47 protein-coding genes are annotated in these 51,581 nt (G+C 41.0%); 11 read left to right on the forward strand and 36 right to left on the reverse strand.

The genetic code is table 11. The features are described 5' to 3' along the window. Positions 1-717: 717 nt before the first annotated feature. From cysQ to cysG, 6 genes are read right to left on the reverse strand one after another with little or no spacing between them, the layout of a single operon-like run. The gene (gene cysQ / locus GLP24_RS17460) at positions 718-1,455 is read right to left on the reverse strand and encodes a 3'(2'),5'-bisphosphate nucleotidase CysQ (protein WP_232616326.1); all 738 of its coding nucleotides are present in this window, start codon (positions 1,453-1,455) and stop codon (positions 718-720) included. Positions 1,456-1,472: 17 nt separating this feature from the next. Next, the gene (gene cysC / locus GLP24_RS17465) at positions 1,473-2,093 is read right to left on the reverse strand and encodes an adenylyl-sulfate kinase (RefSeq protein WP_045038932.1); all 621 of its coding nucleotides are present in this window, start codon (positions 2,091-2,093) and stop codon (positions 1,473-1,475) included. A 19-nt stretch (positions 2,094-2,112) separates the two neighbouring features. After that, the gene (locus tag GLP24_RS17470; protein ID WP_232616327.1) at positions 2,113-3,843 is read right to left on the reverse strand and encodes an SLC13 family permease; all 1,731 of its coding nucleotides are present in this window, start codon (positions 3,841-3,843) and stop codon (positions 2,113-2,115) included. A gap of 5 nt (positions 3,844-3,848) precedes the next feature. Continuing rightward, complete coding sequence (cysN, locus tag GLP24_RS17475; protein WP_232616329.1) at positions 3,849-5,270, reverse strand: sulfate adenylyltransferase subunit CysN; 1,422 nt, start codon at positions 5,268-5,270, stop codon at positions 3,849-3,851. A gap of 10 nt (positions 5,271-5,280) precedes the next feature. Continuing rightward, entirely contained in the window at positions 5,281-6,189 is a 909-nt protein-coding gene (gene cysD / locus GLP24_RS17480) for a sulfate adenylyltransferase subunit CysD (RefSeq protein ID WP_232576339.1), read from the reverse strand. 13 nt (positions 6,190-6,202) lie between these two features. Continuing rightward, the gene (cysG, locus tag GLP24_RS17485; RefSeq protein ID WP_232584316.1) at positions 6,203-7,618 is read right to left on the reverse strand and encodes a siroheme synthase CysG; all 1,416 of its coding nucleotides are present in this window, start codon (positions 7,616-7,618) and stop codon (positions 6,203-6,205) included. Between the two features lie 414 nt (positions 7,619-8,032). Here cysG and GLP24_RS17490 point away from each other — a divergent pair, with 414 nt between their 5' ends. From GLP24_RS17490 to GLP24_RS17505, 4 genes are all read left to right on the forward strand, one after another. Next, on the forward strand, positions 8,033-10,000 hold the full coding sequence (locus tag GLP24_RS17490; RefSeq protein ID WP_152654310.1) for a bifunctional 2',3'-cyclic-nucleotide 2'-phosphodiesterase/3'-nucleotidase: 1,968 nt from the start codon (positions 8,033-8,035) through the stop codon (positions 9,998-10,000). A gap of 94 nt (positions 10,001-10,094) precedes the next feature. After that, the gene (locus GLP24_RS17495; protein WP_232577966.1) at positions 10,095-10,691 is read left to right on the forward strand and encodes a Crp/Fnr family transcriptional regulator; all 597 of its coding nucleotides are present in this window, start codon (positions 10,095-10,097) and stop codon (positions 10,689-10,691) included. A 70-nt stretch (positions 10,692-10,761) separates the two neighbouring features. Next, positions 10,762-11,223 carry a GNAT family N-acetyltransferase gene (locus GLP24_RS17500; RefSeq protein WP_232579529.1) on the forward strand — a complete coding sequence of 154 codons (462 nt, stop codon included), beginning with the start codon at positions 10,762-10,764 and terminating at the stop codon, positions 11,221-11,223. After that, positions 11,223-12,095, forward strand: coding sequence for a DMT family transporter (locus tag GLP24_RS17505; protein ID WP_152654307.1), 873 nt, complete (start codon positions 11,223-11,225; stop codon positions 12,093-12,095). The genes GLP24_RS17500 and GLP24_RS17505 overlap by 1 nt, the downstream gene beginning before the upstream one ends. 72 nt (positions 12,096-12,167) lie before the next feature. Here the strand turns inward: GLP24_RS17505 and GLP24_RS17510 are convergent, their stop codons facing one another. Then, positions 12,168-13,022, reverse strand: coding sequence for a LysM-like peptidoglycan-binding domain-containing protein (locus tag GLP24_RS17510; RefSeq protein ID WP_232616330.1), 855 nt, complete (start codon positions 13,020-13,022; stop codon positions 12,168-12,170). A 124-nt stretch (positions 13,023-13,146) separates the two neighbouring features. Between GLP24_RS17510 and GLP24_RS17515 the strand changes: the two genes are divergently transcribed. Both GLP24_RS17515 and GLP24_RS17520 read left to right on the forward strand, forming a co-directional pair. After that, positions 13,147-13,767, forward strand: a complete 621-nt coding sequence (locus GLP24_RS17515; RefSeq protein WP_101770070.1) for an FKBP-type peptidyl-prolyl cis-trans isomerase — start codon at positions 13,147-13,149, stop codon at positions 13,765-13,767. Positions 13,768-13,940: 173 nt separating this feature from the next. After that, positions 13,941-14,426 carry a DUF2780 domain-containing protein gene (locus GLP24_RS17520; protein ID WP_101770071.1) on the forward strand — a complete coding sequence of 162 codons (486 nt, stop codon included), beginning with the start codon at positions 13,941-13,943 and terminating at the stop codon, positions 14,424-14,426. 81 nt (positions 14,427-14,507) lie between these two features. On the opposite strand, the gene GLP24_RS17525 is transcribed toward GLP24_RS17520, so the two are convergent. From GLP24_RS17525 to GLP24_RS17560, 8 genes are all read right to left on the reverse strand, one after another. Beyond that, complete coding sequence (locus tag GLP24_RS17525; protein WP_232604520.1) at positions 14,508-15,272, reverse strand: phosphoadenylyl-sulfate reductase; 765 nt, start codon at positions 15,270-15,272, stop codon at positions 14,508-14,510. Then, entirely contained in the window at positions 15,265-16,956 is a 1,692-nt protein-coding gene (gene cysI, locus GLP24_RS17530) for an assimilatory sulfite reductase (NADPH) hemoprotein subunit (protein ID WP_232616331.1), read from the reverse strand. Before cysI ends, GLP24_RS17525 begins: the two co-directional genes overlap by 8 nt. Further along, positions 16,956-18,770, reverse strand: a complete 1,815-nt coding sequence (locus tag GLP24_RS17535) for an assimilatory sulfite reductase (NADPH) flavoprotein subunit (protein WP_232616332.1) — start codon at positions 18,768-18,770, stop codon at positions 16,956-16,958. The genes cysI and GLP24_RS17535 overlap by 1 nt, the downstream gene beginning before the upstream one ends. A 166-nt stretch (positions 18,771-18,936) precedes the next feature. Next, the gene (locus GLP24_RS17540; protein ID WP_045038408.1) at positions 18,937-19,167 is read right to left on the reverse strand and encodes an RNA-binding protein; all 231 of its coding nucleotides are present in this window, start codon (positions 19,165-19,167) and stop codon (positions 18,937-18,939) included. 154 nt (positions 19,168-19,321) lie between these two features. Next, positions 19,322-19,948 carry a TIGR04219 family outer membrane beta-barrel protein gene (locus GLP24_RS17545; RefSeq protein ID WP_101770075.1) on the reverse strand — a complete coding sequence of 209 codons (627 nt, stop codon included), beginning with the start codon at positions 19,946-19,948 and terminating at the stop codon, positions 19,322-19,324. 86 nt (positions 19,949-20,034) lie between these two features. Continuing rightward, on the reverse strand, positions 20,035-20,277 hold the full coding sequence (gene pspG, locus GLP24_RS17550; protein ID WP_101770076.1) for an envelope stress response protein PspG: 243 nt from the start codon (positions 20,275-20,277) through the stop codon (positions 20,035-20,037). Positions 20,278-20,507: 230 nt separating this feature from the next. Next, complete coding sequence (gene dusA / locus GLP24_RS17555; RefSeq protein WP_101770077.1) at positions 20,508-21,488, reverse strand: tRNA dihydrouridine(20/20a) synthase DusA; 981 nt, start codon at positions 21,486-21,488, stop codon at positions 20,508-20,510. Positions 21,489-21,827: 339 nt separating this feature from the next. Beyond that, positions 21,828-23,090 carry a RidA family protein gene (locus GLP24_RS17560; protein WP_232604518.1) on the reverse strand — a complete coding sequence of 421 codons (1,263 nt, stop codon included), beginning with the start codon at positions 23,088-23,090 and terminating at the stop codon, positions 21,828-21,830. A gap of 973 nt (positions 23,091-24,063) precedes the next feature. Between GLP24_RS17560 and zur the strand changes: the two genes are divergently transcribed. After that, positions 24,064-24,516, forward strand: coding sequence for a zinc uptake transcriptional repressor Zur (gene zur, locus GLP24_RS17565; RefSeq protein ID WP_152654300.1), 453 nt, complete (start codon positions 24,064-24,066; stop codon positions 24,514-24,516). Positions 24,517-24,739: 223 nt separating this feature from the next. Further along, the gene (locus tag GLP24_RS17570) at positions 24,740-24,946 is read left to right on the forward strand and encodes a cold-shock protein (protein WP_045038403.1); all 207 of its coding nucleotides are present in this window, start codon (positions 24,740-24,742) and stop codon (positions 24,944-24,946) included. Positions 24,947-25,037: 91 nt separating this feature from the next. On the opposite strand, the gene pgi is transcribed toward GLP24_RS17570, so the two are convergent. The 3 genes from pgi to GLP24_RS17585 all read right to left on the reverse strand — a co-directional run bounded on the left by pgi (position 25,038) and on the right by GLP24_RS17585 (position 29,590). Beyond that, positions 25,038-26,690 carry a glucose-6-phosphate isomerase gene (pgi, locus tag GLP24_RS17575; protein WP_101770080.1) on the reverse strand — a complete coding sequence of 551 codons (1,653 nt, stop codon included), beginning with the start codon at positions 26,688-26,690 and terminating at the stop codon, positions 25,038-25,040. A 396-nt stretch (positions 26,691-27,086) separates the two neighbouring features. Then, positions 27,087-28,166, reverse strand: coding sequence for an alanine racemase (gene alr / locus GLP24_RS17580; RefSeq protein WP_101770081.1), 1,080 nt, complete (start codon positions 28,164-28,166; stop codon positions 27,087-27,089). Between the two features lie 26 nt (positions 28,167-28,192). Further along, entirely contained in the window at positions 28,193-29,590 is a 1,398-nt protein-coding gene (locus GLP24_RS17585) for a replicative DNA helicase (protein ID WP_101770082.1), read from the reverse strand. 231 nt (positions 29,591-29,821) lie between these two features. On the opposite strand from GLP24_RS17585, the gene GLP24_RS17590 reads away from it, so the two are divergent. Further along, a complete protein-coding gene (locus tag GLP24_RS17590; protein WP_221945036.1) occupies positions 29,822-30,580 on the forward strand; it encodes a DUF481 domain-containing protein in 759 nt (252 codons plus the stop codon). Between the two features lie 75 nt (positions 30,581-30,655). Here GLP24_RS17590 and rplI read toward each other — a convergent pair whose 3' ends face one another. The 7 genes from rplI to nsrR all read right to left on the reverse strand — a co-directional run bounded on the left by rplI (position 30,656) and on the right by nsrR (position 36,271). Beyond that, positions 30,656-31,108: a 50S ribosomal protein L9 gene (gene rplI / locus GLP24_RS17595; RefSeq protein WP_101770083.1), complete on the reverse strand. Its 453-nt coding sequence runs from the start codon at positions 31,106-31,108 to the stop codon at positions 30,656-30,658. A gap of 38 nt (positions 31,109-31,146) precedes the next feature. After that, entirely contained in the window at positions 31,147-31,374 is a 228-nt protein-coding gene (gene rpsR, locus GLP24_RS17600) for a 30S ribosomal protein S18 (protein ID WP_045030943.1), read from the reverse strand. A gap of 15 nt (positions 31,375-31,389) precedes the next feature. Continuing rightward, on the reverse strand, positions 31,390-31,692 hold the full coding sequence (priB, locus tag GLP24_RS17605) for a primosomal replication protein N (RefSeq protein ID WP_101770084.1): 303 nt from the start codon (positions 31,690-31,692) through the stop codon (positions 31,390-31,392). Between the two features lie 9 nt (positions 31,693-31,701). Continuing rightward, entirely contained in the window at positions 31,702-32,088 is a 387-nt protein-coding gene (rpsF, locus tag GLP24_RS17610) for a 30S ribosomal protein S6 (protein ID WP_101770085.1), read from the reverse strand. Positions 32,089-32,396: 308 nt separating this feature from the next. Beyond that, positions 32,397-33,131: a 23S rRNA (guanosine(2251)-2'-O)-methyltransferase RlmB gene (rlmB, locus tag GLP24_RS17615; protein WP_101770086.1), complete on the reverse strand. Its 735-nt coding sequence runs from the start codon at positions 33,129-33,131 to the stop codon at positions 32,397-32,399. Between the two features lie 3 nt (positions 33,132-33,134). Continuing rightward, the gene (rnr, locus tag GLP24_RS17620) at positions 33,135-35,702 is read right to left on the reverse strand and encodes a ribonuclease R (RefSeq protein WP_101770087.1); all 2,568 of its coding nucleotides are present in this window, start codon (positions 35,700-35,702) and stop codon (positions 33,135-33,137) included. Between the two features lie 134 nt (positions 35,703-35,836). Continuing rightward, positions 35,837-36,271: a nitric oxide-sensing transcriptional repressor NsrR gene (nsrR, locus tag GLP24_RS17625; protein ID WP_101770088.1), complete on the reverse strand. Its 435-nt coding sequence runs from the start codon at positions 36,269-36,271 to the stop codon at positions 35,837-35,839. A gap of 105 nt (positions 36,272-36,376) precedes the next feature. Between nsrR and hmpA the strand changes: the two genes are divergently transcribed. After that, a complete protein-coding gene (hmpA, locus tag GLP24_RS17630; protein WP_101770089.1) occupies positions 36,377-37,579 on the forward strand; it encodes an NO-inducible flavohemoprotein in 1,203 nt (400 codons plus the stop codon). Between the two features lie 91 nt (positions 37,580-37,670). Here the strand turns inward: hmpA and motX are convergent, their stop codons facing one another. The 11 genes from motX to tsaE all read right to left on the reverse strand — a co-directional run bounded on the left by motX (position 37,671) and on the right by tsaE (position 49,317). Further along, positions 37,671-38,294, reverse strand: coding sequence for a flagellar protein MotX (gene motX / locus GLP24_RS17635; RefSeq protein ID WP_101770090.1), 624 nt, complete (start codon positions 38,292-38,294; stop codon positions 37,671-37,673). A gap of 146 nt (positions 38,295-38,440) precedes the next feature. Next, complete coding sequence (locus GLP24_RS17640) at positions 38,441-39,757, reverse strand: adenylosuccinate synthase (RefSeq protein ID WP_101770091.1); 1,317 nt, start codon at positions 39,755-39,757, stop codon at positions 38,441-38,443. A 120-nt stretch (positions 39,758-39,877) separates the two neighbouring features. Beyond that, on the reverse strand, positions 39,878-40,072 hold the full coding sequence (locus GLP24_RS17645; protein ID WP_101770092.1) for a DUF2065 domain-containing protein: 195 nt from the start codon (positions 40,070-40,072) through the stop codon (positions 39,878-39,880). A gap of 75 nt (positions 40,073-40,147) precedes the next feature. Continuing rightward, entirely contained in the window at positions 40,148-41,149 is a 1,002-nt protein-coding gene (gene hflC, locus GLP24_RS17650; RefSeq protein ID WP_101770093.1) for a protease modulator HflC, read from the reverse strand. Positions 41,150-41,151: 2 nt separating this feature from the next. Then, the gene (gene hflK, locus GLP24_RS17655) at positions 41,152-42,315 is read right to left on the reverse strand and encodes an FtsH protease activity modulator HflK (protein ID WP_101770094.1); all 1,164 of its coding nucleotides are present in this window, start codon (positions 42,313-42,315) and stop codon (positions 41,152-41,154) included. 53 nt (positions 42,316-42,368) lie between these two features. Then, positions 42,369-43,658, reverse strand: coding sequence for a ribosome rescue GTPase HflX (hflX, locus tag GLP24_RS17660; RefSeq protein WP_101770095.1), 1,290 nt, complete (start codon positions 43,656-43,658; stop codon positions 42,369-42,371). 27 nt (positions 43,659-43,685) lie between these two features. Beyond that, the gene (gene hfq, locus GLP24_RS17665) at positions 43,686-43,952 is read right to left on the reverse strand and encodes an RNA chaperone Hfq (protein WP_101770096.1); all 267 of its coding nucleotides are present in this window, start codon (positions 43,950-43,952) and stop codon (positions 43,686-43,688) included. Positions 43,953-44,038: 86 nt separating this feature from the next. Further along, positions 44,039-44,974, reverse strand: coding sequence for a tRNA (adenosine(37)-N6)-dimethylallyltransferase MiaA (gene miaA / locus GLP24_RS17670; protein WP_101770102.1), 936 nt, complete (start codon positions 44,972-44,974; stop codon positions 44,039-44,041). Positions 44,975-44,995: 21 nt separating this feature from the next. Next, positions 44,996-47,125 (reverse strand): DNA mismatch repair endonuclease MutL, encoded by a 2,130-nt coding sequence (mutL, locus tag GLP24_RS17675; RefSeq protein ID WP_232616333.1) that lies wholly within the window; start codon positions 47,123-47,125, stop codon positions 44,996-44,998. A 2-nt stretch (positions 47,126-47,127) separates the two neighbouring features. Continuing rightward, a complete protein-coding gene (locus GLP24_RS17680; RefSeq protein WP_101770098.1) occupies positions 47,128-48,846 on the reverse strand; it encodes an N-acetylmuramoyl-L-alanine amidase in 1,719 nt (572 codons plus the stop codon). Between the two features lie 6 nt (positions 48,847-48,852). Further along, entirely contained in the window at positions 48,853-49,317 is a 465-nt protein-coding gene (tsaE, locus tag GLP24_RS17685) for a tRNA (adenosine(37)-N6)-threonylcarbamoyltransferase complex ATPase subunit type 1 TsaE (RefSeq protein WP_101770099.1), read from the reverse strand. 425 nt (positions 49,318-49,742) lie between these two features. On the opposite strand from tsaE, the gene queG reads away from it, so the two are divergent. Next, positions 49,743-50,876 (forward strand): tRNA epoxyqueuosine(34) reductase QueG, encoded by a 1,134-nt coding sequence (queG, locus tag GLP24_RS17690; protein ID WP_232616335.1) that lies wholly within the window; start codon positions 49,743-49,745, stop codon positions 50,874-50,876. Positions 50,877-51,581 lie beyond the last annotated feature (705 nt).

Raw genomic sequence — 51,581 nt, forward strand, 5'->3', positions numbered from 1 at the left:
CTCTTTCGAGACGGCTCAATAAATACTGACTTTAATACCAACTCTTTATAAATAAAGAGTGTAATTTTAAAGCTTTTTATCATTCAAAGAATGATAATTAAATAACTGTGCCAAAACAATCTTCTCTATAAATAGATTGGGTCATTTTGTATTGGTCACTCAGTTTATTGATAAATCTTTCGACTTAACCATTCAGTGAGTGCCCACACAGATTGCATGGTCAAATTGTTAAAGAACGTTAGCACAATACATCGTATTGGCTGAGGCTGCGTATACTACTCCGCGCCAGTTTAAAGTCAACAAGTTTTTTAAATTAGATTTAACAAACCCTTTATTGACCTGCCCTGTGTTAAAAATAGATTATAATTTTAACCACTCGAATAATATTCGAATCAAGACTGCGATTTTCATAGCTTAATGTAAGACAATAATCGTCAATTACCGCAATGATTTTTTACAAACCGCTTATCGACAAGTTACACACAGGTTGTAAGTAACTTACTAACCGTAGGTATTCCGTGTCGTTGGGCTGCATTATAGAAGGAACAGAAAGGATAACAATTGTTTATTTGCTTTTTTGATGTAAATGCTAGTAATACCAACCAAAAGCCATAAAAGACTCAATATTCATACAACAACATCTTTAATTGATAGTCGTAATTTAAAAATACTGCTGACTATTTGATCAATCAATGACTTTTGGTTAATTTCAAATGATTATGAGACAACAAAACAAGGATTCAATAAGGGTTCACGATCATAACGAATAGGGAAACCGTCCAGATCATTCACTGTAGCGCCCGCACTTTCAGCGATACATTGACCAGCAGCGGTATCCCACATCATGGTTGGTCCGAAACGCGGGTAATATTGAGCACGTCCTTCCGCCACTAAGCAAAACTTTAATGATGATCCCACCGCTATCCATTTATGTTCACCTAATTGTTGAAGATAAGCCTCTAACCCAACCGATGGATGTGAGCGGCTACCTACCACCGTCGGTATAGTAGAAGGTAGAAGACGAATCACTTCTTTACCTGCTTTAGTCACAAGCCAAGCTGTTTTCCCATCACCCAGCCATGCTTTATTTAGTGCGGGAGCATAGACAACCGCTAAAATAGGTTTTCCATTTTCAATCAGCGCAATATTAACGGTGAACTCACCATTCTTATTGATAAATTCTTTGGTGCCATCCAATGGGTCCACCAGCCAAAAGGATTGCCAATATTGACGCTGTTGCCAATCAGTCTGTGGCGACTCTTCAGATAAGATAGGAATATCGGGGGTCAGTTGTTGTAGCTGATTAATGATAATTTCATTTGCTGCAAGATCAGCAATGGTAACGGGACTATTATCGGCTTTATTTTCAACAGTAATATTACTGTGATAATGCGTCATTATTGATTTACCCGCATCCAATGCGATGGTGTATATAGCATCAAGTAATGTTGTCACTTACAGTACTCCGGTTATCAAGCAATAATACGTCGACTTCGTAAAGCATTAATACATTGCTCAACTAACTCATTAATATTATGACTATCCGCTGCGAGACGAATTTCAGGTTGTAAGGGGGGTTGGTACTCAGCATCAATACCTGTAAATTGCTTTATTTCACCGGCTCGTGCCTTTTTATACAGTCCTTTAGGATCTCGCTTTTCACATTCAGCCAAAGGGGTATCAACAAACACTTCAATAAACTCACCTTGTGGCAGTAAATCTCGAACTAATTGTCTTTCTTCACGATGAGGTGAAATAAATGCACTCAGTACGATTAATCCCGAATCGGCCATTAATGTGGCGACCTCACCAATACGGCGAATATTTTCACGTCGATCTTGATCTGAAAATCCAAGATCTTTACACAACCCATGACGAACATTATCACCATCTAATAAATAAGTATGATAACCCAATGCCAAGAGTTTATGTTCAAGAGCGCCAGCAACTGTCGACTTACCAGCGCCACTCAATCCAGTAAACCATAACACGCAAGGCTGCTGTTGTTTTTGCTGACCTCGTTGCTCTTTAGTCACACTATAACTATGCCAGACAATATTATTGTCTGCATGGGACTTCGTTGTCGTATTCATAACATATTCCATTGTTAATTTAGTTAAAGGGAAAGACGACTGGGATCAAGATCAATACTACGGTGGAATACACAATCGAGAGCGGTAATCCAAGTTTAATATAATCTCTAATTTTATAATTACCGACGCTGTAAACGAGTAGATTGGTTTGATAACCATACGGTGAAATAAAACTCGCACTCGCGCCAAATAACACCGCCATAATAAAAGGCATAGGATCGACACCATAACCCAACGCCAAGCTATAACTAATGGGAAATACCAGTGCGGCGGCGGCATTATTGGTGATCAGTTCAGTAAGAATTAATGTGAGTAGATAAATGGCAATTAAACCACCATACACTCCCCAGCCATTAAATGCGGTAATAAGTACTTGGCCCATTTGTTGTGATAAACCACTGGCTATCATTAATTGCGCCAGCGTTAATGCTGATCCAACAATAACTACAATATCAATCGGAAATCGACGTCGAAGTTCACCAAAGGAAATAATCCCCAATCCCACCAGCAGTACCAAATAAACGGCTAACCCTTTAATCAATGGCAGCCAATCAGCTAAAGCCAATACAATCACACTTAAAAAACCAACTAATACTGTTGTGCTGCGGTAACGGTCTAAACGTGCGCTTGAATCAAGACCATTAACCAATACAAATTCACGCTCAAGCTTGGTTTGCTTTTGGTTAAACAGTTTCCCCGGCACAATAACTAATGTATCACCCGCGCGTAATTCAATATTACCCAAGCCACCAGCTAACCGTTCATGACCACGACGAATGGCGACCACGACCGCATCAAAGTTTTCACGAAATTGAGTGCTCTTTAAGGTATTACCACAAATAGCAGCAGAATGACTGACCACAACCTCCATCATCGATTGACCATTAAGATGATGCTGACCAAATAGATGTAGCCCTTCTATTTCTTGTAAGGTGGTGACACTTTCAATATCGCCACAAAACAATAATCGATCACCAGCTTGTAATTGGGTATCGGGGCAAACAGGAGCTACCGTCTTACCGTCGCGAATAAGCTCAGCCAAAAACAAACGCCGTAATGCGCGCAGTCCATTTTCAACTACCGTTTTACCAATTAATGATGAATCGCTTTTTACGCGTGCTTCTAAAAAATAAGGTAACTGTTCTTCACTGTCGTCATCGTTGTCCGGTAAAAAATAACTCAGCGGAATTAAAATCATTAACCCGATGACTAATACCGCTAAGCCAATCATGGTCGGGGCAAAAAAACCAAGACTCGGCAAGCCGACATCTTCAACAAAGCTATTAATAATAAGGTTAGTCGATGTACCAATTAAGGTCAGTGTGCCCCCTAAAATAGCGGTATACGATAAAGGCAATAATAATTTAGAGGGGGCATGGCGTTGATTACGTTTTATCGCCCCAATTAACGATACAACTACCGCAGTATTATTGGTAAAGGATGATAACAACGCGGTTGATAGTCCTAGCTTCGCCACAACGGTACTATGGCCACCTTGTGAAATTTGCCGCCCAACCCAACTGATTAAGCGAGTTTTTTCAAGAGCAATGGAGACTAAAATTAATAACACTAAAGTTAATAATGATGAGTTAGTAAAATTTGCGGCAATGGCAGGCAATTCAATTAAGTTTGCTTGAAAACCAATAAACGCACTACCAGCAAATAAATACGCGGGTTTAATCTTCGTAGTGAGCAAGCAGAGAATAATCACTACTAGCATTGCCAGCACAGTAGCTTGTTCCCAGCTCATTCACATTACTCCAGTAATTGACCGATATCTTTTGCATCCCAATGCGGGAAATGCTTACGAACCAGCGCATTAAATTCAACTTCAAACGCTGAATAACGACTGCTTTTATCTATTGCTAATGGTTCACGAATTAAGCCTGCACCAACAGTGACATTGGTTAATCGATCAATAATGATAAAGCCGCCAGTATCTTTACAGGTTTGATAGCTATCAACAGCAATCGCATCGTGTAAGTTGAACTCACATAAACCAATGCCATTAAGGGGTAACGTCTCGGTTACAAAGGTATCAAGACTATTAATATCAACTTGATGACGTATCGCACTCACACTGCCTAGCGTTTTTTTACCTGCCACTTTAATATCATACTGACGTCCAGCCGTTAATGCGGTTTCACCCATCCACACAATATCTGCCAATACATTGTTACTTAGCGGCACTTCATCTTCTGCTGCGATCAACGTATCACCACGGCTAATGTCAATTTCATCTGCTAAGGTAACGGTAATGGCTTGGCCTTTGGTTACTGATGCTAAATCACCATCAAAGGTTACAATTCGCTCTACGGTGGATGTTTTTCCTGACGGTAATGCAGTCACTCGCTGTCCAACTCGTAATTCGCCTGCCGCTAATGTGCCAGCAAAGCCGCGAAAATCAAGATTAGGACGGTTCACATATTGAACCGGAAAACGTAAGTCTGCAGAATCATCATCTTTCGACAAATCGACGTATTCTAATAACGTTAATAACGGCTCGCCTTGATACCACGGCATCTTGGCACTTTGATTAACAACGTTATCGCCATCTAAGGCAGATAATGGCAATAATTGAATATTGATCTTAGGGTTGAGTTTTTTTGAAAACTGGAGGTATTGCTGACTAATATCGTCAAAACGAGCTTGATCAAAATCGACCAAATCCATCTTATTAATTGCCACAATAAATTGGCGAATACCGAGTAAACTGGCGATATAAGAATGACGACGGGTTTGATCTAATACCCCTTTACGGGCATCGATTAAAATAACCGCCACATCACAGGTTGAAGCACCGGTTGCCATATTACGGGTGTACTGCTCATGCCCTGGGGTATCAGCAATAATAAATTTACGCGCTTTGGTCGAGAAATAACGGTAAGCAACATCAATGGTGATCCCTTGTTCACGCTCAGCTTGCAATCCATCAACTAATAATGCCAAATCAGGCTTATCACCCGTGGTACCGACTTTTTGGCTGTCAGTATGAATTGCGGCTAGTTGATCTTCATAAATTTGGTGAGAATCATGCAGCAGACGGCCAATGAGGGTACTTTTACCGTCATCTACGGAGCCACAGGTTAAAAATCGTAGCAGTGACTTATTATGATGTTGATCGAGATAAGCTTCGATTCCAAGCTCTGCCACCTGTTGTTCTATGACACTGTTCATTATTCTCTCCTTAGAAATAACCTTGGCGTTTTTTCAATTCCATTGAGCCAGATTGATCGTGATCGATAGCTCGTCCTTGACGTTCACTGGAGGTCGCCACCAGCATTTCTTCAATGATCCCCGGTAACGTATCAGCCGTTGATTCCACCGCTCCCGTTAATGGATAACAACCTAATGTTCTAAAACGGACACTTTTTTGTTGAATCGTTTCACCCGGCAATAATTCGAGTCGCTCATCATCAACCATGATTAACATTCCATCTCGCTCAACAACAGGGCGTACTTGGGATAAATACAGTGGCACAATTTCAATTTTCTCTAAGAATATATATTGCCAAATATCGAGCTCAGTCCAATTGGATAACGGGAACACACGAATGCTTTCGCCTTTATTAATTTGACCGTTATAGGTTTTCCATAATTCAGGGCGTTGATTTTTTGGATCCCAACTGTGGTTTTTATCGCGGAATGAATACACTCGCTCTTTCGCACGTGACTTTTCTTCATCACGCCGAGCACCACCAAACGCAGCATCAAAACCGTATTTATCAAGTGCTTGTTTTAGGCCTTGGGTTTTCATGATATCGGTATGCTTTGATGAACCATGCGTAAAAGGTCCAACCCCCATCGCTACCCCTTCTGGATTTTGATGTACCAACAAATCAAAACCGTATTTTTTAGCGGCACGGTCTCGAAATTCAATCATTTCTCGAAATTTCCAAGTGGTATCAACGTGCAATAATGGAAATGGGATTTTGCCCGGATAAAAAGCCTTACGGGCTAAATGCAACATCACCGACGAATCTTTACCAATGGAATACATCATTACTGGATTATCAAATTCAGCCGCGACTTCACGCAAAATATGAATACTTTCAGCTTCAAGCTGTTTGAGGTGGGTTAAACGTTTCGGGTCCATCACTCTCTCCATGTTATGCCAGTTTCACTGCCGCTTCAGGTTGCGGCTGTAACTGTTCCTTGGTTGTGAACCAAGCTAATTTATGTGATAACTTTACGACTTCACCGACAACAATTAATGATGGTGATGCAGCATGTTGTGCTAAATCAGCGAGTTCATGTAATTGTCCGGTTAATACTTTCTGAGTGGCTTGTGTGCCTCGTTCAATAATCGCGATTGGAGTGTCAGGGGCGCGGCCATGATCTAATAATTGCTGTTGAATATGACTGGATTTCATTAGCCCCATATAAATCACTAAGGTTTGATTACCACGCGCCAACGTTGACCAATCAAGTTGTTTACCATCCGGCTTTAAGTGCCCAGTAATAAACATCGCTGTTTGAGCATAATCACGGTGGGTTAATGGAATGCCTGCATAAGCGGTGGCACCGGCTGCGGCCGTAATACCGGGAACAACTTGAAAATCAATCCCAGCTTCTGCTAGCACTTCTAATTCTTCAGCACCACGACCAAATACAAACGGATCCCCCCCTTTAAGCCTTACAACGCGTTTACCTTGTTGGGCATATTCAACAATCAATCGGTTGGTTTGTTCTTGTGGCACACTGTGAAAACCGGCTTTTTTACCGACACAAACAAGTTCTGCATCACGACGTACCAACGCCATGACTTCATCGGAAACAAGGTAGTCATACAACACCACATCCGCTTGCTGCATTAATTGCAAACCACGTAAAGTTAGTAACCCCGCATCACCAGGACCTGCACCAATTAACGCAACTTGCCCAACAGGTGGCGTGTGCTGTTGTAACTGTTGTTCTAATGCTTGTTGGGCTTCACTATGACGACCCACGGCAACCAAATCTGCAAAGCGACCATTAAATGCTTGCTCCCAAAAGGCGCGACGGCTAGAAAAGGTAGAAAGCTGGGTGGCAATATAATCACGAAAGCCACCCGCAATGGTCGCCATTTTGCCTAAATGTTGTGGCAGTGTTGCTTCTAGTTTTTGACGTAATAAACGCGCTAAAACGGGCGCTTTACCCGATGATGAAATAGCAACAATGATTGGCGAGCGATCAACAATAGAAGGCACAATAAAACTGCAACGTTGAGTATCATCAACCACATTGACCAATACTTGGCGTTGATTGGCTGATTGGTAAACCAGAGCATTCAGCGCTTTATGTGGTGTTGCGGCAATGGCTAGAAAAATCCCATCAAGATTCTCGGGCGAAAAGGTATCACCAACAAAACGGATCTGATTAGCAGCAATCGCCGCAGTAAAATCAGCATTCAGCTTAGTTGCAATCACACCAACATCAGCACCCGCTTTTAATAACATCCGTGTTTTGCGCCATGCGCTATTACCACCACCGACAACCAAACATGGTCGACGCTTTAAATCCGCAAATATTGGTAAATAATCCATTACTAACTCTCCTTGGTGCTCTGTAACCACTATAGAGAGCCCGTGATATAACTTGAAATTCTAAAGTTTCATTTTTTATATCAAAAAGTTTGGTTACTAATTAAACAATCCTAATTTAATGACCGAATAGAATGATCAACCGCAAATAAATACAAACCAAACATAAATAGCTAATAGTGAGCAAAATGGAGGATATTCAAATATCACTTCGAACCTAAGTTATGCCTTTTCTTTCTTAATTGAATCAGCACCATTTCGTTTTGAATCAAATATTGCGATTCTTTCACCGCTTAATAATGGTTATGCATATAAAAAATGAGAGTTAAAGCACAATTATGTGACGGGTTCAGATAGTAACCGCATAAGATTTGTTATTTTAGGCACGCTTTCCTTACCTACCCTTTGGAGAAACACATGACACTATCTGTTAAGCCTTTATCAATCGCTGTTTTAGGTGGCTTGCTATTACTGGCTAGCCCCGCAAATGCAGAAACGATTAAATTACGTATTCTTGAAACAACAGATATTCATACAAATGTAATGGATTACGATTACTACAAAGATAAGCCGACTAATAAAACAGGGTTAGTCCGTACTGCGACCTTGGTTGAAAAAGCACGCGCTGAAGTTATTAATAGTGTGTTAGTCGATAACGGTGATTTGTTGCAAGGTAGCCCTATGGGTGACTACATGGCAGCAAAAGGCATTAAAAAAGGCGAAGTGCATCCTGTTTATAAAGTGATGAACCAACTCGGTTATGCGGTAGGTAATATTGGTAACCACGAATTTAACTATGGTATTGATTTCCTAAACACCAGTATTGAAGGGGCAAACTTCCCTTATATCAATGCCAATGTTTATGATTTAAAAACGGGCAAAAACTTATTTACGCCTTACCTTATTCAGGACTACACATTTAAAGACAACGACGGCAATAACCAAAAACTAAAAATTGGTTACATTGGCTTTGTACCACCACAAATTATGGTGTGGGATAAAAACAACCTTGAAGGCAAAGTAGAAGTAAAAGACATTAAGCAAACTGCTGAGAAATTCATTCCGCAAATGAAGGCAGAAGGCGCTGATATAATTATTGCCATTCCGCACTCAGGCGTTTCAGCTGACCCTTATAAAGTCGGTGCAGAAAACTCGGTTTACTTCTTAACTCAAGTTGAAGGGATTGATGCGATTGCATTTGGTCACTCACATGCGGTATTCCCAAGTAAAGATTTTGCAAGTCTACCCGGTGTTGATATCAACAAAGGCACCATCAATGGTATTCCGGCGGTAATGCCCGGTCGTTGGGGTGATCACGTGGGTATTATGGATTTGGTGTTAGACAAAGAAGGTAATAGCTGGAAAGTAACCTCAGCCCAAACTGAAGCACGTCCTATCTTTGATAAAGCCAACCAAAAATCATTAATCAAAGCCGATCCAAAATTAGTCGCGGCAGTAAAAATTGATCATAACGCTACCCGTGACTTTGTTAACCAACCGATTGGTAAAGCCAGTGATGTGATGTACAGCTATTTAGCCTTGGTTCAAGACGACCCAACAGTACAAATTGTTAACTTGGCACAAAAAGATTACGTTGAACGCTTTATTCAAGGCGACCCCGATCTTGATGGTTTGCCTGTATTGTCAGCAGCTGCCCCATTTAAAGCGGGCGGTCGTGGTAATGACGCAGGTAACTACACCGAAGTAGAAGCAGGCCAACTAACATTCCGTAACGCGGCTGACTTATACTTGTACCCAAATACCCTTGTCGCGATGAAGGTAAAAGGTAAAGATGTTCAAGAATGGCTAGAATGTTCCGCGGCACAGTTTAATCAAATTGATGTTAACAGTGAGAAGCCACAAGGACTTATTAACTGGGATGGTTTCCGTACTTACAATTTTGATGTCATTGATGGCGTGAAATACAACATTGATATTTCACAACCAGCAAAATACGACGGTGAATGTAAACTGATTAACCCAACCGCGAATCGTATTAAAGATTTAAGTTTTAATGGAAAGCCGATTGATTTAGAGCAGACGTTCTTAATCGCGACCAATAATTACCGCGCATACAGTGGTAAGTTTGCAGGTACAGGTGAAGCATTCGTTGCCTTTGCCTCACCGGATGAAAACCGCACTGTATTATCAGATTACATCAGTCGCGTGAGCAAACAGAAAGGTCAAGTTGTTCCAAGTGCAGATAATAACTGGCACTTCACACCACTAAAAAGTGATAAGAAGTTAAATATTCAATTTGAAACCGCGAACAGTGATAAAGCAGCGAAATTTATTAAAGATAAAGGCCAATACCCAATGCAACAAGTCAACACCACGCCGGGTGGGTTTGCTATTTATCAATTAGATCTTCAAACGCGTAAATAATTCCCCTCAATAAAATATCTATATACCGCAGCCTTGGTTGCGGTATTTTTTTGATACACTGCCACTATCATTCTTTTTATTCATTAACTCGCTTATGCCTTTCAATAACCATTCTGAATTAGCGGCTTTCTTAGCTCAGCTAGGTGCAGATACCGCCACCATCAACGATGTCATTGCCGTTGCTGAACCACTGGATCTTCCGACTCGTCATATTTTATTACACCAAGGGCAAATCCCAACCCATTGCTACTTTTTATTAAACGGTTTGTGCCATGCGTGTTATTTAACCGAACAAGGTAAACAATTCAGTAAAGAGTTCTATTGGGATCAAGATGTTATTATTGGCTTTGAAAGCTTAATTAATGACGCGCCCTCAGCCTATTTATTAGAAACATTATCCGCCAGCCAATTAATCATGTTACCCATTACCCTGTTTCAGCAATGGCGTCAGCAGCAGCACCCGTTGTATCAAACCTTATTAGAACGTCAATTACTGCATAAAGAGCACAAAGAACGCTTTATGCTCATGCATACTCCAGAGCAACGATTACAACTGTTTAGTGATCATTTCCCCGAGTTAGTTGGGCGCATAACCGATTACCAATTGGCTTCTTATTTAGGTATTACTTCCATTAGTTTAAGTCGAATCAAAAAACGGCTCGCAAGTGGTGAAATTAATCCCAAAAATTAACCATTGTTAACTTCATTTTTGACGTAAATCGGTACACTAACGACATCATACCGAATTCAGGACGTTAACTATGACAACATGGCAGTGTTTACCCTTTGACGAATTAACAACCCACCAGCTTTATGACCTATTAAAACTACGTTCAGAGATATTTTGTGTAGAACAAAACTGTGTGTATCCCGATCTTGATGATCACGACCGCGCTCCAAATGTGTTCCATCTGTTAGGTTACGTAAACAATGAACTTGTCGCATATTTACGTTTATTAGCCCCTGGCGTCACTTATGATAATGTCAGTATTGGGCGAGTAGTGGTAACACCAAGTCAGCGTAAACATGGTTTAGGTCATCAATTATTACGTCAAGGATTAACCCATGCAGAAACAATTTGGCCACAACAGTTAATTGAAATTGGCGCTCAACAATATTTGGTGGCGTTCTATCAATCACATGGATTTACCCAAACTTCAGACATGTACCTTGAAGATGGCATTCCCCATGTTGATATGCAGTTATTACAAGATCCCACCTAATGCGCTGGTCTGCGGTTTCAATCGGTATTGCTATTTTAATTTGCGGTAATTTATCGTCGTCACTGTCTGATGTGGCGGTAAAATTATTAGACGGTAGCGTATCAGCATTTCAGTACATGTTTATTCGCCAATTATTAAGCGTGATCCTAATTGCACCATTATGGTTACGATTAACCCCCGCTCAGCGTGATATTGGGCATTGGAAGGTGAATGCAATCCGTGCCCATCTAGTATTAGCAGGTAGCGGCATGCTACTGATTGCTTTAACTTACCTTCCATTAGCCACCGCCAATGCTTTATTTTACGCCGCACCGTTACTCATGCTGCCATTATCAATGCTGGTATTAGGTGAACGACCAAATAAAGAAAAAGTATTAGCAACTGCGGTCGGGTTTATTGGCATCGTCATTGTGTTACGCCCCGATCAATTTCATTGGGCCGCATTTGCCGCATTAGGCACCGCCTCAACATTAGCGCTATACAATGTTTTAGTACGTAAGCTGCCCCCACAACAACCGATTATCAGTACCCTATTTTGGACAGGTATTTTATCGTTACCCATATCAAGCCTATTAGCCTACCAATATTGGCAGCCATTACAGCCCAAACAATGGTTATTGATTGCTGCAAGTGCGTTATTTACATTAGGTTATCAAGGCTGTTGTGTTGCGGCTTACCGTCAAAGTGAGACTTATAAGATTGGACTTGCGGAGTATTCTGGGCTGATTTTTGTCGCTATATTTGGTTATCTCTGGTTTGACGAGATTCCCGATCTGCTCACTGGCTTAGGTATTCTATTGATCATTCTTCCAATGGCACCATGGCCTAAAATCCGTCGCTCACCACAGAGCATGAGCCATAACGCGGATTAAACATTTATCACTTAGAAATAATAAGCCGCCTTAACTGGCGGCTTATTAATTTAACGTATAACCATTGCAAATTTATTGACGATAGAAACGGCCATTCGCATTAACAGTATATGAAGCAGAAACACCATTACCTAAAATTTGTAAGCCATTAATTTCACCACGGCTGTTTTGACGATAACGTAATGTTTGCCCTGCTTGAATACGGCTAATCGGTTTACCCGCGCCTTCAACTTTCGCAATAGCATAAAGATCACCGAGTGGTAATCCTTTATTACGGAAAATATTGGCTAACGTATCCCCAGCTGGCACTTTATAGCTGTACCAATGATCAGCAACACCTGCTGATTGTTTAGCAACAACGGATGTTGTTTGAGACTTAGCGACTCGTGATACAACAACTGGCTTATGGGTTGTTGTATCAATGGTATAAACCTTACCACCATTAATCGGATATATTTTTGATGTCATCGGTTTACGTTCAGGGGCTGGACCACGATCTTCCATACCACCATCAGCTTTCATGCCCGAATCTTCTTTAATATCAGCACTGTCTAATACTACATCGGTACGTTTAAGCGTACTTTGTTTACTATTACCATCTGGGTTATTTTCTACCTGAATATTCGGCCCAGAACTTACCTGATTTGCAACATCGCTATTACCTAGATTTAATTCAATATTACGGCGCATAGGTACACTCCCAGCACCGCCTTCTAGTTCCTTCGCTGATGGCAACATTAACGCACCAATAAAAACGGGCACAACAAAAAGTAACGCCCAACGATGAAAACGAGGAAAACGCTGCCATATCTGATATACACCAGATATACGCTCACTGCACTTTGCTTTTACTGCGCTCATGTTTAGTTTCACAGGCGGTTGTTGGTTAGCGTTTTTTTTATTTGAACGGCGATTTACCTTTCCCATATACAGCACTCCAAAGCTTCATATGTCACGCAATTAGCGAATATTGGTTACAAACATTTACCCGATAGGGGCTAAACTGTTATCCTGCCCACTTTAATTCATTCTACATTAAGAGATGACAATAATGTCTGACGTTAAACTAGATACAATTGAGACTAAAGCAAGCTACGGTATTGGTCTACAAATGGGTCAACAACTAGCACAAAGCGGTCTTGAAGGCCTAAACGTAGCAGCTATTGCTCAAGGTATCGCAACTTCTCTAGCTGGCGAAATGCCAGAAATCGAAGTTGATGAAATCAACAATGCACTACGTGAACTTCACACAGCAGCAGATACTGCACGTCAAGAGCAAGCTAAATTAGCTGCTGCTGATGGCGAAGCATTCCTAGCTGAAAATGCACAACGTGCAGAAGTTACAGTAACTGATTCTGGTCTTCAGTACGAAGTTCTTGTTGAAGGTAATGGCGAAATTCCAACTTCAGACAAGCAAGTACGCGTGCACTACCACGGTATGCTAACAGATGGCACTGTTTTTGACAGCTCTGTATCTCGTGGGCAACCTGCAGAATTCCCTGTAACTGGCGTTATCGCTGGTTGGGTTGAAGCTCTTCAAATGATGCCTGTAGGTTCTAAGTGGAAGCTGTCTATTCCACAAAACCTAGCTTACGGTGAGCGCGGCGCAGGTGCTGCAATCCCTCCGTATGCGGCACTAGTATTTGAAGTAGAGCTATTAGATATTCTATAAGATATCAAGCTTGAACAAATAAACGGCGCTCATAGCGCCGTTTTTTATACCTATAGGTTATACAAATAATAAAAAATCATTGCAACCAGACAAATCTTCACTAGGATTGACGTACCCAAGTCAATTTCTGATTTAAAAGACTTCGGTATTTATCTTTACTAAGGAGTCTCCCAATGAAAAAACGTCGTATCGTAACGACTCTCGCAGCAGTTGCATTGTTGTCATCAAGCACCATGAGTTACGCCTTTAGCCTGTCTGATATTTTCGGTGGAAAAAGTGCAGATCAAGTGGTTAGCCAAGTCGCACAAAACCCGCTAACAAAAACACTTATTTCTGAACTAGGTGTTAAACCAGAACAAGCCGCAGGCGGTGCAGGTGCGCTATTAGGTTTAGCAGCTAGCCAACTTTCAGGTCCACAAGGCAGTGAACTTTCAAAACTGATCCCTGGAGCCGAAAAATTAACGGACTCATTACCAATGGGATTAGGTCAGCTACTTAGCAACCAAGCTAACATTGATAAAGTGTTCTCATTACTAGGTATGGATCCAGCGATGATTAATAAGTTTATTCCAGTTATTACTCAATTCTTAGGCCAACAAGGTGCAAGTAATGCCCTTTTAGGTGCACTAGATAAAGTATGGACTCCTGCAGCAAAATAATATTTTAGCCGTATGAATAACTTACAAGGTAGCGTCGATACGCTGCCTTGTTTTTATTTATAAGCTCACCATAAAACGAAACTAAATGCCTGAACCTTGTGATTCAGTGTCATTATCTTCATGTAAGCCACATTCACGTTTCAGACCAAAAAAGCGCGTCTCTTGCTCTGTCATTCCCGGCTGCCATTTCACCGTAGTATGGATATCCCCGACAGATAAATAATCGTGTTGCTTTAACGGGTGGTAAGGTAACTGATGTTGCTGTAAGTAAGCGTCAATATCGTCATTGGTCCAATCAATCACAGGTAAGAACTTAAACCGACCATTTTGAATCGCCAATACAGGTAACGTCGCTCGCGAATCGGATTGCTCGCGACGTAATCCTGAAAACCACGTTCCCACATTAAGCTCATTCAATGCCCGCCGCATCGGCTCTACTTTATTTAATTGATTATATTGTTTAATTCCATCAACACCTTGGAGCCATAATTGACCATAACGTGCTTCTTGCCATGCGGCACTGTGTTGAGCGCGATAAATATATAAATTCAAATTAAGTTGTTTAGTTAAACTATCAATAAACTGATAAGTCTCTGCAAATAAATAGCCCGTATCGGTAAGCACCACCGCAATATCCGTTTTAGCTTCAGTGACTAAATGCAACATCACTGCCGATTGAATCCCAAAACTAGATGCTAATGCAAACTCGCCGTCAAGATTATCAAGCGCCCATAGCACTCGCTGTTGTGCAGTCATGGTTTCCAGCATGGCATTAATTTCAGCCAGCTGAATAATTTGACTCACTTTTGACAGTTCAAGTAACTCAGCCAGTTGATATTTAGGCATAAAAATCCCTCATCGATATTTTTACTTCATCAATAATGCCAGCACGAATAGTGAAATCACCAAAGCCTTCATTCTCTTGACGCTCCGTCGACCAACGACCGACTAAATTATCTATTTCATCCATGATCTGAGCGACGGTAATATTCTCACGGTACATTTTAGGTACTCGAGTACCATTTCGATTACCACCGAGATGCAAGTTATATCGCCCAGGCGCTTTACCGACTAAGCCTATTTCAGCCAACATCGCGCGACCACAACCATTGGGGCAGCCAGTAACACGCAGAATGATATTTTCGTCTTCGTCTAAGCCATGCTTTTCTAAAACACCTTCAACATCAGTCACAAACTCAGGTAGAAAACGTTCTGCTTCTGCCATCGCTAATGGACAAGTCGGTAGTGAAACACATGCCATCGAATTTTTTCGCTGCTCACTGACACTGTCATCCATCAAGCCATGATCACGCGCGATCTTTTCGATCCTAGCTTTGTCTTTTGCTAACACGCCCGCAACAATCAGATTTTGGTTGGCCGTCATTCTAAAATCACCGCCATGGACCTTCGCTATTGCTGCCATACCCGTTTTAAGAGGTTTGCTCGGTGTATCCAATAAGCGACCATTTTCAATGAATAACGCCAAATGGTGCTTACCATCAATGCCCGCAACCCAACCAATACGATCACCGCGATCGGTAAACTCATACGGTCGACTGGCTTCAAAGCTAATCCCGGCTCGTGACTCAACTTCTGCTTTAAATACCGCCACGCCAACCCGATCAATAGTATATTTAGTTTTGGCATTTTTACGGTTAGAACGGTTTCCCCAATCACGTTGAGTAGTAACCACAGCAGTGGCGACATCAAGGGTTTTATCTAAAGGTACAAACCCGAAATCATCCGCTCGACGAGGATAAGTGGCGTGGTCACCATGAGTCATTGCTAAGCCACCGCCAACTAACACATTAAAACCTACCAATTTCCCATTATCTGCAATTGCGATAAAATTCAGGTCATTAGCATGGACATCAACATCATTCTGCGGCGGAATAACCACCGTCGTTTTAAACTTACGCGGTAAATAATTACGGCCTAAAATAGGCTCTTCATCCGTTGTCTCAAGCTTTTCACCGTCTAACCAAATTTCAGCATAAGCACGGGTTTTAGGCAGTAGATGCTCACTGATCTTTTTTGCCCATTCATACGCTTGTTGATGCAACTCAGATTCAACAGGGTTGGTGGTACACAACACGTTACGGTTTACATCCCCCGCCGTTGCGATGGAATCAATACCGATACTATTTAATGTTTGATGCATCAGTTTAATGTCAGGTTTTAACACCCCATGGAACTGAAATGTTTGACGGGTGGTTAAGCGAATACTGCCATAAGAAGTATGCTCATCAGCAAATTTATCAATTGCTAGCCATTGTTTAGGAGTGATCACGCCTCCCGGCATTCTCGCCCGTAACATCACATTTTGGAGCGGTTCTAATTTTTGTTTAGCGCGCTCGCCGCGAATATCACGATCATCTTGCTGATACATGCCATGAAAGCGAATTAATTGAAAGTTATCAGCGCTAAATCCCCCAGTGATACGATCATCAAGATCTTGCTCTATGGTGCCGCGAAGAAAATCACTTTGACGTTTTAGACGTTCATTGTCTGATAATTTTTGCTCTGTCATTAGTACATATCCCTTTGATAGCGTTTATCTTTACGCAGCTCATTGAGATACTGCTCTGCTTGCTCGCGCGTTTTCTTTCCTTGTTGTTCAATAACGGTTAACAAGGCTTGATGAACATCTTTGGCCATGTGGGTTGCATCACCACAGACATAAACATGCGATCCTGCTTGTAACCACTGCCACACTTGTGGTGCTTGTTCTAAAATGCGCTGTTGAACATAGATTTTCTCGGCTTGATCTCGACTAAATGCGACATCTATTTGATCCACCACCCCGTCTTTTAGATATTTCTGCCATTCAACTTGGTAAAGAAAATCTTCAGTAAAGGTTCTATCGCCAAAAAATAGCCAGTTTTTACCTGTTGCTTCTCGATTATCACGCTCTTGCACAAAGGCACGGAAAGGCGCAATTCCCGTACCAGGACCAATCATGATCACTGGCGTATTATCATCAGCAGGTAACTTGAAGTTATGATTGGTTTCAACAAATACTTTCACAGCCGCGCCTTCTTGTAGACGTTGTGATAAGAAACTAGATGCGCCACCTTGACGTTGCTCATCACCTTGGGAAAATTCAACCACACCAACCGTTAAATGCACTTCTTCACCCACTTCCTGTTGGCTGGAAGCAATGGAATATAAGCGGGGCGTTAAACGACGTAATAAACTGATTAATTGGTTGGCAGTTAATACCGTCTTCTTAGCCGTTAAAACATCAATGATTTGGTTATTAGCCGCATACTCACGCAATTTTTCACGATCATCCACCAGCTTTTGCAATTTTTTACTGCCAGAGAGTTTGGCATATTGGGTCACAAACTGTGGATTTGATGCGGTAATTTCATAATGGCTAATCAACGCATCACGAATAGATAAGTTACTGCCATCAACATCCACCGAAGTTGCAGCATCTAAGTCAAGTTTCGCTAATATGGCATCAACCAATTGCGGATCATTTTCAAACCATACCCCCAGCGCATCCCCCGCTTGATAGCTTAATCCTGAACCTTCTAAATCAATTTCAATATGGCGTACATCTTTATCTGAATTGCGACCAGTGATTTTCTGGCTTACTAATAAACTGGCCGTATAAGGATTTTGCTTAGTGTAAGTAGCAGCAGATGTAGCATTTTGCCCCACCGGTAACTGAACGACTTCCGCTTCACCCGTTGATAAGGTTTGTTTGGTTTTGGCTAATGCTTGTGTACGCCACTCTGCGGCGGCCACTTCATAGTCAACATCACAATCAAGGCGATCAAGCATCGGCTTCGCACCCAGTTTTGCTAAGTAGCGATCAAAATCTTTGGCGGTTTGGCAGAAAAATTCATAACTAGAATCGCCTAGCCCAATCACGCCGTAGTGTAAATTCGATAATTGAGGGGCTTTTTTTGACTGTAAAAACTGGTGCAGTTCAATCGCATCATCAGGGGCTTCACCTTCTCCATGTGTGGAAGCAATAATAATGACATGGGTTTCTTTACTGAGATTTTTACCTTTAAAGTCACCCGCAGAAACCAGATTAACCGCAATATCTTGCGCGAGAGCTTGCTGTTGTAACGCTTGAGCTACACCTTTAGCATTACCTGTTTGCGAGGCATAAATAATGGTTAGTTTACCCGCAGGTTTTGCAGCGGCCAGTACATTTGATGCAGGAACAGATGCCGTTGTTGATGATTGAGATTGGCTCAACCCCCAAAAATAGCCACTGATCCAAGCCAGTTGTTGTGGTGAGGATTCTGCTGCGGCTAGCTTAAGCTGATCTATTTGTTGATCATTAAGTGGGCTAGCTAAAGCTGATAGTTGGTTGATTGACATAGCACGACGATCCCTATTCATTGCGTTATGTTAGAGTAGCCATTTAAACTAATAACAAGAAAGAATAGATAAGAATGTTTTATAACCATTTGTAAGGTTAATCGTACAAAAAAACCAAATAGAGATATCACTATTTGGTTTTGGAATGGAGAAATAAAGGCAGGATTTAGTATTCGTCAGCAATTCTAACTTGTTGAAAACCAACTTCAAATGCTTGTTGAGTAGCACTGTCAATATCACCATAGCATTGTTCACTGCCACTAATATCCGTTAATGGTACTAAACCGCCGCGACGATGGCGAAATTCAACGATATAACCACTATTAATTGATGGTTCGATGAGTGCTTCAACAAGATCTTGGTCAGCGTATAGGTGTTTCAATTCAGTTAATGTCATCACTTACTCCTCCCTAATACTGATATTATGCATCACACATATAATCAGTTTGCTTACCTTTAAAAGTGGTACATAAACGGGATTAGCGCCAATAAAAAAACCACGAAATAATCGTGGTTTTATAATTGGATCACAAAATAAGTTTATATGTTAATTAGAAATCAACTTCTACACCAGCAAACCAACCATCTAGGTCAACATCACCAGTGTTTGATTTTTTAAAGTCATAAGCCATCATACGGTAACCCGCACGAAGGTTAAGATCTGCTGCCACTAAACCTAATGTATATTTCACACCAGCTTGGCCATCAAACAAACTTGTACCGTCATATTTACCCGCGTTCGCTTGAGCAAATACAGATAATGGTGTTGCTGGAATACCTAACTCAGCAGCAGCATAAACAGTTGGCTGCCAATCACTAAAACTGTTCTGGTGTTGAATTTGAACACCAGTAAATTTAGTCATTGTTACACCTAAATCTAGTGCAACTAAATCGTTATCAAGAATTTCATAATAAGCAGTAAAATCACTTTGCTCAAAATTCACATTCCCAGTATCAATATTGTTGTAACGTACCATTACGTTTGGCACTAAAGGAATAAAATGCTCAAAAGATGCATAGTAAGATGTTGATGTATCATCACTTTTATGACCATCTACTTTTGCGTTTGTAAACCATGCATCCGCACCCACTTTAACACCTAGTAAGGTATCAGCTTGGGCTGGAAGGGCTGCAGCTAGCGTCATTGCCGCTGCAATTGAAAGCACCACTTTTTTCATTCCGAGTCTCCGCTCTTATCATTTTATGTAATTAATCGCACAAAATTATATCAGAAGCGGTATAAAAACTCTGCAATCAATCGCAGTTAATAGCGACGATGACGCGACATACGTTCTTGATGCTGTTTGTCTGCATTACGCTCTCGAAAGAACCAAATACCTAATGCTATCACGATGATCCACGGCAATAATTTAAAGACTAATCCCAACATACCGACAACTGCCATCACCGCAAATCCCGCAGCAACTGCAATGAAGACACCAATCAAACTAACACCGGTAAATATCAGTACCAATGTAAAAGCAACTAAAAACAGGAACTCAAACATAGATTATCCTTTGTTATTACGGCAACATCCAAATGAAATCACCGTGTTATATTTATTATTACCTACAATATTGCACAATTCACGCCAACTATAAGTTAATTATTTTACTTTATTTTTCATGCATATAAAAAACGCCAACTCAATAAAGAATTGGCGTTTACTATTTAGTGGTCAATCTCACCTAATACTAAGTAAAATTCGCCACTTTAATAACAATTATTGAAGTGTTATTACACATCCAACTCAGCAGGAATTTTAGCTAATGCTTGCTGCACGACTTCAATACCCGCCCCTGGCTTATGAGCATTTTCACTAATATAACGACGCCATTGACGTGCACCAGGCATACTTTGGAATAAACCTAGCATATGACGAGTAATATGGCCTAAGCATGAACCATTGGCTAACTGACGTTCAATGTAAGGATACATCGCTTCAATGACTTCACGACGTTTCATTACTGGACGCTCACTGCCAAATAAACGTTGATCGACTTCTGCCATTAAATATGGACTTTGGTAAGCTTCACGACCCACCATGACACCATCCATATATTTAAGATGCTGTTCCATTTCTTCAAAGGTTTTAATACCACCATTGATAGCCATGGTTAACTGTGGAAAATCTTGCTTTAATTGATATACACGCGGGTAATCTAAAGGTGGAACTTCACGGTTTTCTTTTGGACTCAAGCCTTTAAGCCATGCTTTACGAGCGTGAATAGTAAAATTATCACAACCGCCTTTTTCTGACACAGTTTGAATAAAGTGGCTTAGAAATTCATAAGAATCTTGCTCATCAATACCGATACGCGTTTTAACTGTTACAGGAATGTCAGCCACTTCACGCATTGCAGCAACACACTGTGCCACCAGCTCAGCCTCACCCATTAAACAAGCACCAAACATGCCGTTTTGAACACGATCAGACGGACAACCTACATTTAAGTTGATCTCATTATAACCACGATCTGCGGCTAGTTTTGCACAACGAGCAAGATCAACCGGATTTGAACCACCAAGTTGTAATGCTAATGGATGCTCTTCTTCGTTATAAGAAAGAAAATCACCTTTACCATGAATAATTGCACCAGTCGTTACCATTTCAGTATACAACAGAGCTTCTTTACTCATTAGACGATGAAAATAACGGCAATGACGATCAGTCCAATCCAGCATAGGGGCAACAGAAAAACGAGCAGAAGGGTACATGTAACAACATTCCTTACATATTAAGTGGTTATGGCAAATACCACTTACGGGTATTGCAATATACTTCATCCGATGTCGATTTTTGTTTTCGATAAGGGACGGATGAGGGACAGTTTAGGAGGCATAAACGGTCCCTAAAATATCTTTTGAGGCGCGGATTCTACCCTAAAATGACTATTGTCACCATGATTAGACGGGGATCACCCTCAACCCATGATCGGTTTAACAATGCTTTAAAATACGGAAGACAGTATCAGGTAAGGTATATAAACAAGAAAAGCCATATTCAAATAAATATGGCTTTTTATAATCAGAAGATCATTTGTAGCGACTCTTTTATTACACTTCAGGCGGAGTACCTTCCGCGTTAGATACAATCGCATCCATTTGTACTAAAGCATCCATTGCGATGGCTGAAACACCAATAGTTGTTCTTGCTGGAAGATTATCATTAAAGAATGTTGTATAAACATCATTAACAGCATCAAGGTCAGCCATATTTTTTAGTTGAATGTTTACCTTAACAATATCATCCATAACATGATTAACACTTTCAACTATCGCTTTAATATTAGTTAAACATTGTCTTGCTTGTTCATTAACGCCACCGTCAACAATATTACCCGTCATCGAATTTAACGGTAATTGCGCAGAAATATTACTGTAATGCGAAAACGCAACTGTTTGGGTTGATAACGACGTTTGAGGTGCATTATGGGTGTTATTCGCTTTAATGACCAAGCCATGACGATCTTCAACCGCTTGTGGTGGTGTTCCATCGCCATGAGAAACCGTTGCATCAATCTGTACTAATGCGCCCATAGGTAAACCTTCAACAACGATCACTGAGCGGGCTGGCATATAACCGCAAGTGCGAGCAATGGCAGAGTCAGGAAAATAACGGCTATATATTTCATTAATAGCTTCAATATCAGCAAGGTTTTCAAGATAAATATTAATTTTAACAATATCGTCAGCAGGAACGTCGATCGCTTCTAGAATGCTCTTAAGATTTTTTAAACATTGTCCAGTCTGCTCTTTTACGCCACCAGCAATAATATTCCCGGTTTTAGGATCAAGCGGTAATTGTGCTGAAATGTGGTTGTAATGTGAAAAAGCGACGGTTTGGGTCGATACATCACTGTTTGGGGCATTTGCTGTATTTCGAGCAATTTTGACAAGATCACAAGGAGCTTGTGTTCCTGAGCCTTCACCATTTGAAATCACTGCATCCATTTGAACTAATACCGCGTCCATTGGTAACGCAGCGACACTCATAACAGTACGAGTAGGCAAGTAACGAGGGAAAAAAGTAGCGTAAACATCATCAACAATATCAAGATCTTTGATATTTTTAAGATACACATTGATTTTGATAACATCATGCATCGCATGATCAATACTTTCGACAATAGCCTTAATATTCTTTAGGCATTGTTCTGCCTGTTCTTTAACTCCACCTTCAACAATTTTTCCACTGTTAACATCAAGAGGTAATTGCGCTGAAATATTATTGTAATGCGAAAAAGCAACAGTTTGTGTTGCAACCAAATCGCGGGGTGCTGTTACTGTATTTCGTGAGGATTTTATAATACCGCCCATCTCATCTCTCTTTATATATTAAATAAGGACGAGGTAATATTGCAGATCATTGGCAGGTAAAAAACCGCTTTCATCACAACTTATTAAATCTTATAAATAATTGTATTTTATAAAAACAATCTAAATCTTTCATTCTTAGACTACAGAACTAAAATTTATATTTATTTACTAATTCAATATATCGCACCATTTATAACGAGGTTCAATATTTAGCAATTAATATCTAATGCCTATTTTTTCATAACAAAAAAGGCCTTGAACATTGTTCAAGGCCTTTCTCTAAATTCTTGTTAACTAAAAGGTCTATAACTGACCTTGTTGCAAGACTTTACTTAGTCATATTACCGCTTTTGTACATTGTAGAAAATACTGGCGTGTAAAGTGCAACAATTTTAGTAATGATACCTGACATTGATTTTTACCTTAAATAATTAAGCTTGTTATATATAACCATTACCTAATTATTAAATAGTTAAGGCGTCGGTCACGTTTCGTTGGGCGTCATTATAGGTATTTTAAACAACTTGAGAAATGAAAAAAAATGCAACCTTGGCATTAGTTTTTGTAATGCTTTAATAATCGTGTTTTTAAGATACGTAACAACCCAATATTCAGTACGTTCTAGCACAATCACGCTGTTTTACAGTAACTGTTCTAGCGCTTAAACGTATAGAAATCTGACGTTTAATCTAAATAATATTTATAGAACAGCATTAATTATGCGAATAATACATCCCTACGTCTTTATAGAAAATCTATTGCAATTCAATGTGGTTTACTAAACTTTATAATAAAAATTTATAATCATTAAAACTCAAAGCCTCTTTTTTGCGACATCTGCTTTTTTCTATCACTTTATAACGTGATCATTTACACGGAATCTTTTTCCTTATAACAGTTAATAGCTAAGTGTGAGTATGTTTTTAGACAGCTGTGATAAAATAAAACCTTAATGACGTTTTTCTGAGGCTCTATGACGGTTCAAATTCAACTGCTAGCGAAAGCACAACAGCTCTGTGAGCAACGAGGGGTTAGAATGACCCCGCAGCGATTAAAAGTACTGGCACTGATCATTAATCATCATAGTTCTATTAGTGCTTATGAGTTACTCGATTTACTCAAAATATCAGAACCCCAAGCGAAACCGCCGACGGTTTATCGCGCGTTAGATTTTCTATTAGCACAAGGGTTTGTTCATAAAGTTGAATCAACCAATAGCTATATTGCGTGTTGCGTACTTGGCCATGCGGATCATTGTTCACAACTATTAATTTGTGATGAATGTGGGTTTGTTGAAGAAATCCATGATGATGAACTGGCAAAACTTTTACGCCAAAAATCAGAACAATATGGTTTCATGATCAAGCACCACGTGGTTGAAAGCCATGGCATTTGTCATAAATGTCAGCAAACTAAAAACGCATGATTGTCCAATAGTGCTGTCACCATCAGTGATGGCACCTTCTGATATTTTCTCCCCCCCTCCTTTCAGCGCCTTTCTCTTTAAAATAAATTATCGTTAACTCAAACATAAAAGCACAATAAAAAACTACTCATTGTCATAAATTCGATCTAGACTAAATTCGCAATAAGCACCTAGTTACCTATTGATTGTAACTACTACGATTAGTCTATAAGGGAAGACGTAAATGAGTAAACTGACTGGAACCGTAAAGTGGTTCAACGATGATAAAGGCTTTGGTTTTATTTCTGCTGCCGATGGTAAAGACGTTTTTGTTCATTTCAGTGCTATTCAGGCACAAGGACGTAAAACTTTACGTGAAGGCCAAAATGTTGAATTTATCGTCACTGATGGTCAGAAAGGCCCGCAAGCTAGCGACGTTATCACACTATAATTAAGCTAACGCCAAAAATAAAAAAACGCCGCAATCATCACGATTGCGGCGTTTTATTTTATCGGTCAATTACATTAACCAATAATAGGCATTATGCACGCCATTGTTTGAATGCATTAATCAAACCATTAGTTGAACTATCGTGGCTTACAACACCCTCGTTGCTATTTAGCTCAGGTAAAATTTGGTTAGCCAATTGCTTACCAAGTTCTACGCCCCACTGGTCAAAACTACAGATGTTCCAAATAACACCTTGGGTAAAGATTTTATGCTCATACAATGCGATTAGTGCACCTAATGTGTATGGCGTAATTTCTTTAAGCAGAATAGAGTTAGTTGGACGATTACCTTCAAAAACTTTAAATTCAGCTAGCTCATCAATTTCTGCTTGTGATTTACCTGCAGCAACAAACTCAGCTTCTACTGTCTCGCGACTCTTACCAAATGCTAATGCTTCAGTTTGTGCGAAGAAGTTAGCCATCAGTTTAGGGTGATGATCACCTAATGGATTATGGCTAATCGCTGGTGCAATAAAGTCACATGGAATTAACTTCGTGCCTTGGTGAATAAGTTGATAGAACGCGTGTTGACCATTCGTTCCTGGCTCACCCCAAATGATAGGACCTGTTTGGTAATCCACTGGCTTACCACCACGATCGACATATTTACCATTTGATTCCATGTTACCTTGCTGGAAGTAAGCAGGGAAACGGTGCATATATTGATCGTAAGGTAGGATCGCTTCAGTTTCTGCGCCGTGGAAGTTGTTATACCAAATACCAATTAACGCTAGAATTACAGGTAATTTTTGCTCTAGTGGCGCGGTTGCAAAATGATTATCCATTGCATGACCACCTTCCAATAACTTAACGAAGTTATCAAAACCTACCGCCAAGCTAATAGAAAGACCAATTGCAGACCATAGTGAGTAACGACCACCAACCCAATCCCAGAACTCAAACATGTTATCAGTATCGATACCAAATTCAGCCACAGATTCTGCATTAGTAGAGAGCGCAGCAAAGTGTTTTGCAACGTGTGCTTTATCTTCCGCCATTGCTAAGAACCAATCACGCGCAGACAATGCGTTAGTCATCGTTTCTTGAGTAGTAAAGGTTTTAGATGCAATTAAGAATAACGTTGTTTCAGGATTTAAGTCTTTTAGCGTTTCAACAATGTGTGTCGCATCAACGTTAGAAACAAAGTGCATGTTTAGGCGTGTTTTGTACGCTGCTAATGCTTCTGAAACCATGTAAGGGCCAAGATCTGAACCACCAATACCGATATTAACGACATCAGTGATTTCTTTGCCGGTGTAACCTTTCCACTCGCCACTTACAATACGGTTAGTGAAACGTTCCATCTTCGCTAATACTGCATTTACTGCAGGCATAACATCTTTGCCATCAACAATGATTGGCGTATTGCTACGGTTACGTAACGCAACATGGAGTACAGCACGATCTTCAGTACGGTTAATTTTCACACCGTTGAACATATCCGCAATAGCAGCATCAAGCTCAGTTTCTTTTGCTAATGCAAACAACTTAGTCAAAGTTTCTTCTGTGATCAGGTTCTTAGAGTAATCTAATAAAATATCAGAACCAAACTGGGCAGAAAACTTGGCAAAACGCTCGCTATCATTTGCAAATAAATCACTTAATTCAAAATCTTGAGCTTGTTCAAAATGCGCAGTCAGTGCTTGCCACGCTTTAGTTTGCGTTGGATTAATATTCTTTAACATAATAATGTTCCTGATTTTGTTATGTTCATCCCTCGAAGCATACCGCCTTCGAAAGATCCTCGATCTATGCTATACAACCTAAAATGCTAGGTCTCTAATAATAAGGTTATCTGTTACAACCAATTATGACGCTAATATCGTATTATCGTCATTGCGTCAGGTCACGAAAATATGATGCATCATACCTGTATTTATAAACAAGATGATAATGGTAATCACTAATTAAACTAAAAGGTTTCACCGATAAATAAAGAGTAATGGTATATCAAAGGCTTTATCAAAGATTAAAGAATACCAAAATGATACTGGCAGATAACGGGCCGCGATTACTCTTCAAGGTAAATAGTAAATTTTAACCAAAAAAAAGCCGCAGGTTAAACCCACGACTCGTCTTTTTTATGAATAAGTCATCGCCACTCGAGGGGTTAACTTAGTCATTAATTCATAAGCAATAACACCTGTATATTGTGCTATCACTTCAGCAGGTAAACCTTTACCCCATAAAATAGCTTCATCACCTACTTTATCGGTCGCATTCGGTCCTAAATCTACGGTCAACATATCCATTGAAACACGCCCAGCCGTTGGCACAATCCGACCATTAACCATCACTGGTGTACCATTAGGCGCACAACGTGGATAACCATCACCATAACCAATAGCAATAACACCCATTTTAGTATCTTGCTCACAGGTCCAAATGCCACCATAACCGACTTGTTCACCTTTTTTAACGTCACGAACAGCAATTAAGCTCGATGTTAACGTCATAACCGGTTGTAGATTATAGTTTGATGCCGAACGTTCTAATTCATCAAATGGTGACACGCCATACATAATAATGCCCGGACGGATCCATTCAAAATGACTATCAGGCCACGCTAAAATACCCGCTGATGCTGCTAATGAACGCTCACCTTGGTAAGGCTTGGTCAAGGTTGAAAAACACGCAATTTGATTAACGGTAATATCACTATTTAGATTATCAGCATTACCAAAATGACTAATAAAACGTAATGGCTTCGCAACATTATCGCAGTCATTTAAGCGTTGCATAAACTCAGGCACTTGCTCTGGGCGTAATCCAAGTCGGTGCATGCCTGTGTCTATTTTTACCCATACACGTACGGGTGCATCTAACTCGGCTTGTTCCAGCGCTTCCAGCTGTTCAATCGAATGCACTACGGTATGAATATTATTAATCACCAATACTGGAAGATCTGTTGGCGCATAAAAACCTTCTAATAATAAGATCGGTTTTACCACGCCACCAGCGCGCAGTATTAAAGCTTCTTCTATACGTGCCACACCATAAGCATCAACATCGATAAGGCTTTTCGCCACATCTAACAACCCGTGTCCGTATGCATTAGCTTTAACAACCGCTAAAATTTTACTCTTTGGTGCCTGCAGGCGGATTTGACTCAGATTATGTGCCAAAGCTTGGGTATCAATATGTGCAGTTGCAGCTTTCATCCAATATCCTAAATAATTTTTAAGGCTTACTCTTCATCAAAGGCTGGACCAGCATAGTTATCAAAGCGAGAGAACTGGCCTTGGAACGTTAAACGCACAGTACCAATTGGACCATTACGTTGTTTACCTAAGATGATTTCAGCGATCCCTTTAAGGGCACTGTCTTCGTGATAAACCTCATCACGGTATATAAACATGATTAAGTCAGCATCCTGCTCGATGGCGCCAGATTCACGCAGATCAGAGTTAACAGGACGCTTATCTGCCCGTTGCTCTAACGAACGGTTAAGCTGAGAGAGGGCAACAACAGGCACATTTAATTCTTTTGCTAATGCTTTAAGCGAACGTGAGATTTCAGCAATCTCTAACGTACGGTTTTCTTGTAGTCCTGGCACACGCATCAACTGAAGGTAGTCGATCATGATCATACTAAGACCACCGTGATCACGTGCAATACGACGCGCGCGTGAACGTACTTCTGTTGGTGTTAAGCCGGAACTATCATCAATGAACATATTCTTCTTTTGCATCAGAATACCCATTGTTGATGATATCCGTGCCCAATCTTCATCGTCCAATTGTCCGGTACGAATTTTGGTTTGGTCAACGCGAGATAATGATGCCAACATACGCATCATGATCTGTTCTGCGGGCATCTCTAATGAGAAAATCAGCACTGGTTTATCTTGATCCATGGCTGCATTTTCACATAAGTTCATCGCAAAGGTCGTTTTACCCATAGATGGACGTGCGGCAACAATAATCAAATCAGACCCTTGCAAACCAGCAGTCTTCTTATTTAAATCAGTAAAGCCCGTTGAAACACCCGTTACACCATCTTGTGGTGATTGATAAAGCAACTCAATACGTTCAAGCGTACGCTCTAAAATTGTATCAACGTTTTGGGGGCCCTCTTTATCATTAGTCCGTTGTTCAGCAATGGCAAAAACTTTACTTTCGGCCATATCCAACAAGTCTTCACTAGTGCGACCTTGTGGATCATAACCCGCATCAGCAATTTCATTGGCAACGCCAATCATATCGCGGATCAAAGCTCGCTCACGGACAATATCAGCATACGCTAAAATATTGGCAGCCGACGGGGTGTTTTTAGCCAATTCAGCAAGGTAAGCAAAACCACCAACACCATCAAGTTTGTCAGACCGCTCAAGATGTTCAGACAGCGTGATCAAATCAAGTGGCTGTCCACCTTCCAATAAGGCTGCGGTTGCCTCAAAAATAATCCGATGAGGGCGACTGTAGAAATCTTTTGCAACGACTTTTTCAGCAACAGTATCCCAACGCTCATTATCCAGCATTAAACCGCCAAGTACTGATTGCTCAGCCTCAAGCGAATGCGGTGGCATCTTAATGGCGTCCATTTGATTATCTTTTAATTGTTTCGATTTACGATTATCTGTCATAGCAATTGTGCATTTACCAAAACCAAGAACGGAGCTCGACAGTATAACCTATCCCCTGCCTCTGAGTAGCTATAAACGATTACGATTGATCACTTGCAACAACAACAATTATCCTCCTTTTTAGTTTTACGAAAAGTATGCTGACGATTCCTAACCAAAAGCTGACAAATTTACGCTAGAATGCGACGATCAATGTTTCGACCTTTACCTTACCCTGCCAGCGGAGGTCTTTTGGCAAGATATATACTCACATTTCTATTGCTTGCCACTACCGCAGCCAATGCCAGTGAAGAATCAACACCGGAAGCACCGACTGAACCATCGCCATTAACCAGTACTATCGGCTTGGGTTATCAAGCACTATCGGGTAACTCTGACTCCCAGACCATGAATGGTAATGTGGCGCTGACGTACACCAAAGGCCGTTATCAAACCAATGCCGATGCCAAATTTATTATGGCAAAGAAAAATGGCGAAGAAGATAAGCGGAAACTATCAACCAGCTTAAAATCAAAACGGATGATCCGTGATGGTTATTATTTTTATGGTAATGGCAGCTATATTGATGACCGCTATGGGCCTTATTATGCAGATTCGATAGTCTCAACCGGTATCGGTTACCGTTTATTTAACTATGAGACATTTCAAACATTAGTGGATATTGGCCCCGGCTTTCGCCATCAAGATCCTAATCTCGATGAGATAAAAAACGACAGTATTGTGAAACAAGAAGTCGTTAATGAAATGGTATTGCAAAGCACCATCGATATTCAATGGAAGCCATTAAAAACACTGACACTCAGTGCTAAATTTAACGTCATTTCAGGGCAAAGTAACACCACCTTAGAAAGCACATTTAATGCGACTAATGCGATCACCGACAATATTGCTTTAAACGTAGGTTACACCCAAACAGCTTATTCTTGGGTACCTGAAGGCATGAAAAATTCCGATAGTACCACCACTATCTCACTGATTTACACTTTATAAATCAAGATTTCCTAAATTCCAGACATAAAAAAACCAGCCATAAGGCTGGTTTTTTACTATTAAAGCTAAAAGCGATTACTTAGCAGCAACAACGTTTAGTTTAACAGTTGCGAATACATCTGAACTTAGCTGAACGCTAACTTCAAATTCGCCAGTTGCACGTAGTGCGCCTTCAGGTAGACGTACTTCACTCTTAACAAGTGCTACGCCAGCTGCAGAAACTGCATCAGCGATGTCACGAGTACCGATTGAGCCGAATAGTTTACCTTCGTCACCAGCTTTAGATTCAATAACCACACCTTCAAGCGTGTTTAGTGCTTCAGCACGTGCTTGAGCAGCAGCATGTTGCTCAGCAACTTTAACTTCTAGCTCTGCACGACGTGCGTCGAACATTTCAACGTTCGCTTTAGTCGCCATAACAGCCTTAGCTTGTGGGATAAGGAAGTTACGAGCATAGCCCGCTTTAACGTTAACCTGGTCGCCAAGGCCACCTAGGTTAGCTACTTTATCAAGTAGAATAACTTGCATTATCTTGTCCTCTATAAAATTCTAAAAACGACTACTGCTTACAGATGCTTATCTGTGTACGGTAGAAGTGCTAGGTAACGAGAACGCTTGATAGCACGAGCTAGCTGACGCTGGTATTTAGCACGAGTACCAGTGATACGGCTAGGTACAATTTTACCAGCTTCAGTGATGTAGTTTTTCAGAGTTGCTACGTCTTTGTAGTCAATCTCTAGTACGCCTTCTGCTGTAAAACGGCAGAATTTACGACGACGGAAGAAACGAGCCATGGGCTATCTCCTGATCTAAATTAAGTCAATGTAATCGGCATGCAAAACTAATTTCCCGATACCATTACGGCCGGTTTGGTAAGAGATAAATCCCTCCACCTTAATTGTGCTTCCGACAACTAAATCTTGAGTGAGTACTTGTTGACCTTTACCACTGATTACCACGTTAATATAACAATATATTTGACGTGGTAAGTCAGCTTCCCGCTGCACAGAGCGATGCTCAAGCACAAAGTGACAATGAGGTATGCCTGCCGGGGATTGGCTTCGTTTGGGATGCTTGGCAATAGTGCCAGTCAACACCAGACGATTAGTCATTAATACAAATTACTCAGCAGCTGCTTCGCCTTCAGATTGTGCTTCAGCACGATCTTCACGCTTAGTAAAACGCTCTTCTTTAGCCTTCATCATAGGAGATGGCTCAGTAACAGCGTGTTTAGTACGCATGATCATGTTACGGATCACTGCGTCGTTGAAGCGGAAGTTTGACTCAAGCTCGTCAATAACAGCCTGCTCAGCTTCAATGTTCAAAAGAACATAGTGTGCTTTGTGCAGTTTGTTGATTGGGTAAGCCATTTGACGGCGGCCCCAATCTTCTAGACGGTGAATTTGACCACCAGAATCTTTGATAGCAGCAGTGTAACGCTCGATCATGCCAGCAACTTGCTCGCTTTGATCAGGGTGCACCATGAATACGATTTCGTAATGACGCATAGGTTGCTCCTTACGGATTATTCAGCTTCCCTTGTCGGCTCGGTTAACCTGAGGAAGCAAGGAACTAAAAAAAGAACCGAGAATTTGGATGACGGATAGTACAGAGAATGATCAATCTAGGCAAGCTTATTTTCTCGCCACTCGCCGTTTTTCAATGAAATGAACTCGAACCTTAGTTTATCGCTACTAACATTGACTCATCATGGCCATCTCTGTTCATTTTTCATACCGATAAACAATAAAAGACCCACCCAGTAACCACTGCGTGGGTTTAAATAATTATGCACTTATTTGGGGTTAATCACGCATTATCCGCGTTGACGTACCGCTTCAAATAAACAGATACCTGTCGCTACCGATACGTTCAAACTTGATACTGAACCCGCCATTGGGATCTTAATCAAATCATCACACGTTTCACGGGTTAAACGACGCATGCCTTCACCTTCAGCACCCATAACAATCGCCAATGGCCCAGTTAGTTTACTGTGGTAAAGATCATGGGTTGCTTCACCAGCAGTACCCACAATCCATACGCCTTTATCTTGTAACGCACGCATAGTACGAGCCAGATTGGTTACACGTACTAATGGCATAATTTCAGCCGCACCACATGCCACTTTACTTGCAGTCGCATTCAACTGTGCTGAACGATCTTTTGGAACAATCACAGCCACAGCACCTGCTGCATCAGCATTACGTAAACACGCACCAAGGTTATGCGGGTCAGTCACACCATCTAAAATCAACAATAATGGATTTTCTTTGGTCGCTAATAAATCATCAAGGTTGTTTTCATTGTACTGCTTACCCGGACGCACACGCGCAATAATACCCTGATGAGAGGCACCATCAACTTTGTCATCTAATGCTTTACGGCCTGCTTCTTGAATCGTGATGCCTAAGTCTTTCAACTCAGTAATTAACGGCAGCAAACGATCATCTTCACGCCCTTTCAGTACGAATACTTCAATAAAGCGCACCGGATCAGATGCGAGTACAGCTTTAACGGCATGGATGCCAAAAATCATATCATTACTCATGGATTAACTCTTCTTTGCTGCGCGTTCTGATTTACCCGCACGTTGCTTTTTCTTCTTGCTAACTTTGGGCTTCTTTTTTGGATCTGTCAGCGGCTTTTCATCCGATAACTTACGTGGTTTTTTATTTCTTGGCTTTTTCTTTTTAGCGTCAGCTTCAGCTTGTGGAATCGCGCCTTCTTTTAAATTTTTACGTACAGAAGAGCGCTCACGTTTACTTTTATCTCGTGATTCAGACTTAGCGTCACCATCTTCAACTTTAAATGCAGGCATTCCTTGGCGCTTTAGGCCATCAGCTTTGCGCATGCGTTGTTTTTTCTCACGCCCTTTCGCTGTTTTACCTGCACCACGTTGTTTACGCTCTGCACCAACGATATCAAAGTCTAATTGACGATCATTTAGGTTAATAGCGGCTACTTTAACCTGAACAGTATCACCTAAACGATAAATCACGCCCGAGCTTTCACCGACCAAGCGTTGACCTACAGGATCAAATTGGTAGTAATCGTTAGCTAAGTTTGAAATATGCACTAAGCCATCAATGTTAAGCTCATTTAGTCGCACAAAGAAACCAAAACCGGTAACATTCGCAATCACACCTTCAAACTCATCGCCAAGGTGATCTTGCATGTACTCACACTTGAGCCAATCAGACACATCACGGGTCGCATCATCAGCACGACGTTCTGTGGTTGAACATTGCTCACCGATAGCATCAATTTCATCAAATGAATAATGATGACCACCTGTTAGTGTATCGTTGTTAGTGTTACCTGCTTGTTTAGCAATTAAAAACTTAATTGCACGGTGCAAGGTTAAGTCAGGGTAACGACGAATTGGCGAGGTAAAGTGAGCATATTGACTAAGGGCTAAACCAAAGTGACCAATATTATCTGCTTGATAAACCGCTTGCTTCATCGAGCGCAATAGCATGGTTTGAATTAATTCACGATCATTACGATCTTTAATTAAATTCGCTAACGCTGCGTAATCTTTCGGGCTTGGCTCTAAACCACCACCAAGTTCTAAACTTAGCTCGCCCAAGAAATCACGGAAGCCTTGCAGACGCTCTTCACCTGGCGTGTCGTGAACACGGTATAGCGCAGGTTCTTTTGCACTTTCTACAAATTGAGCAGAAGCAATATTAGCTAAAATCATACATTCTTCGATGATTTTATGTGCTTCATTACGTACTAACGGTACGATGTTCTCAATTTTACGATCAGCATTGAAAACAAACTTGGTTTCAATGGTTTCAAATTCAATCGCACCACGGGCTTCACGAGCAACTTTCAGCGCTTTAAACATGCTGTAAAGTTCTTCAAGGTGCGGCACTAATGGTTGGTAACGTTGACGCAGTTCTTCATCACCTTCCAGCATGTTACTTACTTTAGTGTAAGTTAAACGTGCATGTGAATTCATCACTGCTTCATAATGTTTATAGCCAGTAAGCTTACCGCCCTCAGAAACGGTCATCTCACATACCATACACAAGCGATCGACTTGTGGATTAAGTGAACATAGACCATTTGAAAGCACTTCTGGCAGCATTGGAATAACTTGAGCTGGGAAGTAAACTGAGTTACCACGCTTTAGGGCTTCATTATCCAGCGCCGATTTAGAACGCACATAATAACTTACATCGGCAATTGCTACCCATAAACGCCAGCCACCATCAGGGTTACGCTGACAGTGTACGGCATCATCAAAGTCACGTGCATCTTCACCATCAATGGTTACCAATGGTAATTGACGTAAATCAACACGACCCAATTTAGCGTCTTCTGGTACTTCCTCAGTAAGATGCTTTATTTGGTTATCAACTTCTGATGGCCACACGTGTGGAATATCATGGGTACGCAGTGCTATTTCGATTTCCATACCCGGTGCCATATTCTCACCCAGTACTTCAACCACACGACCCACCGCATTATGTTGACGTGTTGCTCGTTGATTGATCTCAACCACAACCACGTTACCCATACGGGCACCTTGACGGACGTCTTGTGGAATAATGATATCTTGAGCAATACGAGAATCATCAGGTACCACGTAGCCCATGCCATCTTCAAGGAAGAAACGACCGACAATTTGGTTTGGTGATTCAGTTAACACACGCACAACACGGCCTTCACGACGGCCACGTTTATCTTCGCCATCAGCCTGCGCTAAAATGTAATCACCATGGATCACTGTGCGCATTTGATGGGCAGGTAACAATAAATCAGTGTCTTTACTATAAGTACCTTCAGGGCGTAAAAAGCCAAAACCATCACGGTGGCCGATAACGTAGCCTTTAATTAAATCTAAACGCTCAGGCAATGCATAGCACTGGCGGCGAGTAAAGATTAATTGACCATCACGCTCCATCGCACGTAAGCGACGACGTAGACCTTCATATTGATCATCACCTTTAAGTTTTAACTCAGTAAATAACTGGTCACGACTAACGGGTGTACTAAAGCCACGGATTACTTCTAATAGTAACTCACGGCTTGGAATGGGGTTTTCGTAATTAGATGCTTCGCGTTCGCGAAAAGGATCAACCGGTAAATCGGTAGTACCTTTAGACATAAACAGTTCCTGTTGGCCAGCCATACTTTAAGTATACTCAGCTCTTAGGTGAACAGATGGAAACAGGCAATAAATACCTATTCCACTAAATAATAGGGAGTAGTGTGATGCTAGACCATTATCGTTAAATGGCCTTAGTGTTCTGCAGGCAGCCCTAATAAGACACGCAATGGTGGATTATTATCTATCAAAGTCAATAATGTGTACTTATCAAGCTCATTTAAAAAAGCATTGCGCGCATCAGCAAGGATCCCCTTTAACTGACATGCTGGCGTAATATTACAAAAATCAGGTGCACAATTGACGATTTGTAACGGTTCAATCGCCCTTACTACGTGCCCTAATACAATATTTCCCGCAGGCATTCCTAAGCGAATACCACCATTTTTTCCGCGTACGGTTTCTACATAACCTAATTGGCCTAATTTATTAATAATTTTGACCATATGATTACGCGACACACCATAAGTGTCGGTTACTTTTGTGATACTTGTTAACTCACCCTCAGGCAGGCTAGCAAGATATATCAAGGCTCGTAGGCCATAATCGGTAAAACTGGTTAACTGCACATTGACTCCTCTTGTTACTATTTTAATCGCGTTCTTGACTAAAAGATACAGATCAGATACAACTTATAACATATATTATAAATACAACTTACAAAAGAGAAAGTCATGCTCACTCAAAAAACCATTGATATCGTAAAATCGACCGCACCAGTTATTGCCGCAGCTGGCCCTGTTGTCACTCAACATTTTTATCAACGTATGTTTGATCACAACCCTGAACTTAAAGATGTTTTTAATATGAGCCATCAACAAGGCCCAGATAAAAACACGCCATCAAGCCAACAACAAGCATTATTTAATGCGGTATGTGCTTACGCTAATAATATTGATAATTTAGCGGTACTACTACCTGCCGTCGAAAAAATAGCTCAAAAGCACACCAGTTTTTTAATTACTGCCGATCAATATCAAATAGTAGGTCATCATCTTTTAGCCACTATTGATGAATTATTAGCACCTGGGCAAGAGGTATTGGATGCTTGGGGAGAAGCTTACGGCGTATTAGCCAATATTTTCATTAATCGTGAAGAAGAGATCTACCAAGAAAGTGATGCTAAAATTGGCGGCTGGCGTGGCACACGTGAATTTGTTGTAACAAGTAAACAATCAGACAGTGAATTAATCACCAGTTTTACTTTTTCGCCAACAGATGGCGGCCAAGTAGCGACCTACAAACCAGGACAGTACTTAGGTATTTATATTAATGCCGATGAACTCGCGAACCAAGAAATCCGCCAATACAGTTTATCGTCAGCGCCTAATAACAATCATTACCGTATTTCTGTAAAACGCGAAACCCAAGGTACGGTATCAAACTACCTTCACGATAAAATTAATGTTGGCGATAAGATCAAACTGGTAGCACCTGCTGGTGATTTTTTCTTGGATGTTAATCCACAAACCCCCGTAACGTTAATTTCAGCGGGTGTGGGTTTAACGCCAATGCTCGCCATGCTTGAAACACTGACCCAACATCAAGCGCCAGTGAATTGGTTACACGCAACAGAAAATGGTCAGCAACACGCTTATAAAGATCATGTAAAAACACTGGCAAATCAACATTCGCACATTTCAGCATTAACATGGTACAACGCGCCAACGAGTGGCGATCGTCAAGCAGAAGATTATGATTACCAAGGCTTGATCGAGCTTGATAAAATTGCTACTCAAATTTCAGATCCTGAAATGCATTTTTATTGCTGTGGTCCTGTTGGCTTTATGCAATTTATCGCTAAACAGTTAATTGAACTGGGTGTAACTAGCGATCGTATTCATTACGAATGTTTTGGCCCACATAAAGTGCTGTAATATTTTTCATTACTGCTTACACAATGAAATTCCACACCATCAAAAACAGCACCTAATGAGGTGCTGTTTTTATTGCAATCTATAACAACTATTACCAAAACGATGAGCGTCGTTTAGCGCGCGCGATAATATTAACTGGCATCTTTAGTGCTAACTGCTGCCGTAATCGACGTAATTGTTGATGTTGACGCTTATCAGTGGTCACGGTTTGATATAACCACCGATATGCATCTTCAAAATCTAACGGACTGCCATTATCAGCAATGAGTAATTGTGCTAATTGAATGCGAGCACGAACATTGCCCAACGCTGCAGCTTCACGTAAATAAGGGATCGCACGCTCTTTATCCTGTTGTAAAATAACACCTTGAGCGTAATAACGCCCCAATTGTTCTAACGCGACAGGGACGCCTTGTTGAGCAGCGGCACGCATGTAATACACGCCTTGTTCAACATCTTTTGGAACACACACACCCCACGCCAACATATCACCATAAAGAAATTGATAGGTCGGTGATTCTGTTTGTTGAGCGCGCGCTTGAATATCTTGTACTAGTTGACAGTCATCCGCTTTTACTTGGCGTAAATGCTGATTCGTCGTAAACCACGCGCTAAGCTGATCTTCAGTATAAATAGGCACAGCATCACCCACTACCGTAAGAGCGTATACAGGTGTTGCTAACCAAAAAGCAAAGGTCATCAGTAAGCGCTTCATTTACATTCCTCAAACACCGAATAGTTATCTATCGGCAATGTACAACGAAACTTTAATCATGATAGATGGCAGTCTAACAGTAATATTGAGCTATAAAAAAACCAGCTCGAAAGCTGGTTTTTATTACTTAAAACAACCGCGAGTGATTACTCACCGTATGGGTGAACTTTGATGATTGTCTCGTTACGGTCAGGACCAGTAGAGATAATATCAATTGGCACACCTGTTAGCTCTTCAATACGTGCGATGTAATCAAGTGCTGCTTGTGGTAACGCATCCAGTGTTTTAGCACCAAATGTTGTTTCGCTCCAACCAGGCATTGTTTCGTAAATTAGTTCTAGATTTTCGTACGCATCAGCTGCCATTGGAGAAACTTCTAAAATCTCACCAGACTTAGTTTTGTAACCAGTACAGATTTTCAGCTCTTTAAGACCATCTAGTACGTCTAATTTAGTTAGACAGAAACCAGAGATAGAGTTGATTTGTACCGCACGACGCATAGCAACCGCATCGAACCAACCAGTACGACGTAAACGACCTGTCGTTGCGCCAAACTCGTTACCAACAGTACCTAAATGCTTACCGATAGGATCTTGCTTTTCTAGACCGTCATAAAGTTCAGTCGGGAAAGGACCTGCACCCACACGCGTACAGTATGCCTTCGCGATACCTAGGATGTAACCTAAGTAACGAGGACCAAAACCAGAACCTGCAGCAACACCACCAGCAGTAGTAGTAGACGACGTTACATATGGGTAAGTACCGTGGTCAATATCAAGCAATGTACCTTGCGCACCTTCAAACATGATCTTGTCGCCACGTAGACGCGCATCATCAAGTTCTTTCGTTACGTCGATAACCATTGATGTTAATAGGTCAGCTTGAGAAAGTACTTTTTCTAGTACTTCTTCATAGTTTACAGGTTCAGCATGGTAGTAATGCTCAATCTGGAAGTTATGATAAGCCATAACATCTTTAAGCTTTTCAGCAAATGTGGCTTTATCGAATAAATCGCCAACGCGAAGACCGCGACGAGCAACTTTATCTTCATAAGCAGGACCGATACCACGACCTGTAGTACCAATTGCTTTTTTACCACGAGCCGCTTCGCGTGCTTGGTCAAGAGCAATATGGTAAGGAAGAATTAGTGGACAAGCTTCTGATAGGAACAGACGCTCACGAACAGGAATACCACGTGCTTCTAGTGGACCCATCTCATTCATTAGTGCATCAGGAGAAAGTACAACACCATTACCGATGATGCATTTAACATTGTCACGTAGGATACCTGATGGGATCAGGTGAAGAACAGTTTTCTCACCGTCAATAACTAGGGTGTGACCGGCGTTGTGTCCGCCTTGGTAGCGAACCACATATTTTGCATCTTCGGTCAGCAGGTCAACAATCTTACCTTTACCTTCGTCACCCCATTGGGTGCCAAGAACGACTACATTATTTGCCATCTTTCTTCATCTATCGTAGTTAAAAAAGGATTCTAGCACCTAAATCCCCCACTTGCAGTCATTTTTGGCTTAATACATTTCACATATGACGACTTTTATCTCTTTTTTATGGCGGTTTTTCTATATTTTCAAATACATCATATAAGCAATCACACCACCAGCGACAACCAAACATCCACCAATACGACGTAACGTATTATCATTTTGTTGGCTTAGTTGACTGACCATATTTCGCCACCCTTGAGGGGCTAATAATGGCCCTAACCCTTCAACAACTAACACTAAACCTATGGCTAACAAAATTGTATTCATCATATATTTTATCCAAAAAAAAAGACAAGGCCGAAGCCTTGTCTTTATTATAACGATAGCACTGTTAGTAAAGCGAGTTTACTTTGCTGGTAACTCTGAATGGTTCATGTATTTAAAGAACTCATTATTCGGATCAACAACAAGAATGTCATTTTTCGAACTAAAGCTATTTTCATACGCTTTCAAAGAACGCCAGAAACTGTAGAACTCAGGATCTTGATTATACGCTTTCGCATAAATCTCAGCCGCTTTTGCGTCTGCATCACCACGTACAACTTGTGCTTTACGCTTCGCCTCAGCTAAAACTGTTGCCACTTCAAGTTCTGAACGAGCACGAAGCTCTTCAGCACGTTGACGGCCTTGAGAACGGTAGCTACGTGCCACTGACTCACGCTCAGCACGCATACGACGGTAGATAGACTCACTGATTTCATCAGGTAAATTGATTTTCTTAATACGGAAATCAACTACTTCAATACCTAAGTCTTTCGCACTTTCACGCGTTTCTTCAAGTACATCAGCCATGATTTGATCACGTTGGCCTTCAACTTTCTTCACAGGCACAACACCTTCAATTACCGCTAGAGCAGCTTTCGCAGCCTTAGTTTGTGCAATATCAGATGGTGCAGCAGGCGTTGAAGTGCTGTCTTCTCCAGATACAATTTGTTTGATTTCTTTCGCGCCAATTTCGGCACGTAAGCTATCAACAACTTTACGCTTTAACAATGATTCCGCTGTTGATGTGTTACCACCGCCAGTCGCTAAGTAATATTTGCCGTAATCTTTAATACGCCATTTAACGTAGGTATCAATGATAACGTCTTTTTTCTCAGCCGTTAGGAAACGATCAGCTTGATCGTCCATCGTTTGAATACGCGCATCAAGATCATGCACACGGTCAAACACAGGAACTTTAAAGTGTAAACCTGGCTCGTAAATACGTGCAATTTCAGTATTGTTATCTTTTAGAATACGACCAAAACGCACGACGATACCACGCTCGCCCTCTTTCACTACAAACATAGACATCAATAATAGTGCAATAAAAATTACAACTACTGGGATGATTAACTTACGCATAATTAATATCTCCCTTGACGGCCAGTATCAGCACGTGGTGTTGGAGCAACTGGCGTTGGTATTTCTACTTTTTCCAATTCAATACCACTTAATCGGCCAGAATCTACTGGCTTTTTAGCTTGGTTATTTGATTGATCCATTAGCTTTTCAAGCGGTAAATACATTACGTTATTACCACCAGACTTAGTATCAATTAACACCTTGCTGGTATTGCTGTATACACGTTCCATCGTATCAAGATACAAACGGTCACGAGTTACTTTCTTAGCCGCTTCATATTGTGGCAACAGCTTATCAAACTGTGCAACATCACCTAACGCACCATTAATAACACGCTCAGAATAACCTTGTGCTTCATTCTTCAGACGCTCAGCTCGACCCGTTGCTTTTGGCAAAATGTCATTACTGTAAGCTTCTGCTTCACGAACATAACGTTCTTCATCTTCACGCGCTGCAATAGCATCATCAAAGGCATCTTTTACCGCTTCGGGTGGACGCGCACTTTGGAAGTTAACGTCCACAACACGGATACCCATGTTATATTTTGCGATAATCTTATCAATTGCAGTTTGAGTATTCGCACGAATAGTCTGACGGCCTGTTGTTAACGCTTGATCCATGGTTGAATCACCGATAACCGCACGCAGTGCAGAATCTGTTGCTTGACGCAAACTATCATCAGCATTAGTAACACTGAATAGATATTTTTCAGCATTATCAACACGGTATTGAACATCCATCTCAACTTTCAGAACATTTTCGTCTTTGGTTAGCATTAAGCCAGAAGCTCGTAGCGAACGAATTGCTTGTACGTTAACAGGGATAACTTCATCAATAAAAGTCGGCTTCCAATTCAAGCCTGGCTTGACGATTTGATCAAACTTACCGAAGCGCAGCACAACACCTTGTTCTGCTTCACTTACAGTGTAAAAGCCTGAAAATCCCCATACAGCCACAGCTAAAACTGCAACAGCACCCAAACCTACAGCGCTACCGCTGCCTGTTGGTCCTTTTTTACTACCAAACACACCACTAACCTTACGACTTAGTTTTGAGAAAACCTCATCCAGATCGGGTGGTCCTTGTTCACGTCCACCATGATTTTTATTACCCCAAGGGTCTTTATCATCACGGCCGCCGTTGTTACCAGGCTCATTCCACGCCATTATAGAACTCCATCAATGTGATATGACGACAGTTTTTATTACTCAGCAATCCATTAAGCAACGATGTAGTCATCTAACGAAGTACTTTCTCTTTTTTGTAACCGCGACCATTCTGCCATCGGTAAGCAAATATCAATCATTAAACAGCCATCTGATTCATATTCCTCTCGCAAAATACATCCCATTTGATAAAACTTACTGCGTAACCGTCCAATAATTTCAGGCGGTAAACGCAAGCTATGCTTTATCATCGTTCCTGCAAGACGTTCTGTTAAGGCTTGGAATAACAAGTCAATGCCTTGCCCTTCCATGGCTGATACCCAAACTCGTCGAGGTAAACCCTCTTCGTCACGCTCGATTCGTGGTTGTGCATTATCCAAGTTATCAATTTTATTCATAACAAGTAAAACAGGAACATCGCTAGCATCGATTTCATCAAGTACGGTATCTACCGCCTCAATGTTCTCACGAAAACGATCATCACTGGCATCAACCACATGAAGCAATAGATCTGCTTCTTGTGTTTCTTTTAATGTTGCTTTAAACGCAGCCACTAAATCGTGGGGTAAATGTCGAATAAAACCAACAGTATCTGCAAGTATCGCTGCACCGACATCTGCAACTTCAATCTTACGCAATGTTGGATCTAAGGTAGCAAACAGCTGATCCGCTGCATATACCCCAGCATCGGTAATATGATTGAATAATGTTGATTTACCCGCATTGGTATACCCAACTAATGACACCGTTGGGATTTCTGCTCGGTTTCGTGCTCGACGTCCTTGATCGCGTTGTTTAGCTACTTTATCTAAACGCCGCAAAATAGTTTTAATACGTTCACGTAATAAACGTCGATCGGTTTCTAACTGAGTTTCACCCGGCCCGCGGAGGCCAATACCACCTTTTTGTCGCTCAAGGTGAGTCCAACCACGAATTAATCTGGTTGATAGATGACGTAATTGTGCTAATTCAACTTGCAACTTACCCTCATGGGTACGCGCTCGCTGAGCAAAGATATCGAGAATTAATCCAGTACGATCAATCACACGACACTGACAAAGCAGCTCTAAGTTTCGTTCTTGTGCCGGTGACAATGCGTGATTAAAAATAATAATATCTGCATTAACAGCGCTTACAGCGTCAGCTATTTCTTGTGCTTTACCTTCACCTACATAATATTTTGGAAGCGGAGTTTTACGGCTACCCGTAACTACGTGCAGCGCGTTAACTCCGGCGGAAGATACTAGCATTTCAAATTCGCTAAGATCTTCCCATTCCTCATCTTGAGTGAAGTTTATATGAACAAGAATAGCCTGCTCACCAGCTTCATAACGGTCAAACAAGTAATTAGCTCCTTATTTGAAATGATCTTACTCTTCTATTTTTTCTGGACGATCACTTCCTGCTGGACGATCACCCGCCTGATGATGATTCACCGGACGAGCGGGTACAACAGTTGAAATAGCATGCTTATAAACCATCTGGTTGACGGTGTTTTTAAGTAGAATGACAAATTGATCAAATGATTCAATTTGGCCTTGTAGTTTGATACCGTTTACCAGGTAAATAGAGACCGGGATTCTTTCACGACGCAGCGCATTCAAAAACGGGTCTTGCAGAGATTGCCCCTTAGCCATTATTTCTTTTCCTTATTTATTTGTAGTTGTATTAGCAACGAACAAAAACTAAAAATACGCAAAGCAGTTCAGAGTATACACGTTAATTAAACATCACATCTAACTGAGTTTGTGACGGTTTGTAACGCGCTATCAACATCACTACTATCCAACCAAGTCAAATCTTTCCAGCCACGAAGCCAAGTGATTTGACGCTTTGCCAATTGACGAGTAGCACAGATACCACGGAAAACCGCTTCATCTATGTCATGTTTCCCGTCCAAATATTCCCACATCTGTCGATAACCAACGCAGCGTATAGAAGGAAGTTCAAGGTGAAGATCACCACGGTCATATAATGCCCGTACTTCCTGCTCAAACCCTGCTTCGATCATTTTTTTGAACCGAAGCTCAATTCGATGATGTAGTACAGCCCTATCCGTGGGCGTAATTGCAAATTGGTGAACCTTATAAGGTAACGATTCACCTTGAGTTTTAGTTAACTCAGTTAATGTTTTACCTGTGATTCGAAATACTTCCAATGCACGAGATAATCGCTGCGGATCATTGGGATGGATCCTTGCACCCGCAACCGGATCAATCTGCACCAATTCATCATGTAGATCTTGCCAACCCCGCGCCTCAGCATCACGTTCAATACCAGCGCGAACAACATCGTTTGCAGCAGGTAATGGTGACAAACCTTCCAATAATGCCTTGTAGTACAACATAGTACCACCGACCAATAAAGGAATCCGCCCTGCAGCTACTATATCAGCCATTTCTTTTAGTGCATCAGTACGAAAGTCTGCAGCAGAATAACTTTGCGCTGGATCACGAATATCGATTAAACGGTGCGGCGCTAGTGCCAATTCATGCGCATCTGGTTTCGCTGTACCAATATCCATTCCTTTATAAATAAGGGCTGAATCAACGCTTATCAACTCAACCGGGAGCTGTTCTCGTAACCGAATGGCTAAATCAGTTTTACCTGACGCTGTCGGACCCATTAAAAAAATAGCTTGTGGTTGTGGCTTCGTCATAACTTGTGGCTTAGTCATAAATTATTTAAATGCTTCTATCGCTGCTTGCATATCAACAGGGCGAATAAGTTGAGTCTTAAATGTCATCACTTGTTCTCCCCATAGCTGCTCTAATTCGGTAATTAACTGAATCGCTTGTGACAAGGTATAGGTTACTACTGGTGTATAACATTGCTTAGCGAGCCAGAATAAAAGGTTATCCCATCCTTGAGCATCAGGGTCATCACTCACGGTATGAAGATAGGTTAACAAATTTGGGATTAACTGTTGTAAATTTTGTTGTCTTAATGGCATACAAACCGACAGTATAATAATACTATTGCGCCCTTTTGTTTTTAGTTGAACCCCTAATTGCTTTAGTAACTGTCCATGTTGCTCAGCACACTGGATTAATTCAACGTCAATAGGCACTGCCAGTGGAATCAATAATGGCTGAGGCTTTAAACCTTCCGTTTTTGCTAATTGTAACTGCCCCACATAACGTAAATTTTCAGCCGTAGGTAAATGTAATAGCACCACCTCATGTTGCTGACTCAACAATAAAAACTGCTGCTCAATAACAACTAATGGTTTCCCAAATCCAACATCATCACCATAACAACGCTTACTTGGCTTACTTGGCTTTATTGCTATTGGTTGATTTGATAATGGCCATTCACGTCGAGGTTCAGCTATCTGAGCCGACACTTCACGCTCTGCGCGATGCGTCGACATAAACAGTGCACTGTCTGACTTATCCGGTGTTATCAGCTGCTGATAAACGTTAACCTCTGCGGCTGTTGGCCCGGTCTCTCCATAATGACGACCAGCCGAACCTTGTTGGCGCTTAGCGGTAACTGACGGTGGTAATAATATTGAACTACTCTTTTGACTATAGCTTTGTTGAGTATCTTTACTAACTGAATTTACTAATAAAGTTTTTTTAGATGTAGAAATGGGGATCGAGTCTATATCAAGAGCCGGAGTTGACACTGTTGTTGCAACAGATAAATCTTGAGGCGTTAACCAATGCTCTGGCGCAGCCTTATTAGGATAATCAGGCATAGCCGCAATAGTGTGAGAAACACGATCAATAACAGCAGCAGTGACCTCACCATGCGCATGTGCACTGGCTCTTACTGGCGCTTGATATTGATGAACATCATCAATATCAGCAGCTTGCTGTAATGCGCTTTGTAATGTTTGATAAATAAAATCATGTACTAAGCGCGCTTGATGAAAACGCACTTCATGTTTAGCCGGATGAACATTAACGTCCACTTGATGCGGATCAACCTCGATATACAGCACATAAGTGGCATATTGCTCGGATCGTAAACTTGATTCATACGCTTGTCGAATCGCATGATTGATTAGTTTATCTTTCATCATACGACCATTAACGTAGCAATATTGAATATCATTTTGGCTCCGTGCCCCTTGTGGGCTACAAATCCAACCAGATAATCTTAAATCACCATGCGCTAATTCAACCACTAATGCATGTTGCAAAAATGATGGACCACAAGCCGCCGCTAAACGGCGTTCTTGTTGTAATGTATTCTCAGCAATACGATATTGACGCACCAATTTACCGTTATGGCGCAGTGTAATTGCCACATCAAAGCGGCTTAAAGCAATCCGCTTAATCAATTCGTCAATATGGGTAAATTCTGTTTTTTCAGTTCGTAAAAACTTACGTCGCGCTGGCGTATTAAAAAACAAATCCAACACTTCAAGCGTTGTGCCTACAGGGTGAGCAGCAGGTTTTAACTGCACCTCCATATCACGCCCTTCAGCATAAGCAGACCACGCTTCTGCTTGGTCTTCAGTACGAGAGGTTAAAGTTAATCTAGAAACTGAACTGATACTGGCGAGCGCTTCACCACGAAAGCCTAAGCTAACAATGGCTTCAAGATCATCCAGTGAGGCTATTTTTGAGGTCGCATGGCGGCTAAGGGCTAAGCCAAGCTCATCCTTAACAATCCCTTTACCATTATCACGAATACGAATTAACCGGCTGCCACCTTTTTCGATATCAATATCAATTCGAGTGGCACCGGCATCTATACTATTTTCAACAAGCTCTTTGACTACCGATGCGGGGCGTTCAACAACTTCACCCGCTGCAATCTGGTTAGCCAGCCGAGCGGGTAAAATCTGAATCGGCATAATTAACTTCTTGGAATGATTAGCGTCTGTCCTACAGCTAGTTTATCAGAACGTAGCTTATTCGCATCACGAATAGTTGCTACTGATACCCCATATTCTGCCGCAATCTTACTTAAAAATTCACCACGACGTACTTTATGACGTTCTATTTTCGTCGCAGCAACGGCTATTTTTAATTTCTGGCCAACCATGACGTTATCTGACTTTAAATGGCTCGTTTGACGAATGCTGCTCATGGTTACCCCATATTTAGCTGCAATTTTGCCAAGGTACTCACCACGTGTCACGGTATGCCATATAATACGTGTTGATGCTGTATTTTTTGGTGTCGTTATGTTTCCTACAAACGCCGTCTTGATACCACTACCTGGAATTAACAACATTTGACCAATATTAACCGAATTTGATTTCAGATGATTCGCCGATCTAATGGCTGCCATCGATGAACCATATTTAGCCGCAATACCACTCAATGTTTGTCCCGATGTCACTTTGTGCTTCATGCCACCGGCATTTAAACGCGAAGCAAATAAGGTGCCTTCAGGTGGATGAGCGGTGAAGTATTGTAAAATACCTTTATAAACCGCACTCGCCAGTTGATTTTGATGTGCATTAGACGTTAATTGGCGCTCTTCAATTGGGTTAGTAATAAAACCTGTTTCAACCAATAATGATGGAATATCCGGTGATTTTAATACTGCCAAACTTGCATATTGCGGTACGGTTTTATGTAATCGTGCAATATGACGCAGATTCGATAATACCCGTTTAGCAACATCGTAGCCTTCTTTCTGCGAATAGCTAAATTGCAAATCAAGTACAGCACGACCTAAATATTTATCTTTAGGGTTACTTGATAATACATCACCACCACCCAGTAATTCTGACTGCTTCTCACTTTGCTCTAACCAACGACCAATCTCAGTATTTGCACGACGAGTATTTAATACCCATACAGATGCACCTCGAGGTTTTGGTGAACTAAAGCCATCTGCGTGAATAGAAACTAATAATAGCGCTTTATTTTTACGTGCTATCTCTGAACGTTTACTTAATCCTACATAATAGTCACCACGACGAGTCATTACCGCACGCATACCCGTTGTCGCATTAATCTTTGCCGCTAACTTTCGGGCAACCGCTAAGGTCACGTTTTTTTCGTATTTATGCGTTGGACCAATAGAACCAGGATCATCACCACCGTGGCCTGCATCAACTGCAACCACAATATCCGCTGTACCTGATGGTAACTTAGCTAAGTTATTTTCAGTGGCTTTCTCTTCTTCTTGCTCATCTTTATCAGCAATACCCGCACCAGAACCATTAGGTAAATCCATTACCAATCGATAACCATAGCTACCATCAGGTGTAGGTGAAAGAGAAAATATTTTTGGCGTCGTGGTACGTTTAAGCTCAAACACTAATCGTGTCGTGCCTTTTCCTGGCGCATTGCTACTACGAACTTTAGTTAATATTTCACTCTTCGTAACAGTAATTGGCAATTTTGTTTTAATTGATGTCTTATTTAAATCAATCACTAACCGTGATGGATTTGACAGCATAAACTGCGAATAATCTGCTTTGCCTTGCATATCTAACACGACACGCGTTTCATCAGGCGCGGGCCATACTCGAACGCCCTTTAGTTCATTTGCAAAAGCGGTAGAACTAACTAATCCCACTCCCAAAATTAGAAGATTTGCATACGTCCGTAACGCCATTTCTAATTAACCTAATTGTAAGTGGTTGATCAACGTTGAACCATAATCCGTATTCGACGTCAGTATTACTTTTCTTTGTTCACCGTAATAGCGTAATTCCAACTCAAGATCAGCATCAGGCAGCATACCAACCCCTTTTTCTGGCCATTCCACTAAACAAATAGCGTCGCTAGTAAAATAATCACGGATCCCCATAAATTCTAATTCTTCAGGATCAGCAAGACGGTACAAATCAAAATGATAAACCTGCCAAGGAGCCAGATCATATGGTTCAACTAAAGTATAAGTCGGACTTTTTACATTACCTTGATGACCCATTGCACGAATAAAACCACGACTGAATGTCGTTTTACCTGCACCTAAATCACCATGAAGATATATTGTTGTTTGTTGCGTGCAGGCTTTAGCCAATTTAAGGCCAAAATCTACCGTTGCCTGCTCATCAGCAAGAAAAGTTTCAAATGTTTGCATTATATTTTATCTTGGGTTGACTAATTGACGAATAAACGGAAAAAGATTCGCGCCAGCATACCACGCTCGCCGCGTTGCGCACATAAATCTGCTGCTTTACGATAAATCAAAACCTCAGTATATCTAGACATATAGTGTACGAGATTATGATCTGCCTCGAAAAATAACTATTTTAATTTTACCGCAATAAAGTAATACCATTCAATTTGTGTCATTCACATATTCAGCACTGGTGCAGCTTTGATACTCTCTCATTATTATCTCAACTATTATTCCTGCCATTGACAACAGCATGTCAGCTTGTCGCCGAGCTAGCCATAGCAACCATTAAGTTAACACTGTCATTGTTACTACTAATGGCTATTCTAAAATAATAATGTGCTAGAATCCGTTCCCTGATTTTTACTGGCTATAAGACTGACGCTATGAGTATCGATTATCAACAACTCGCACTGCAAATTAAAACTTGGGGGCAAGAACTTGGCTTTCAGGCTGTAGGGATCTGTGATATCGATTTAACACAGCACGAAGCACAACTACAGCGATGGCTTGATGCTGGTTACCATGGTGATATGGACTGGATGGCGCGCCACGGAATGATGCGAGCTCGTCCACAGGAATTACTCCCTGGAACCATACGTGTCATCAGTGTTCGTATGAATTACTTACCACCACAAGCAGGGTTTGCTCAAACCTTAAAGCAACCAACAAAAGCCTATATTAGTCGTTACTCGCTCGGACGCGATTATCATAAATTAATTCGAAATCGCCTCAAGCAACTAGGCCAACGTATTGAAAGTGTAGTGGGTGAGTTTGGCTGTCGACCATTTGTTGATTCAGCTCCAGTATTAGAACGCCCATTAGCTGAAAAATCAGGATTAGGCTGGACAGGGAAACATTCTTTAATTCTTAACGAACAATCTGGCTCGTGGTTCTTTTTAGGGGAACTATTAATTGATTTGCCGCTACCTGTTGATACTCCGACAACCAATCAATGTGGAAAGTGTGTAGCTTGCATGACCAGTTGCCCTACAGATGCCATTATCGAAGCGGGGGTCGTTGATGCACGACGTTGTATTTCTTATCTCACCATTGAATTTGACGGTATTATTCCAGAGCAATATCGAGCAGCAATCGGTAATCGAATTTATGGCTGTGATGACTGCCAATTAGTCTGCCCTTTTAGCCGCAACGGTGAAATAACAACAGAAACGGACTATCACTGCCGTGATGTATTATTTCAGCAAGATTTAGTAACACTCTATCAATGGAATGAAGCAACATTTTTAAGTAATACAGAAGGCTCTGCCATTCGTCGTATTGGTCATACTCAGTGGTTACGAAATATCACGATTGCATTAGGTAACGCACCTTATCAAGCCGATATCATCAATGCATTAATCACCCGTCAAGGAGAGCATCCACTCGTCGATGTACATATTAAATGGGCTTTGGAGCAGCAACAACAAAAACGCCAACAAATGGTTATCGATGTTCTGCCTAACGCAACGAAACGTTTAGTACGGATTATAGAAAAAGGACTGCCTAGAGATGCGTAACACTCTGGGTATATGTGGAAAACTTTTTTAATTACGTTAAAAAGATGAGCTAATAGAAAGATTAAACACAGGGAGTGGATAACATAATCAAGATGGTTATCCCAATAAAGAAAGGACAAAATGAACTGTGTACAAATTGTAGATAAACGAGGATTAAAACATAAAAAACAAACAGTTATCCTGTTAGTCTTTCATATCTAATAACGAGAATAGTTTCAAACTCATGTCCTATATTAAAGTTATTCACACCTAGCTAGCACATCTAATCAACTGACTTACCCACAGATATTTTTATGTGGATAACTCTGTTAATTTAACTGTGATCTAACGGTGCAATAAATTTAAAATACTTATAAAAATAACAACTTATCATGTATTTTTAAAAACAAATACAAAATAAACCACAATGTATTATTGCAGTAAGTATAATTTATCAATGCTAGGAAAGAGCGTTTGCCATATATGACAATATTGATATTACAAACATCTTTGTAAATAGCTAAGATGAAAAAAACAACCGTTAGGTTGCATGATCAATAGCAGATGATGTAATCGAAGCTGATGCTTCTAAGTAGGCTTCATAGTAAAACTAGAAACACTTGAAGTAGTACACTGATAATATCGGTAATCGAATACCTCAGGAATACCACATTAAGACTAATACTTCACAGTAGTAGTTCACCGATAAGTTCGATGATGACTAAA

Source organism: Photobacterium carnosum (assembly GCF_021236965.1).
Lineage (GTDB): Bacteria > Pseudomonadota > Gammaproteobacteria > Enterobacterales > Vibrionaceae > Photobacterium > Photobacterium carnosum.

What these genes read in the sequence shown, in the direction of transcription:
- cysC (WP_045038932.1), bottom strand. Translation starts at nt 2,093, where the DNA reads ATGAATACGACAACGAAGTCCCATGCAGACAATAATATTGTCTGGCAT.
- GLP24_RS17470 (WP_232616327.1), bottom strand. Translation starts at nt 3,843, where the DNA reads ATGAGCTGGGAACAAGCTACTGTGCTGGCAATGCTAGTAGTGATTATT.
- cysN (WP_232616329.1), bottom strand. Translation starts at nt 5,270, where the DNA reads ATGAACAGTGTCATAGAACAACAGGTGGCAGAGCTTGGAATCGAAGCT.
- cysD (WP_232576339.1), bottom strand. Translation starts at nt 6,189, where the DNA reads ATGGACCCGAAACGTTTAACCCACCTCAAACAGCTTGAAGCTGAAAGT.
- cysG (WP_232584316.1), bottom strand. Translation starts at nt 7,618, where the DNA reads ATGGATTATTTACCAATATTTGCGGATTTAAAGCGTCGACCATGTTTG.
- GLP24_RS17490 (WP_152654310.1), top strand. Translation starts at nt 8,033, where the DNA reads ATGACACTATCTGTTAAGCCTTTATCAATCGCTGTTTTAGGTGGCTTG.
- GLP24_RS17495 (WP_232577966.1), top strand. Translation starts at nt 10,095, where the DNA reads ATGCCTTTCAATAACCATTCTGAATTAGCGGCTTTCTTAGCTCAGCTA.
- GLP24_RS17500 (WP_232579529.1), top strand. Translation starts at nt 10,762, where the DNA reads ATGACAACATGGCAGTGTTTACCCTTTGACGAATTAACAACCCACCAG.
- GLP24_RS17505 (WP_152654307.1), top strand. Translation starts at nt 11,223, where the DNA reads ATGCGCTGGTCTGCGGTTTCAATCGGTATTGCTATTTTAATTTGCGGT.
- GLP24_RS17510 (WP_232616330.1), bottom strand. Translation starts at nt 13,022, where the DNA reads ATGGGAAAGGTAAATCGCCGTTCAAATAAAAAAAACGCTAACCAACAA.
- GLP24_RS17515 (WP_101770070.1), top strand. Translation starts at nt 13,147, where the DNA reads ATGTCTGACGTTAAACTAGATACAATTGAGACTAAAGCAAGCTACGGT.
- GLP24_RS17520 (WP_101770071.1), top strand. Translation starts at nt 13,941, where the DNA reads ATGAAAAAACGTCGTATCGTAACGACTCTCGCAGCAGTTGCATTGTTG.
- GLP24_RS17525 (WP_232604520.1), bottom strand. Translation starts at nt 15,272, where the DNA reads ATGCCTAAATATCAACTGGCTGAGTTACTTGAACTGTCAAAAGTGAGT.
- cysI (WP_232616331.1), bottom strand. Translation starts at nt 16,956, where the DNA reads ATGACAGAGCAAAAATTATCAGACAATGAACGTCTAAAACGTCAAAGT.
- GLP24_RS17535 (WP_232616332.1), bottom strand. Translation starts at nt 18,770, where the DNA reads ATGTCAATCAACCAACTATCAGCTTTAGCTAGCCCACTTAATGATCAA.
- GLP24_RS17540 (WP_045038408.1), bottom strand. Translation starts at nt 19,167, where the DNA reads ATGACATTAACTGAATTGAAACACCTATACGCTGACCAAGATCTTGTT.
- GLP24_RS17545 (WP_101770075.1), bottom strand. Translation starts at nt 19,948, where the DNA reads ATGAAAAAAGTGGTGCTTTCAATTGCAGCGGCAATGACGCTAGCTGCA.
- pspG (WP_101770076.1), bottom strand. Translation starts at nt 20,277, where the DNA reads ATGTTTGAGTTCCTGTTTTTAGTTGCTTTTACATTGGTACTGATATTT.
- dusA (WP_101770077.1), bottom strand. Translation starts at nt 21,488, where the DNA reads ATGTACCCTTCTGCTCGTTTTTCTGTTGCCCCTATGCTGGATTGGACT.
- GLP24_RS17560 (WP_232604518.1), bottom strand. Translation starts at nt 23,090, where the DNA reads ATGGGCGGTATTATAAAATCCTCACGAAATACAGTAACAGCACCCCGC.
- zur (WP_152654300.1), top strand. Translation starts at nt 24,064, where the DNA reads ATGACGGTTCAAATTCAACTGCTAGCGAAAGCACAACAGCTCTGTGAG.
- GLP24_RS17570 (WP_045038403.1), top strand. Translation starts at nt 24,740, where the DNA reads ATGAGTAAACTGACTGGAACCGTAAAGTGGTTCAACGATGATAAAGGC.
- pgi (WP_101770080.1), bottom strand. Translation starts at nt 26,690, where the DNA reads ATGTTAAAGAATATTAATCCAACGCAAACTAAAGCGTGGCAAGCACTG.
- alr (WP_101770081.1), bottom strand. Translation starts at nt 28,166, where the DNA reads ATGAAAGCTGCAACTGCACATATTGATACCCAAGCTTTGGCACATAAT.
- GLP24_RS17585 (WP_101770082.1), bottom strand. Translation starts at nt 29,590, where the DNA reads ATGACAGATAATCGTAAATCGAAACAATTAAAAGATAATCAAATGGAC.
- rplI (WP_101770083.1), bottom strand. Translation starts at nt 31,108, where the DNA reads ATGCAAGTTATTCTACTTGATAAAGTAGCTAACCTAGGTGGCCTTGGC.
- rpsR (WP_045030943.1), bottom strand. Translation starts at nt 31,374, where the DNA reads ATGGCTCGTTTCTTCCGTCGTCGTAAATTCTGCCGTTTTACAGCAGAA.
- priB (WP_101770084.1), bottom strand. Translation starts at nt 31,692, where the DNA reads ATGACTAATCGTCTGGTGTTGACTGGCACTATTGCCAAGCATCCCAAA.
- rpsF (WP_101770085.1), bottom strand. Translation starts at nt 32,088, where the DNA reads ATGCGTCATTACGAAATCGTATTCATGGTGCACCCTGATCAAAGCGAG.
- rlmB (WP_101770086.1), bottom strand. Translation starts at nt 33,131, where the DNA reads ATGAGTAATGATATGATTTTTGGCATCCATGCCGTTAAAGCTGTACTC.
- rnr (WP_101770087.1), bottom strand. Translation starts at nt 35,702, where the DNA reads ATGTCTAAAGGTACTACCGATTTACCGGTTGATCCTTTTCGCGAACGC.
- hmpA (WP_101770089.1), top strand. Translation starts at nt 36,377, where the DNA reads ATGCTCACTCAAAAAACCATTGATATCGTAAAATCGACCGCACCAGTT.
- motX (WP_101770090.1), bottom strand. Translation starts at nt 38,294, where the DNA reads ATGAAGCGCTTACTGATGACCTTTGCTTTTTGGTTAGCAACACCTGTA.
- GLP24_RS17640 (WP_101770091.1), bottom strand. Translation starts at nt 39,757, where the DNA reads ATGGCAAATAATGTAGTCGTTCTTGGCACCCAATGGGGTGACGAAGGT.
- GLP24_RS17645 (WP_101770092.1), bottom strand. Translation starts at nt 40,072, where the DNA reads ATGATGAATACAATTTTGTTAGCCATAGGTTTAGTGTTAGTTGTTGAA.
- hflC (WP_101770093.1), bottom strand. Translation starts at nt 41,149, where the DNA reads ATGCGTAAGTTAATCATCCCAGTAGTTGTAATTTTTATTGCACTATTA.
- hflK (WP_101770094.1), bottom strand. Translation starts at nt 42,315, where the DNA reads ATGGCGTGGAATGAGCCTGGTAACAACGGCGGCCGTGATGATAAAGAC.
- hfq (WP_101770096.1), bottom strand. Translation starts at nt 43,952, where the DNA reads ATGGCTAAGGGGCAATCTCTGCAAGACCCGTTTTTGAATGCGCTGCGT.
- miaA (WP_101770102.1), bottom strand. Translation starts at nt 44,974, where the DNA reads ATGACGAAGCCACAACCACAAGCTATTTTTTTAATGGGTCCGACAGCG.
- mutL (WP_232616333.1), bottom strand. Translation starts at nt 47,125, where the DNA reads ATGCCGATTCAGATTTTACCCGCTCGGCTGGCTAACCAGATTGCAGCG.
- GLP24_RS17680 (WP_101770098.1), bottom strand. Translation starts at nt 48,846, where the DNA reads ATGGCGTTACGGACGTATGCAAATCTTCTAATTTTGGGAGTGGGATTA.
- tsaE (WP_101770099.1), bottom strand. Translation starts at nt 49,317, where the DNA reads ATGCAAACATTTGAAACTTTTCTTGCTGATGAGCAGGCAACGGTAGAT.
- queG (WP_232616335.1), top strand. Translation starts at nt 49,743, where the DNA reads ATGAGTATCGATTATCAACAACTCGCACTGCAAATTAAAACTTGGGGG.